Source organism: Sunxiuqinia indica, from assembly GCF_009847015.1.
Taxonomy (GTDB): Bacteria; Bacteroidota; Bacteroidia; order Bacteroidales; family Prolixibacteraceae; genus Sunxiuqinia; species Sunxiuqinia indica.
In genome coordinates this window covers 1-51,999 of the sequence record NZ_WVEM01000021.1, presented here as the reverse complement: position 1 = coordinate 51,999, position 51,999 = coordinate 1, and the positions used below count along the sequence as shown (strand labels likewise).

The following is a 51,999-nucleotide window of genomic DNA, read 5'->3' as shown; positions in this document are numbered from 1 at the left end:
TTAGGTGTTTATATGCCTTCATCTTTTTTATGGTTTGCTTACCTTGAAGATGAAGGTTTTTTTATCCAAAATTGGTACTTCTCATTTGCGAAAATTTGACACTTTAAAGTTGCTGATTACAAGTCATAAACTTTAGCACCCAGGTTGATACCATGCCCGCCCTTAATCGAACCCTGGGAATAATCATACACGAAGCCCAACGTATTTTCCGGAAGGTTCGAAGTATCTATCCATGATGCCCCGGTGGGATTCCTGTACACACTGGAGGAGCAGTAAGTTAGTGGCGGATGGGTATGAAACAGGCCAATTAAATATATTCCTCCCTGTGATGGATCCGTTGATGGGTGCGGAAAATTATTAAGCGTTAAAGTGGCATCCTCCCCGCATTCAGACGTATTCCCTGTTTGGAAAGGCGAATCAATCATTAACTTCTGGACATCCCGGTCAAGGTAAGCGTACAGACAGAACCCATACTCTTTATATTTGCCATGATTTTTTTCAGCAAATTCCTTTGTTTTCTGCCAAGCATCGTCCATATCCGATGACACCCACGATTTAATTACTTCCCGGGGAGGATACTCAACCGTAACTGTAACAATATCTGAATCATACGTTTCTACATCGTTAAACCTAACCTGCGCCTGTATATCCCATATTCCGGCTTTTAACGGATTTCCGCTATAGCTCAGCATCGATACGCCTCCGTCTAAGTAATGGCCTTCTCCGTCTTTTAGCGGATCATCTCCTGTTTTTGCAATGTAATAATATACATAAGCAACATCGTTTTCTGTGTACCAGGGGGTATAGAAAGACAGGCGCAACTGATAGTTCCCCTGCAAAAGGGTTATCAAACTGCTGCCTGATGTCAGGAAAACAACCTGGACATCCTCATCCGTCGATTTGGTATCTATGTTTACTTGCTTTACTTGCTGAGTTTTGCTGAGGTCTTCTTTTGTACAGGAAAAAAGCAAGACCCATAACAATCCGGTTAAAGGAATTAGTAATAAAAATTTAGTTTTTTTCATGATTTTAAGTTAAAGGTTATTGTGTAAAGTTTCGGTAATCTCTTTAATTCACCATCCTAAGGGTTTGCTCTTTCATGCTGAGTAACCCTGGGTTTTCGTCCGGAGGGGCATGTTCGGGTATGGTATTCTTGTATGTTTTCATGATCCGTTTTTAATCCGTTTTTTTTCAATAACAAATTAATGTATTCGAGGAAGAGGGAAGGGGGGCAAATCAGTAAAATACAGGGGGTTATCTGATTTTATCTTCACCATAATAATCAATGCAAAATGTAATCACGCTCTTGAGTGCCCGATTATTTGTTCTGACTATGCCTGTTTCATAGTCTTATATGTTTATTGAAAAAAGAGTTTTAAACTTATTGAACGAACAGGAATTTCACTTTGGTTTTAGTCAATGATTCTACTGTTTTTTTGCAAACTATACTGGTTTTAGAAATAGTAATTTTAATGCGGGATAAACAATAGCTCTTTGGGACTCTAGTTTAAATTTGCAATGATTCTCTGAACTTATCCTTAACCACGAGTAAACAGAGAAAAAATAAAGCCGGCTTGTTGCTTTGTGGAACTTGGTACTCTCGTATGTTTGTATTAATAACGATCAAGACTCATTTAATTACTGATTTTGTAGTTTAGTAATATAAATGGGAGAAGGCAAGTAGGTGTTTTGGGAGTTGTGTATTACTGTTCGCTAACAGGTTAAAAAAAAACGTTAAGTTGAACTAGAGCCTGTTTTGTTTGTATATGATTAAAATAATTATTATTATAATAATTAAGAAATTGACGGTTGTTTTATTGTCAATTTTCCAAAAAGCTAAAGGATAAATGTAAACCGCTTCTAAAGATTTGCCGGCCGCTGTTATCGAGTCTAATGACTACCAGTGTACGGGGGATTCTTAAAAATAGTCCGGTAAAGGTCTATATTAAAGTACTGGCAATGGTTACTCAATATTCCCATCTGGATTATATTCGGGTTAATCCTGTTAAAAATAATGTTCAACGAAAGTGATGAGAGTGTTTTGGACAGGTGGGGTTGCAGTCTATTTTGCCGAGAAGAGTATCATCAGCATGATTTACTTTCAATTAGACCGGATTTCTATTAAATAAGAAAGCCGGAAGCATTCGCAATGAACACTTTCGGCTTTTTGATTTATTATTTTAGCTTTTTCTTATTTTGCTGGTTTCAGAATGAAGCTGTACGAATACGCTTTATCTTCCAGACGGTATTGTTTGTGAGTCCAAGCACCCCAGCTGTTATCACCTCCCACGCCACATTGTTCCAGATCGATTCGCAAGTAAACATCCCTGCGAGGATGAACGTCGGCAGCATGTTGTTGCTTTTTGGTCAATCCTGTGTCAAAATCGGACGTATCAAAATGCAGGGCGCTGCCGCTCAGTGGTTGCAGTCCTTCTACCTTTAGTCCGTAACCTTCATTGTCTGTCAGGCTCATCCACCGAATACCGGTTTTGTACCCGTTTTCCTGCGGACGGATGTAAGGCACATACTGGTCGGTTACGTTGCTGTTGTATATGCCCAGTAATGCTCCTGAGTTCCGGTCGTTATAGTTTTCCCAGGGACCACGACCATAGTAACTGAATTGATCGTAATCGCCCGCCAGACGAAGGTTCATCCCAAAGCGCGGAAGATCCGGTAAACCATCCGATCCTGCTTTGCAAGTAACATCAACTTGCAGGCTTCCGTCACCGTTCATGGTGTAAACCAGTTGGTAGTCCGAGTTCACATCTTTCAGCCGGAGGTCAGCGGTAATTACAACGGTGTTTCCTTTTTCTTCGATTTCGATATTCTTTAATTCGCGATTGCTGCCTGCTGCGCGCCAAACGTTACAGCGCGAAGACATGCCGTTCCCGAAATCATTGTCGGTTGGAGCTCTCCAGAAATCTGGCACCAGCTCTGAGTTAATCAACCATTTACCTTGTGCAACCATCCGATTCACTAATCCGGAGTTCTTACCAATGCGTATTTCGACCTTCTCAGTACTCAGGATAATGGTATTACCCTGCTGACTTACTTGAGGTTTTGTATTTGAAACTTTTGGAGTCGTAAAATAATCATTCCCGTCAAAAGCGATTTGATCGTAAGCCACTTCTTGACCAGAAGGAACCAGGTCTTTTGCTTCTTTGGTATATGCATGAATGTTGAGCAAGTACTCAACACCTTGTTCCGCTTGAATCTTCGGCAAATCAATTTTCACCTTTTGGGTTTCGCCCGGTTGAGCAGTACAGGTAAATTCACCTTCGGTGGTTTTTTCGCCATTTTTCAGTAATACCCATTTAAAATTGAATTGGTTGAGACTAATGAACGAATATTCGTTGTACACATTCAGTTCGCCTTTATTCAAATCAGCTGGTGAGACATGAATACTTTGATATTGGTATTTTATCTCCATCAATCCAGGGTGAGGGGTGCGGTCGGGGAAAACCACTCCGTTTAGGCAGAAGTTCACGTCATTGGTATATTTATTGCCCCCCAGGTCGCCGCCATAAGCCCAAAAATTGTCGCCAGATCCGTTTGTTGCCAATACTCCCTGGTCAACCCAGTCCCAGATAAAGCCACCCTGCATGTGGGGTTTAGAGCGAATCAAGTCCCAGTATTCTTTAAAGTTTCCATTACTGTTCCCCATGGCATGCGAATACTCACACATAATGTAAGGGCGACCAGGATTTTCTTTTTCTGCATATTGGTGCATACTTCCCATTCCGGGGTACATCGGGCAAACGATATCGGTATTTTCATTCTCACCGGCCTGTTCAAACTGTACCAAGCGGGTGTTATCGCGTTCTTTGATCCATTTGTAAGCATCATGAAAAACAGAACCATTACCACACTCGTTGCCCAAACTCCAGATAATTACCGAAGCATGGTTTTTATCGCGCTCAACCAAACGGTGAATCCGGTCCATATGTGCGGCATGCCATTCAGGCAGGTATGCCGGGTGCTTCTTTTGGTCGAACCAGTTCTGCCACTCGGCGCCCATGCCGTGAGTTTCAATGTTGGCTTCATCAACCAAATACAAACCATACTGATCGCAAAGCGAAATCCATATCGGGCTATGCGGATAGTGAGACATACGTACAGCATTAACGTTGTGCGCTTTCATTACTTCAATGTCTTTTATCATGGTGGCTTTGTCCACATAATGGCCGGTTCTTTGGTTGTGTTCGTGCAGGTTTACCCCTTTTACCAATATCGCTTTCCCGTTCACCAACAGTTGGCTATTTTTCAGTTCAACGGTACGGAACCCGATTTTTTGAGAAGTTGTTTCGATCAGTTTGCCATTCGCGTCGTATAGCGAGAGCAACATTTGGTACAGGTTGGGCGTTTCGGCGCTCCACTGTTTGGCGTTTTTCAGGTAGGTTGAAGCCGAAACGTTTGTTGTTGCATTCTCACCGGCTTTCCAGCTTTTTCTGGTTTTGTACTCCTGCTTGCCGTCGGCTCCCAGAATCTGTACCTGTAGCGAACCAGAAGCAGGCTCGCTTTTATAGTTTTTTACCTGCAAATTGAGCGAGAAAGTTCCGTTCTTATAAGCTTTGTCCAAGCCTGCTTTGGCGAAGAAATCGTCAATGCGTACTTGGTCAGTGCTGGTTAGATAAACATCGCGGTCAATACCTGACAAACGCCAGAAATCTTGGTCTTCGAGGTAGGAGCCATCACTCCAGCGATATACTTCAACTGCTAAATTATTGGTTCCTTTTTGTACTTGATCGGTGATGTCAAACTCAACCGGACTTTTTGTGACCTGGCTGTAACCAACCTTTTTACCGTTCACCCAAACATACATGGCCGAAGTGCCAGCGTCGAAATGCAGCACTACGCGGCGTCCATCCCAGTTTGCCGGAAACTCGAAGCTGCGTTTGTACGAACCTACCGGGTTATGTTTGTGATCGATGTATGGCGGGTTTTTTGGGAACGGGTAGGTGACATTGGTGTAAATGGGCGTTCCGTAACCTTTCAACTCCCAGTTGGAAGGAACTTCGATGTTATCCCAACCACTCACGTCATAGTTTTCTTTGTAAAAATCGACCGGGCGCTGGTCAGGAGCATAAATCCAATTGAATTTCCAGGTTCCGTTCAAATCGAGCACATTAGCCGATTGGTTCTTGTCATTTTTCAAAGCCAAAGCCTCATCGGAGTATGGAATGAAATAGGCTCTCGGATCTTCTTTGTTAATACCGAAAACGGCCGGGTTTTCCCAGTCATTGGTTGTTTGCGCTCCTGTCCGGGCTGCAAACAGAAATAAAAATAGATAGACTAAACTTTTCTTCATGTTTTCTTATTCGTATGATTGTTTTGATTTACATTAATTTTTGCATTTCAGCCATTTTAATGGTATTGTTTTGCTTTTTATAAACTTTATACAGTGCATTGATGAGCATTTTGTCCGTTGGAAAATCGTTGAATGACTCTTCGAGCATTAGTCTCGATTCCTCATATTCGTCTTTGAGTTGTTTGAGTTGTTTTTTTGTTTCCACATAATCAGCCAACTTAGCATTGCTCATGGAGTTGTAACGTTTAACTTCTTTTTCGTACCCCTCTTCAACTTTTTCAAAGAAGGTGTAAGCCAGCATTTTTTTTGCCTTTTTATCGTCAGGATGTTGTTCGAGTATTCGATTGAAATTGTCGATTGCCTCATCAAATCTCTGAATTCGTTCCAATGAAAAACCTTTTAGATAGAGATAGTTTCTGTCATTCGGTTTTTCAGACAACAGTTCATTTAATTTCATTACTGATTTTGCGTATTGACCACTGTTAAAGTATAGATAAGCTAGTTTCGAATTAAATTCATCTTTCTCCTCAGGAAGTTTTTTGGCACCTTCAAGAAGTATTTGTTCGGCCTCTGAAAATTGTTTCGAAAGACGATATGCATCAGAAAGCAATCTACAAGATTTTCCACTGTTGAATCCGAGTTCATAGCTTTTTCGAAGAAAGGGAGTCGCATCGTTATATTTTTTGATATTCATGTAATTCACCCCAGCTCCATATAGGCTTTCTCCATCGTAGGTACCCTCGTTCTCGAAAGCCAGCGCTGCCTTTACAAATAATTCAGCAGCCTGTTCGTAGTTTTCCTGTATCTCAGCATTCATTGCATCAGTCTTCAGCTGGTCGGCGGATTGGGCCTTGCTTGTTAGAAGACAACCAGTCAATAATATTGTGATTATAAACCCCTTCATATTTATTAATTTTGTCCAAGTTGGAATTAAAACTTATTCTTGGGGCGAAAGCTTTTGGTAGCCCCTGAAATAATCCACTTCGTACGTTAGCGGAAACTGTGTGCCTGAACGATCTCCTCCGTTTTCCCCAATTGCGATATTAAGAAGTAAATAATGTCCTTGCTTGAAAGGATTAAGTCCATCTGGATTATTTGTTTTCGACAATTCAATGTCGTTTAATAATTGGTCATCTAGGTATAACTTAATGTTGTTTTCATCCCAGTCCATTCTCCAAATGTGAAACTTTTCAGCCCATTTCGAGTCATTTTTTTCCTCGATAAATTGTTTTAACGGTTTAAAGCTTGAGTCCCATTGAGCTTCCCAACGGTCTTGCGTACCCCAGGCTGCATTTGCAAGAATCCCTGGCATACCGTTTTTTATGCAAAATTCCATTAAGTCAATTTCTCCGTTCGATGCCCATTCATTATTAACGCCCAGAGTCAAGATTGCCGGCCAGGAACCTTTTTTGATAGGTAAGCGTGCTCTGATTTCAAATCGCCCATATTTCCACGATTGTTTACGTTTTGTAATGATACTTGCCAAGGTATATCCAGAAAACCCTTTTGATGTTGTCCTGTTATTAGTTCCAGCTTCATAATTTGGGTTTTTCACCTTTTCTCGACGTGCTTCAATTCTTAATACTTGCCCATCACAACTGGTATTATCACTTCGAGACCATTGAAGTTCCTTATTTCGGACAAAGCCAAGTTCATATGACCAATTGTCCGGATTTGGGTTGCCTAAGAAATTGAATTCCTTATACCATACCAGCTGATAACCAGCAACATTGTCATGATCTCCAAGGTCAGATAATTGCAGATTGACCTGTGGGTGGGAATGGTTAAATACAAATAATATGCATATAAAAATAGCTACTAAGTGTGTGATCATGTTGTTTTTACTAATTTATTTTGATTTGTGATTTTCGTATCAAAACCCCCTGTTTCTATTCGCAATCTTTATGTTTTTACGACATGAATTAATGTAATAAAAGACGAACCACCTTAACTGTACGCCTCTGAATGAATATAAAAAAATTACTGCTGTCCATTATTGCATTTATTCTAAGTCATTGATTACCATAACATTGCCTTCAATACAACTAGCAGAAAAAATATCAGCTTCTTCATAATCGTACTTTTTTGAATCAAAGTAGACCCCAAATTCCTGTGGTATTTTTTCTGAATAGGCATTCAAGTAGACGAAAGTTCCGCTAAATGTCGATGAACCTGACAATGAAAGGAATTTACATTCTTTTACGTTCTCTATTTTATAATAGCCATCGTCCTGTAAATGAAATCTCCAATTCTGTGATGAATCATTATTACCAGGAATAAGTCTCAGTGTTCCGAACAAAGAGCCGATGAAATTCCCTGATTTTTTGTCCTTCAATTTATAAACTGTTGAATCTTTCGTGGCGATAAATTCCAGACTTAGGTTTATATCATCGTCATCTTCGGTAATCTGAAAACCATTGGCAGGCTTAGAAACTAATCGGTCAGACGTTTTCTCAAGCAAGCTATACACGTGACCGACTCGGACCTTGAGTGCTCGTTTATACCGGTATATCGTATCAAAAACGCTTAGATCCCATTTATCATACCATTTCACAACCGGATATCCAGATCGCATGCTAATTGGTAACCAAACCAAGTGAGATTTGCCTACGTCATTTGGATCCCAACGGTCGCCCATGTAGATATATGCTTTTTCTTTATCAGAAAATTTAAATACAAAATTGCTTTGAGAGCGATAGGTAATTTCTTTCAAGGGATCAACAGCGAAGTTTGAGCCTTCGATCCAGTTTCCGAAAATATTGGTAGTGAAAGCACTGCGTCCAGGATTCGGAGCCCAACCTGTACACCCGGAAAACAGACCGTAATAAATGTCACCCACTTTAAATATTGAAGCAGCTTCAAAACGTCCGCCAATGAGAATTTTTGCTTCAATTGCACTTGGTTCAAGAAAATCATCACGAAGCAATGCCATGGTAGTATTGGTGTTCATTTCGGTTGAGCCAAAATAGTAAGCTTTTCCGTCGTCATCTACAAACAATGTTTGATCCCTTGAATCGTGATTGTTTGGACGATAAGCTTTATGAAAATTATATGGCCCTTCAATATTGTCCGAGATAGCAACACATACTTTTGCAGCATCATATCCGTTCCCGTTTTCCCAATGTGACCACATGACCCACTTATTATTTTTCTCATTAAAGATGACTTTGGGACGTTCAAGCGTACGACCGACTGCAATGTCATTTTCTTCCTTAGTAGGCTTTCCTGCAAGCGTGAGAGCCAATCCAACCCTCTCCCAACGATAGAAGTCTTTAGATTTGTAGCAACTAACTCCATTAGAAACCATACCAGTGCGATCTTCTCCGAACAAGTAATAATATCCGTTATGGAAGACGACACACCCTCCATGCGCATTGATCTGTACACTATCTCTATCAAGCCAAATTAATCCTGGAAAAATCTTGGTTTGTGCTGAAGAAATCAATGAGAGAAAAATGATTACGAACAAAGTAATTCCTTTCATATTGTATAATGACTAATAAAACCCGGATTCTCCCGAAGGAATACCCCATGCTTTTAAATTAATAATTATCTGAATCAATTGTTATTTTAGGAGTTAATGGAGCATATACTCCCGTTGTATCATATGTAAAATATTCAATTACAGCTTGCTTGTTTTCGAAGCCTATTTTTGCATCATACAACCTTTGCATCCCTGTAAGCTTTACATTGTCAACTTCAAGTGGGCTTATATTACCCCCCCCTTTATTTCGTTCCAAAAAAAAGAATATCCTTATTTGTTTACAACTTGGGGATGTCGTGTAATCCATTGAATAAGTTTCCCAGTTGTTACTTGCAACATCTACGGTAATTCCTAACGACCTATCCTGCACTTCCTGGATTTTGATTTTTCCGAGGTATTTTCCACTTTCTTTTTTGTACCCTCCCCTAATCAAAGCTGATAGCGTATATGTCTCGTTTGGTGCAACATCCACTATTTGTCCAATTTCGGCAGCACTCCAGCCATCACTCCATTCGTAGCGATTCATACGCAAGATGTGGTTGTTAAAATCCTGTTCGTTGTCAATCTCTTGTTTGATAATATATTGCTCTGAATTATACACATCCCCAATTAAAATATCCCATCCTTCGATTGATTTTGCTATTGGTACGTTGTTGTGCGTTGCAAATTCTCCTTCAAAATCGGGGTTTTTAAGCAGATTCTGTTTGAGAGTCCCTGTTCGCACTGCAAAATCTGGCTGCAGCCCATAATCAACTGCTGAGAGCGTGTCAATTGGAAGACCATCACGATAAAGGAAAATGCGATTATCCGAAGCTACAGAGAATCGATAAATATGAAAACGGTGATCATCGTTGTAAAATCTGCCTAAGCCACCTTCGACCGAAGTAATAGGGTTTTTGATTCCTTTTTTAAAATCTGAGTTGTATAATCCCATGCCAGAATTATTAATGTAAGCTTTAAACCCAATGCCACCTTCTGTCACTACATATGGACGAAATTCCTGATTTGGTCTATCTGTTTTTACTTTCATTTCAATAGTAAACCCATTTTCGAGGGGAACAAAACCATTCTTGCCGATGTGAAACAATTCCTTTAAATCGCCACCGACATAAACAGGAAATGCTGAAATATCTTTTTTAGGAAGTGGAGTCCCCAGTCCTTTAACATGAACATACGATCGAATTGATCCACTTCTAAAAATAATAACTCCAGACTTTTTACTTAAAGTCTGATCATAAGAAATTTCTATAGAGTTGTTCTTAGAATTGGCAGGGAATGATGTTTGACTGACGCTAAATCCAGGGGAAGCGGTAACCAAAACGGGGTGATCCTCCTGAATATTTTCCGAGTTTATAATCAACGTAGAAGTATTGTTTGTGCCCTCAACAACCAATGGATTTTCTTTACTATTCGGTTGGTATTTTTTTACTTTTTGATGACTATCATTCTTTGATTCTTCTTTTTTTGCTTTTAATCGACTGCTATTGGCGGGGCTAACCAATTGAATCGTACATCCGAATAAAATTAGAAGCGCGATCTTTGAATAGTTTAGGTTCATTGTATTTATTAAATTAGTCTTATTTTGTTTTGCAATACTGAGGTTGTCTGTTTCCTCTTTGAATGCTTCCACTTTCTTTACTGGTAATCCAGCTGAGAAAATATCAAATGCTTGATTCCCATACCTCCTTTCGGTTTCGACAGTAGATTACATTACATCTTAGTGTATAGTCTGTCTATTCTTCTTCTGCCATGAGTCTCCATTACTAAGATGAGTTTAGCTTCTTAATCTTATGAAGAGCTAAAAATATGGCAGAAGGCAGAGCTTAACAGGGGAGAAAACCGTAAAAAACAGGGAGTAAATTCGTAAAGTTATATTTTAAGAGCTTGTCCGAAGTTTTAGTATGCGGTTTCATAACAAAATTGATAAGAGTAGCTGTTGCCCAAAAGTATCGGATTAACGTGGTCTATTATCATTGTTGTCCGGTAAACCGGAATATTTCTAATATTTCGTTTTTAATTCAGTGACAATCAATGCCAGCTTTTTTCATTTTCAAAAGTAAGCCCCCTCCATTTCGGAGAATAGCGAATTTTCATATTTGTTTCCAATAATATCAAGCACCAACATTTTATAAGCTTTACCTATCAGGCGGGGAGCTGGCATAAAACACAACAATGTTATTCACAAATATAAAACACTGGCAAGGGATTAAACATCAGGCATATTGTAAGTAATATGGAACAAGCCGATGCCCGGTCTTTCTATTTCGGGTTTTCGTTTCGTTTGACGTTTGAGCCTGCAATATGGTCGTAAAACCACAAAGGCAAGCTCCTGATAGACATGCTTTTTTGACAAAGTCTTTTCGTGTCAGGTTCATGTTCGTGGTTCTAAAAGTTTAGTAAAAAAAATTAATTTCACATTAAACTAATTGATTCCCTTAAAAAAGTCTAATCATTTACGGTTTTTCACCGTCTGGTTTCAACAGTCTTAAATAGAAAATGCGCCCTGCCTTGTTGTCTTCTTTGCCTTTAAAGGTAACCGTGATAACCGATTTGTTTTTCAGTAATGAACGTGGAATTGGATATTCAACATTCACAAAATCGTCCTTGTTCCGTTTGTTGGAAACATTCTCGGTTGAAATTACCTGGCCATCAACCAAAATATCAAAGGAGCGTTTGTCGTTTTTATTTTCATTTCCCCTGTAACGAACCATCAACGAAAGCTTGTCCTGTCCTTTTGTAGCTAGCTGGTAACTGAAATAACCGCCATTACTGGCTTCACGGTAATATTCGTCTTTAAATACATTGGCCGATGTATTTGATTCTTTCATGGAATGGTCTGCCTCTGGCTGTTGTTCGCCTGTACCAACGTTGTCGATTGTGCGCTCGTCAAGTTCAAGGGCTTCCTGCTCCTTGGCTTTTAACGCTTTGACCACCGATGCGTATTCAGGTCTGGAAATTGACATCCAGTACATCATGTAACGAGCATCATGTATTCTTTCAAACGGCTCCAAAACCAACGATTGGTATTGGGGTTCATCGGGAAACATTCCGGGAGCTTGGAACATAAGCGGTTTACCTTTGATAGGCTCCAGATCTTGCAAAATGGAATCCCGGCTGCCTTCAATGATCGGCGCTTTATCCAATTCCTCTAGAGGACCACGCGCGATATGGCTCCAGCGACCATCATCTGCGATCAACCCATCGAGATCCTGGGTGCTGGTTTTTGCCCCCAATAGCATGGGGCCATACATTAATGCGATGTATTTCTCCACGTTGGGCAACTGCTCAAAATGTGCATGCATGGGTAAGGTGATTTCGATTTGGTCACCGGCCTTCCATGTCCGGTTGATGGCCAGGAAGCTTTCAGGTTGAGAGGCTTGTTTGTACAGTTCTCCATTAATCTTCACTGTGAATTCATCAGCTTTTACCCATTTCGGGTGACGGATGAACATCGTGAAGTCGCCATCTCCTTTTGCAATCATCAACTTGGTTGATTGATCATCCGGGAAATTTGTTTCCTGGTTCAGTTCAATTCCATTGGCTTTCCAATTCAAAACAGAAGGAATGAACAGATTCACAAAAAGCGAATCGCTGCCATTATGGGTGTAAATCATTTGCCCATACTTGCCGTGGTTTTCCATTCCTGTGCCCACACAGCACCACATTGCTTGGTTGGGGGCAGAGTAAACACGGTAATGACGTGGACGTGCCGGGGTAAAATAAACATAGCCACCGGTTTCCGGATTTTGGGTTGAAAGGATATGGTTGTACAGCGCACGCTCATAAAAATCAATGTATTCAGCTTTGGGTTGTATTCGGAAAAGATCTTCTGTCAATTTCAGCATGTTGTATGTGTTGCACGATTCCGGCCCTTCGCGGGAGGTCACGTAATCTTCACAAGCCTCGGCCGATGGGAAATGCTCACGGCGACTGTTGCCTCCCAAAGCCAGCGAGCGGTTGTGTACAACAGTTTCCCAAAAGAAATTTGAAGCTGTAAAATAATCACTATCGGAAGGACTGAACTGGGCCACCCGGGCAAAACCGATTACTTTCGGTATTTGCGTGTTGGCATGCAAGTTATCCAGATTGTCAACCTTTTTGGCCATGGAATCAAAAAGTACATGATGGGTAAATTTTTTAGCAGTTTCCAAGTACTTTTTATCACCGGTCATTTCATAGGCATCGGCATAAACTTCATTCATCCCTCCAAATTCCGTATTGAGCATATCTTGCATTTGGGTGGTGGACAAACCTGAGATTTCGTCAATCCCCCAATCACAGAGTTTTAGAAACATGGTTTTGGCCAGCTCGCTTTTCCCATAAAGCCAGGCATCGCGCAATCCGGCATACGTTTTATGCAGGTTGTACCAAGGAACCCAAGCCTTATGGAACAAGGTAAAATCGCCTGTCTTGACCTGCGCCCATATTGCCTTGCTGTCCGGGACTCCTCCCAAATAGCCGTTGCCGTTGGCATCCTGACATTTTTTGAGTTCGCTGAGCATATAATCCATTCGCTCCTTGCAATCGGTATTCCCTGTGGCGGCATAGTTCATGGCCAGTGCGCTGAGGTAATGGCCTCCAACATGCCCCGCCAGCCCACTCCAGTTTTTGAATCGGGCGCCTTTTACCGGAAGTCCGGCTTCTGTCAGAAAAGGTTCAAGCAATCGGTCGGTATCATATTCCAACAGGGTTTTGATGTTGAGTTCCTCCGCATTTTTAAATTGACTGGGAAGTAAAGTTACATCGCCAAGTGGAAACTCGTTTGGGTACAGTTTCTCCTGAGATTGGACACTTTTCACCGATAGCAATCCGAGAATAAGTAGCAATATAAATGCGGTTTTCATTGGGTTATTGTTTTAATGTGTCTTTTTAATTCCTTTTTTTCTGACTGAAAAAATGATTATTTCAGTTTTAGGGATATTTTCTTTGCTGAATAGTTGATTGTTTTCGATGGTTTTGCTGTGACACCGAGCCCGGTTCCTTGTTTTTCGCTAACCAATACAATTTGGAACTTTTGTTTTTTTAGCATTCCTGGGAATTCTCCTTTCCGGTCATCAATGGTCAACTTTTTGGCGGCATCATCCCAATGAAAATGGATCGTAGCATAGGCTCCTTTTTCATAATCATAGTTGTCGTGTTCGTCATTGTACAAAGTGAAATCACCATCATTCCCAGGATAAATACGAATCTCGATTGGATCGATTTTTTCATCCGCAAATTGTACCAACGGCCCCATCGGTAAAATTGAGCCAGCTTTTACGTATAGCGGGATGATATCAATTGGCACTTCTTTTTCAACTGTTTGACCTCCTTGAATTTGCTGACCAGTCCAGAAATCAGTCCAGTTGGTTCCTTCAGGGAGATACACTTTTTGCGTTTTTACCGTGCTGAAATCTTCAACCATCGAACTGTCTTTCTTTTGAACATACAATGGATCAGTGACCGGGCAAACCAAAATTGATTTGCCAAACAGGTATTCATTGTTGAGGTTGATGGCTTTTTTATCATTTGGAAAATCCATCATCAAGGCGCGCATCATGCTACCGCTGTTGGCTGTAACATCCCACGAGGTTGAATACGTGTAGGGCAAAAGCCGGTAGCGAAGATTGATGAATTTGTCAATCGCATCATAGGCCCAATCGCCTTTTTGCCCGAACTGATATATTTCACGAGGCGAATCTGTCCCGTGCGAACGCATCATTGGAATAAAGGTTCCAAACTCTAGCCAACGCACGTACAATTCGCGATAGGCTTTATTTTCGATACCACCATGAAAATTCCATAAGAAGAAACCGCCAAGGTCACAGTTCCAGTAAGGAATGCCGCTCAGTGAGAAGTTCAATCCAGCAGGAATCTGGTCTTTCAAGTGCTCCCAGGAAGCCACCACATCGCCCGACCACGAATTGGCTCCATAGCGTTGTTGACCAGCAAAAGCGGAGCGGGTTAAAATGAAAACCCGTTTTGATGAATCGCTTTCCCGTTGATGTGTGTACACGCCACCAACATGTTCCAGCGGGAATGCATTCCGAACTTTTCTGAATGGCCCCAAATAAGTTATGTTGTCAAAATCTTTGTCTTGAATATCCAAATGGTCAGGTTCGGATGAATCCAGCCACCAACCGTCCATTCCCAATGAGAAAATGCCCTGGTTCATGTATTTCCAATATATATCGCGGGCTTCAGGATTGTAGGGATCATATACCTTTACGCCAGAGGGTTTGGCATCTGGTTTTGGAGGCCAGGTATTTTCAGCAAATGGAGGCCATGTTTTGAAATCCATCAACATGCCTTTCTGGTTCAGTATTTCGTATTGTTTTGTTTTGGGTCCGAACGATGCCCAGCATGAGATAATGACGTGTGCATTTAAATTGTGAATGTCATCGATCATCTTCTTTGGATCAGGAAATTCAGGATTTAAAAACTCCATGGCGTTCCAATGGGCGTTGTCGCCCCAATACTGCCAATCCTGAATAATCCCATCCAGCGGGACGCCAATTTCCCTGTATTTTTTGACTACGCCAACCAGTTCGTTCTGGCTTTTATAGCGTTCCTTGCTTTGCCAGTAGCCATACGTCCAGTAAGGGAACATGGGAGCCTGTCCGGTCAAATGGCGCATTTGGGCAATAACGCCATCCGCATTTCCCCCGTACATAAAATAGTAATCGGCACAGTTGCCCACTTCCGATTCAAATGAAGTTTCCTGCGGATTATTGGTAAAGTAGGAAGGGGAATAGTTGTCCCAAAAAACACCGTATCCTTTTATCGATTGAAAGAATGGAATGACTGTTTCCAAATTAGCTTGCCGCAAAAATAATTTTTGGTTGTTCTGCTCCATTTTTCCTTTCTGGAACTGTCCCATACCAAAAATGGGTTCATTTTCACCAAGCCGAAAAGCCTGGCGAACAATGTAGGTTTGTTCGCCCGCGTCGTCTGTAGGTGTAAATTGAACACCGTAATCTTTTTCGTTCAGCAATGGTTTGTTATCCAGCGTATAAAACGCGACTTTCCCGGTTTCATCGTTCAAACTTACTTTTATTTTGCTGGAAGTGATTGAGATTAAATGACCTGAGGACGTGACGTCGAGTTCTGTATTTTCGGGTTTGGCAATAACCGAAAGGCTTTCTTTTTTTAAAGAGACGCCAGTTGGTGTTTTGATTATCCGAATAGTTTGAGGATTGTAAAACTGGATTTCAACATTTACAGAACCAACATTGGCTTTTATTCCTTGAGGTGTTTTTTGAAAATCCTGTGCTTTTGAATTGAGGCCAGTTAAACACAAAAACAAGCTCAGCAAAAGGGTTAGATTTTTAGTCATTGTTAATAGTTATTAGTCGTTGAGTGGCAGCCTTGATTTTCTGTTAAAACCAAAAATTTTGGCTACAATAAAATTAAAGTAAAAAAATACTTTTAAACAAAGATGGCTCTGCGATTAAAATCCATTTTTAAGAAATACAGCAGAGAGTGTAATTTATATGCTCTGTATCGAATTGATAAAAGAATTATTACGTGATTGTTAGTTTTGATGATCATTCATCAAGTTAGTTTGTTCTAAAAAAGATGAAAAGCGAAGTTCGTTTTTAGAAATGAACTTCGCTTTTTTATTGAGTAACTAAATTAGTAGCCTGGGTTTTGTTGCAAATTCGTGTTCTTCATCAATTCAATTGCATAGTGTGACATGATACAAGTTGATTAGTGGTTGAATTTAAATAAACCGCAAGCATGGGCTGGCAACTCCTGTCCAAATGTTTCTTCCACCTGCCCCAAATTTTCACCGGTCCACATGTTACTTACCAAACTGCTTCCTTTCACCCCCAAATCTTCCAAATTTACCGATACCCTAATTGGCGATTCGCTATCGGAAATATTGAAAATAGCAAGGTAAATATCCCCAGTATTGGGGTTCCGTGAAGTAATGGCTAATTTACCATCTTTTTGGAAAAGCTGATGGACGTCCGTTCCTTCACAATGCATTTTTAGTACATCCGCATTTGTAAGCAAAGAAAGCGTAAACTCATCATTACTTGGAAGGTCGCCGCCAAAGAAAAGTGGTGATTTAAAAATTGTAAATAAAGTCATTAGTGTATATTGTTCATCATGCGTCAATCGGGTCATGCGATCTTCACTTCTTTCACCACGAATCGATATGCGTCCCAGCGGTATCATATCACAATCGGGCCAGGTACCAGGAGCAATATATGGATACCATTTCTGACAAACATCCATTAAATGAGTAATATGCGGCCAGGTATCCCAAACATCATCAACCATACGCCACATATTTGCATGATTACGGACATGGTCAGCCTTTTCAACTGGTGTTTCGCCAGGTGAAGTACTTAACACAATGGGCCGACCACATTGATCAATAGCATTACGAATTAATTCGATTTCACCTTGGTGATACGGACGGGAAAGATCATCAACTTTTACAAAATCGACACCCCAATCGGCGTACATATCAAAGATGGAATTATAGTATTCCTGTGCACCAGGTTTATCAGCAACAATGGTATAGTTGTCCTTCAACCACACACATTGCTGTTTAGTTGAATAAATTTGATCGGCCGTAATCCCATCAGTTCCTTTTATTGGCAATCTATTTTCAACCGCCACCCCTGGGATGCCCCGCATGATGTGAATCCCGAATTTCAGGTCTTTACTGTGTATGTATTCGGCCAATTCTTTAAATCCCCTGCCATCTTTGGCAGAAGGAAAACGGTTGATTGCAGGTTGGTAACGGCCGTATTCATCAATCATGTAGTGCGGATCGGTTTGGTTGTAACCGCCGGCTTTATCGTTTTCCACAAACCAGCGAATATCAACTACAATGTATTCCCAACCGTATTCTTTTAGATTTTCAGCCAAATAATCAGCATTGGCTTTTACTTCATGCTCTTCAACTGTTGACCCATAACAGTCCCAACTGTTCCAACCCATTGGAGGTGTTTGTGCCCAGGTTTTAAATTCACCTTCTTTAAATGGTTCTGCTTTTATCTTGTTTTCATTTTTACAAGACATGAAGAAGACCATTAAAAAAAACAATAAAAATTGGCTTGAATATTTCATGTTAATTAATTTGATGTTAAGCTATTTCTTTTATTCAGAAAATAAGTAGTGAGGAACAGTCAAGTTTGTTCCTCACTAAATTCAATAATTATGATTTATTAATAACCCGGGTTTTGTTGCAAATTTGAGTTTTTATTGATTTCAACCTGAGGAATAGGATACAAAGTCCTGTAATCACCTTTAGGTTCGTGAGAGAGCCATGATTTTTTTGTGAATACCCCAAAACGGATTAAATCCTGACGGCGATGTGCTTCTTCGAAAAATTCATATCCCAGTTCATCTAAGAACCTGCCGTATTGTACGTCGGTTCCACCTTCTTCGGTCGTTCCATGAACATCCCTTCTCCCATAGTCATATGAACTGCCTTGCATTAATTCACTACCTGTTACAATTGCTTTCTCAGGACTACTTTTAAAGCTTCTATCCCTTAATTGGGTAACTAGTTGTGCTGCTTCATCCGCTTGTCCCTTTCTTAACAAACATTCTGCTTTCATCATTAAGATATCCGCATAGCGGAAGAATGGAAAGTCATTATTTAGGATTGCAGTAGATCCCATTGCATATTCAAATTTTCCAAGTCGTAACCCATGGCAAGCTTCTGTGGTATCAACAGCAGGAACTTCATTCACAAGATTAAGTACTTGTCCTTTTTGTGCTCCATTTTGGACAATCAGAACTTCACCATTCGAAGAATATTGAACGCCTTTGATCCAGTTTTCTTTATAGCGCGCATCATCTTCTTTGTCAAAGGTATTTATAAATTGAGGGATTGCACAAATACCTCCCCAAGGAGAATTTACTAAATTATATGTTGCTTGCATTTCCTGCGGCAATGTTTGCATATGATGATCAAATGCATTCCAATCATCCCAATATTGAACCAGGTATTTATCGTCATAAACAAAAGCCCAGATAATTTCTTTGGAGTTTTCATTATTCGTAACAAATACATTTTTTTGGTTAGTTTCTAATTGATATTCATCTGAATTTATTACAGCATTGCATTCAGCGATACATTTATCCCACATGGCTTGCCCTGTATACACCTCCGCATTCAAATACAGCTTTGCCAACAAGGCGTGAGCCACCCATTGATTCATCCTACCGTAGGTCGTTTGATCATTTTTATCGCTTAAATCATTTATATTGTCAGTTACCTCTTTGATGATAAAATCAAATACTTCTTTTCTGGTATTTTGTTCTGGCAGGTAATTTGCAGGGACATCAAAAGTGGTAATTATGGGAACATTTCCATACATGTCACACAATACCCAATAGTAGGAGGCCCTGAGTACTTTTAACTCCGCCAAAGCAGATGTTTTGAAATCTCCGATAGGTATCAGGTCATTTTCTATCTGATATATTACCCTATTGGTGGTTGTAATTCCATTAAATGCCCTTTGCCAACATTCGGATATAATGGCATCTTCAGCTGTCCATTGGTGATAATGAAACCTTCTGTAACCACCATCATCAACCCATCCCCATGGACGTTTAGGAATTAACAATTCATCCGTGCAGATTTCCTGTGCCCAGAAATAACTTTGCCATTTATTAAATAAATTTCGCCAGGGTACGTATGCTGATGCAATTAATGACCCAATATCATCTGGCGATGCATTGAATTGCTCTGCTACAATGATATCGTAGCTTTTATCTTCAAGTTCGGTACAGCTAATCACTCCAAGGAATGATAGTATGATTAATAATTTTGTTGCTTTCATAATTGTAGCCAATTTTAGAAGTTTACATTAAGTCCCAAAGTAATGGTACGCGTGGTTGGATATTTATCCCGGTTATCTATGCCAGGATCTAGTCCTGTCCAGTTCACTTCAGGATCAATTCCTTTATAACCTGTAATTGTAAAGGTATTTAGGCTAGATAAATAAACTCTGGCTGAATGAATAAATTTTGAATTAATAGACTTCAAATTATATCCCAAGGTGATATTATCAATCTTCCAGAAATCACCATCCTCTACATAGTAACTGTTAAATTCAAGTGGCATATTTTTGTTTAATACCGCCTTGCCATAAATTTTATTATAAGCAGACTTTAAACGGTTATACCTTTCTTCTCCGGTATTTTCATAATACATTCTTTGAAAATTAATGATTTGAAAGTCAAAGGCTCCTCTCATCGTAATTCCCAAATCAAAATTCTTGTATTTAATAGTGTTATTCAAAGATGCATAGAACTTGGGAATACCATTGCCAATAACCTTTTTATCATCAAAACCTCTGTTAAAATTGTCATAATCAACAATCTCCCCCTCCTTGTTTTCATACATCCATTTCCCATCTTCAGTTATATCGACTACTTTGTATCCATAAAAATTACCGATTTCTTTACCAATTTCTACAATATGGGTAAATGTCTGAATTGGTATATCTGTGCTTCCTGCAGTGAAATAATTAGTATCTAGCTTATATAGGTCATTTGATAGACTAACCAGTTTGTTTGAATTTGTTGAAAATAGTACCTGTACAGTCCAATTTAAATCAGGCTTTTTCACAGGAACATATGACATGTCCAATTCAACTCCTTTATTTTCCATTACACCTACGTTAACCCTGGTAGATGTATAAATGTTTGGAGGACTAGGAACTTGATAATCATATAACAATCCGTCGATTCTTCGATTATATAAATCGATACTTCCATACAATCTATTACCAAAGAATCCATAATCCAAGCCTATATTATACTCCTTTTTTTCTTCCCATCTCAAGTTTGGGTTTGGGTTTTGAGAAGGCACAAGTGAGCGGATCCAATTACCATTAATCAAATAATAATCAGCATAGTTGAGTGTTGCTACTCCCAAAAATGAGTCCATGGGAGGATTACCTGTTACACCATAACCTGCCCTTAATTTAAGAATGTCCATAAATGAAGCACTTTTCATAAAAGATTCTTCGTTGATTCTCCAGCCAATTGAAACAGCAGGAAATGTACCCCAAGGCTTTTTTGTGCCGTAAAGTTGACTTGCCGCTTCGTGCCTAACACTGACCATTAACAAATATTTGTCTTTGTAACTGTAGGTTCCACGACTAAAGAAGCTTATGAGGTTGGTAGTACCTCTGCTACTTGACATTTGTGCCCGACCTTCGGCTAATGCTTTCCCAGCTCCAATATTTGCATATCCAAATACATCAGTTGCAAAGTCATAATTATTCATTGAAGAATTTAACCACTCATTTTCCTGATATCCATAACCTCCTAATATGGAAAAATTATGGTTTTTGATGTTTTTTTTGTATTCTGCGATAAGTTCTAAAAACCGATAGATATTTTCATCATTTCCGATAGATGCATAACCGTTTCTTCCATCCCGAATCGTGGTAATATGTTTTTTCGTCTCGGAATAACCTCTTGATTGATTGTATTTGTCATAGGCAACGTTTGCACTTAAATTCAATCCATTAATTGGGTTATAATTGACTTGTGTCGTATATCTTGTATATTGTGACTTATTCCGTCCATCACTTTCATATAATCGTGCCAATGGATTATCATAGTCAAAAATACCTTCCTGAAACCAGTTTCCATTATCATCTTTAATTGGAGATGTTGGGTTTTGAGTCATCATCTGCCTGTAAATCCATCCATCAAAACTGTACCCATCTCCGGTAGTGGTATAAGTATTTTGTCTTCCAATGATTCCAAAATTTAGCTTAAGTTTGCCATCAAACATGTTATGTACGATATCCACTCTGCCATTAAATAGATCATTGTCTGATTTTTTAATAATCCCGTTGGAAGACTTGTAATTAAAATTAAACAAATAGTTAGTTTTAACATTTCCTCCTTTAAATGTTAAATTATGCACCTGCGAAAATGGTTTTTGTGTCGCTTCTTTAAACCAATCTGTTGAGTAACCATTATCCCACGATGCACCACGGGTACCGTCTGCTATTTGTTGTATGTAATCCTCTGCAGTAAGCATGTCTAATTTTCGAGCAATTCTTTGTGTACTTAACTGAGTACTATATTCTATAGAACTAATTTCTCCGGCCTTGAACCTTTTTGTTTGTATTAGTATGACCCCGTTGTTACCACGCACCCCATAGATTGCTGCTGCGGAACCGTCTTTTAGCACATCGATCGATTCAATGTCTTCGGGTGCTACAGTATTCAAATCACCTGGAATACCATCGATAAGTATTAACGGTGTGGTATTGGCTCCAAGAATTGTCGTATTTCCCCTTAATAATACAGCCACTCCACTTGTTGGATCACCACTAGACGAAGCAATTGTAAGGCCGGCAACTTTACCTTGCAATAACTGTCCGGCATTTTTTACGGTTGCTTTTACAAAATCGTCTTGTTTTACAGATGCTACCGAGCTGGTTACATCCGCTTTTTTCATGGTTCCATAACCAATAGCGACCACTTCATCCAGCCCAATGGTTTCGGCATCCAATTTGACATTTATAACGGAACGGTCTGCCGGGAGTTCAATCGTACGCATTCCTACGAACGAAAATACCAAAATGGCATTTGGAGGAAGATTGTTTAATTGATAATAGCCATCGATATCTGTGATGGTTCCATAGGTTGTTCCTTTCACTACGACGGTCACACCGGGAAGTGGTTCGCTCGAATCGTCGGTTACCCTCCCTTTGACATTGGTCGATCCAGCCTGTGCATTGATTTGGTTGCGGTTCGACAAAATGATCTGTCGGTCTAGAATTTCATATTGTATATCTGTACCTGCAAATAATTGATCCAATACATTATTAATGTTTTGACCTGGTACATCTATGGAAACTTTCTGCTCCACATCGATCAATTTGCTGTTGTAAAGAAAGAAGAAGTCAGTTTGTTCTTCAATTGAGTTTAACACTTGCTTGATGGTTGCATTTTCCATTTTGAGTGTCAATCTGGTGTTTTGTGAATAGGAGTTTAGCGCAAATCCCTGAAACACCGATAAGAGAATAGCTAGTAATGTTAGTCTCATAGTTAAAAATAACTTTGATTTCCTGGTTATAGTGAACCCGGAAACAATTAAAAATTGTTTTTTTTTCATAAGTTTGTCATGTTTTATATTAACAAATCAGTTCATTAGGCCATAATGGCCAGAATTGTAAGAGGGGAGATGGGGAAACATTTCTCCTCTTTGTTTTAGGCTTGAATTACTTCATCGTTTATTTTTTAGTTAATATTATTCGTTGTCTTTCGTAACTGCCATCATCCAGTTTTTCACTTGGAATCATTGTATATTCTATTGGCGAAGTCTTTTTAAGTAAATTCAGAATCTGGGTGATTGTTTCATGCCTAAATGTTCCGGTGTACACATAGGTTTTGATTTCCGGGGTGGCAATCTTGATTTTCACGTTAAACCAACGATCCAGTTTGCGAACGACCTCATCCATGGTATCGTCCCTGAAGACTATACGTCCTTCAATCCAGGAAGTGTACTTGTCCGTATCTACTGGGTGTAATGAAAGTTTGTTATTTGGCTTTTCGTAAATGGCTCGTTGCCCGGGTTTCATTTCCGTAATGACCGGATTTTTATCGATATCATTTTTATACAATTTCACTTTTCCCTCGGTCAGGACAACCTCAGTCCGGTTTTCTTCCTGATAGTTAGCGATATTGAATTTCGTTCCCACTACCTCAACTCCGATCTTACCCAGGTTCACTTTAAAAGGATGCTTTTTATCTTTGGCAACCTCGAAAAAGGCTTCTCCTAAAAGCTTAACGTGTCGCTCTCCTTCAATGAAAGCAGAGGGGTATGTCAATTTGGCCCCGGAATTTAGCCAGACTCCGGTTCCATCCGGAAGCTGTATTTGTGACTTGACACCTGGTGGAGTGCTAAACGTTTGCCAGACGATGGTATTTTTTTCTGGAACGTTCTTTTGGTAGAAGTAAATGCCTCCAAATATCAGGATTGGAAGCAATAAAATTGCTGCAACACGTTGCCAATAATAAATGAAGTTTTTATTTGGTTTTTCCAGTTTGATTCTTGTATTGACTTTTTGCATGGCCGCGGAAGGATCATATTGCCTCATTTCCTTCAAAAGGTTTATGGACCGATAAACCTTTTCTGTTTCTTTAAAGATTGCCCGGTTTTCTTCTGAGGCGTTTCCCCATTCTTCTACTGCTGATCGCTCTTCTTGAGAAAGTAAACCAGAAAAATAGCCAGACAGTAATCCGATATCGTATTCTTTGTTTGTCATTATTGATCTTCCAAGGATTTTAAAGGGTATTTCCCGGCCTTTCATTAATAGGACAACTCAGATCGTACAAACACATAGATGAAGATGAAAAAAATAAAAATGCAAAAAGCAATCTGGCAGGTAGAGGAATAGATATATTTTTTCATTGTTGTCCGGTAAACCGGGATATTAATAATTTTTCTTTTTCAATTCTCTGATACACAGCATCACTATATTTCATTTTCAAAAGTAAGCCCCCCATTTCGGGGAATAGCGAATTTCGATATTTGTGCCTATCGTTTTTGATTAGCTTGAGCCAGCTTTTTTCCGGGGCTTCCAGAAAGGCGTACATATTAATGTAATTCATCAATTGTTGCCTGATAACAGAAACCATATTCGAGAATGCCCATCTTCTTTTGAGTTTGCTTTTTACTAAGGTGATCAGCAAATTGGCAAGCATGGCTGCCCATATTTGTATTTCAATGGCGTTCTCATTGTCTCCCAGAAAATATTTTAATGGGAAGTTCTGTTTCAATTGCTTGAAAAGCATCTCGATTTGCCAGCGTTTCTTATAAATGAGCGCAATTGTCTCTGCCGCTAGTTCAAAGTTATTGGTTATGAACTCAAATAACCGTTCGTTTTCGTTGTCCCAATAAACGATCCTACGTGCCCGGTGTTCTTGTTTCTTATTTTCTCCATAATAAAGTATTACTTCTTCGTCTTTCAGGACACCTGAATCAGCTTGGTCTGGGATATCAAATTCTTCACCCGCTGAATATAGGGCATTGTCTTTTAGCCGGGTTACATACCAAATTGCTTTTTTTGAAAATGCTTCATACTGCTGATAATCCACATACCCTTTATCAAAGGTAATGATTGAACCAGAAGGCAGGGCTTCAACCTCTTGTAAAAACATGTGGTCGTGCCTTGCTGCTTCGCTGTACCTGACCAAGCAGGGAACATTTTCACTGGCTTTGATGATCGTATGGGCTTTAATCCCGCCTTTCTTCTTGCCATTTTTAGGATTACGGCCAACTCCTTTTAGAATGTCCTTAAACAAGGATATGGTAGATGAATCCATGATATAAAGCCGCTTCAGGTCTTTATCCCTTAACCGGCTGTCCGCTAAAAAACGTGAATGCTTTCGGTAAACCGACATATAAATATCCTCGAATACCTTGCTGTCCCTGCGCTTGTTCGCTTCAGCGAAAGTGCTGCGCCTCACCAAATAACTCAATCCTAAATGCGACAGTTTATGTGCATTGGCCAGTAACCCCAGGATTACTTCCCTAATGGAATGATACCCCTCGAAAACCACGAAAAGAATAACAACCAGATGGTTGTAGGTGGTAAACTTCTTTACATATCGTTCACTTCCGTGCTGTTTCGCTATTTTTCTTATCTCACTTTTGTCAATGAACGTTAACAGCTGATTAAATATAGGCTGTCCGCTAAAAATTGTATTTTTACCCATGTCTATCTTTTTGTGTCGTAACTTAAAAATAGACATACCGGGTAGCTCATCAAAATGTACTGCCCGGTAATTTTTTACCGGACACTATTGATATTTTTTATTTGAAAAGATAGAGGAGTAATGCAATTGGAAGATAATCCTTCAGTTCCATTCGTAATATTTTTAATGCGTTGCTGATTTGGACTTCCACTGTTCTTTTTGAGATGCCCAAAGACTGCGCTATGCTGTCATTATTTTTACCTTCGAGCCGGCTTAAAATGAAAATCTCCCGACAACGGGGTGGTAATTTTTGTACGCCGCGATCAATTAATTCGGCCAATTCTGGTTCTGTAAATTCCCAGTTGGCAGACTCTTCTTGTCTGTTTACTTCATCCTGAACATATTTGCCATATTCTTCTTTAACTTTTACATGCTTGAGATGATTGATGGCTTTATTTTTTACAGAAACAAAAAAATAGGATTTTAGGGACGATGAAATTTTCAGGTCGGAACTGTGGACCCACAGATTGAAAAAGAAATCCTGAACAAGGTCTTCAGCCGTGTCCCCGTTATCCACCCACCTCCGGGCATAAGCACAAAGTCCTGAATAATAGAAGTTGAAAACAAAATCAAATACGATTTTATTTTTGCGCTTTAGTTCTGCTATGAGGTATTTTTCATCCAATCTGCTAAACCGTTTATGGTTTGCCAAAGATATAAACATTGTTTTGAACTGGACAAATATTAATAAAAGGCTGGCACTTATTGAAAGTTAAATGTAAAAAGAGAACGATCACATATTAATAACTTAGGGTGGATCAAATATTTGTTTTGTAACCACAACCAGCTAATAAATCCAGGTTGAGTCAATTGAAAGATTCAATATTTTGAGCTTATTAAACTGCTTTAGCTTATCGCCCATTTTTCTGTCAGAATTCGACAAGATTTTTTTAGCTTATTAATTCAATTATCCATTTAGTTAATAAGGGTTAGTTGAAAGATACCGGCTTAATTCCTTCAAGGGTGGGTTTGACTTCAATGATGTTTCCATCTGCATCAAAATTCAACTTATCAATACACACCTCCCGATGGAAGCCACCTGAACGTCCCATTTCAACTCCCTTAGGATAGGTGAACCGATGGTAAACCAAATACCAAATGTCAGTACCGGGAACTTGAATCGCGGAATTGTGGCCGGTTGCAAAAATATTGGTCACCGAATCACGCTGAATAACAATGTTATTTTTTGGTATTGACAGTTTTCCTAACGGCGAATCTGAAGTCGCATAACGCACTTTGTAGTTCGGGCTGCGGGTATCGTCTTCCGACCACATAAAATAATAAATGTCGTTTCTGAATATCACATAGCTTCCCTCACGGAATGTTTGGTCCACATTCATCAACTTCAACGTTTTCATGTTGATTGAAATCATATCGTTATTTAGCTCGGCAGCTGCCATGTAACCGTTACCCCAATACAGGTAGCTTTTGCCGGTTTTTGGATCGGTAAAAACATCGGGATCGATTTCCTGGCCGCGTATCACACCCAAGGCTTTAAAATCAATCAAAGGCTTTCCGCTATCGGTGAATGGCCCGGTTGGGTTGTCTGCCACTGCAATACCAATTTTCTGTGCTGCAGTGAAATAGTAGAAATATTTATATTCGCCATTGATTTTTTTTTCCACAATGCAAGGAGCCCATGCATTGCGGTCGGTCCATATCACATCTTTGTGCAAATCGAGAATGGTACCTTCATCAGTCCAGTCAACTAAATTATCCGAAGAGAACACTTTGAAGTAATAACCCGACCAGCTGTCAAATCCATCAGTAGTTGGATAGATATAGTATTTCCCGGTTTTCTCAGCATACAGAATTTCAGGGTCGGCATAATAGCCTTCCAAAACCGGGTTGTGATCTTCCGATGCACTCACCTCATAAACCACAGCGCCCTGTCCTTCAATGGTGAAGGTATAAGCAAGCGATCCGTTTGAAAAGTTTTGCGGACCTTCCGGCTTCACTGAAATCCCAGGATAGCAGGTAAAATGAGGATCAAGGTTCGTCAAATCAACACCACGTTTTATCGGCAAATGAATGGTCATGGCTTTTTCGTTAATCACCACATTCAGTTTTTTCAGATCGGGAGAAGTGGCATCAATCAGCAAATCATCAAAACGTCCGAATTGTCCGATCAGTCGCTTCAATTCCTTCCGGGTTATCGGCAAAACTGTTCCATGGCGCGGATGAAAATTCATGGATATTTGTTGGTCGATTACTTTGAAGTGCCTCAGGTCCGAACTTTTCGTAAACTGGTAGCCCCCTTTGGTGTACAGGTCGTACATCAGTATCCACTCGTTGGAATTGTTCAGCTTGAAAATACCAGAACCTTCCACCGGGTCTTTCGATTGATCAATGCGTTCCTGCCCCACCATTTTATAACCTTCGGTCAGCTGGTCGGAAAGGGCCAGTTTAATGCCGGGGTCACCACTTTCCGATTTGAAAAACAAATGGTATTTTCCATCATTATAAATGATGTCGCCATCGATGCAGGCATGATTTGTGGGGCTGAAAAACAGTTGTCTTGGGGCTAACTCCAGCGCCGTAAAATCGGGGTTGGCATAAGCGTAGTATATTTTATCCACCTCTTCGCCCTGCTTCATCGAAAAATAGACCATGTATTTTCCGGTCGTTTTATCATAAATGGTTTGTGGCGCCCACACCCGGTTAACGTCGCCAAACTGTTCAGGATACAATTCAGAGATATTGACAATGCTGGTCTGCCAATGGATCAAATCGGTCGACTTCATCAGTACCATGGCGTAATTGTGCCAGCCCTGTTCGGGCACGTACAAATCGGTCGCCACCATGAAAAAGGTTTTCCCGTCTGCACCCCTGAGCAAATGCGGATCCCGGACACCACCGGACGAACTGATTTTTTTTGAATCGAGAATTGGCTGGTTATTATTGAGTGCCCGGAAATGATAACCGTCCTTACTGACCGCGAAACGGATGGCTTCCTGGCCTGGCCCGTTGCCGGTGAAGTAGGTAAATACATAGCCAGCAGATTCATTGTCGGCTGATTTGTTTGTTGTGCATCCCGGGATTAAAATAATTCCCGGCATAAATACAATTAGTAAAAGGATGGTTTGTATGATGGATTTCGGTTTCATTTTAGCAATCGTTCTATTTTGAAGGTTCATATTAGTTGGATTTGATCCGGATGATTGTTAATGAATGACGGGGGACTTCGTACGTAAATTTTTTAGTTGTTTTCAATGTCGATTTGACAGGAACAACCTGTTTCGGGTCACCAAAGGTATTTTCGGCCAGCGGTTTGCCTTTCAAAACGGTACACTCTGCTTCGCTTGAAACTTTGCCAAAAACAGAAAGGTCAATGTCGGCATTTCGTGGCGTGTCTGCACGGCTGACCAACTTCAGGATGATGTCGCCGGTTTTTCCATCTTTCACACAAGAGGATGCAAACGTGACTTGTCCTTCGTTATTTCCCAAAACAGAGATGATATTCGAATAATATTCGCTGCCCTCGTTGTTCGAAAACATCTTTTGTACGTAATAGTTGGCGGTCAGCAAAATATCGGTATTGGTAAAATAGATGAGATCGGGATTCCACGAAATATGGTTTTTATTGGCCAGCATGGGAGCGTACGATGCCATTGTCACAATATCGCCATTGCGCTCCAATGAGGTCATAAAAGCGGCTTCGGCCAGTGCTGACCTCAATGTGTTTTTTCGTTGCACATCGTGGGCGGCAAACTCGCCAACATACACTTTTGACGAATCACGGTTGTAGCTGTCATAGCGATTCAGGTTTCCCCAAAACCAGTCGGGCGACCGGTACATGTGTTCGTCAACTATCGGAATTTGCAATTGATCGGCAAATGCCCACCCCAGGCGGTAATCTTCATCGGCCGGATTTGGCCCAACCGTTCCGACCACCGTGATTTCGGGGTGTTTTGCTTTAATAGCATCGTAGATCATCTGGAAGCGCTTGCGAAACACATCGGTTTGCTTGTCTTCATTCCCCACACCAACATATTCCAGCTTGAACGGTTGAGGGTGTCCGGCAGCGGCACGTTTGGCTCCCCAGGTGGAAGTAACCGGCCCATTGGCATACTCAATTAAATCGAGTACTTCCTGAATGTATTCATCCATTTCATTGAGTGGAATACCTTGCTGTCCCGTACTCCCGATACGCCAGGTACCACCGGAATTCTGACAGCTTACGGCTGCCGCTACCACTGGCAGCGGTTTGGCCCCCATATCTTCACAAAACTGGAAATACTCAAAATAGCCCAGCCCCATCGTCTGATGATAGTTCCAGATGTTGCGCTGCGACAATCGCTGCTCAACCGGACCAATGGTGTTTTCCCAACGGTACATATTTCCAAGCCCATCGCCGTGAACCAGGCATCCACCGGGAAATCGCATAAATTTGGGCTTCAAATCGGCAATGACCTGGGCCAGGTCGGCGCGCAACCCGTTTTCCCGGTTCTTAAACGTGTTTTCAGGGAATAGCGAAACCATGTCAATGGCCAGCTTCCCCTTTTCCTTTGCCAGTAAAGCAAGATTACAACTATCGACGTTGGCATTGGCTGCAAGGGTCAGCTCATATTTCTTCCAGTCGTTTGCATCAGCCGTAAATTCAGCTTGAGCAAAGATTTTATCGTTTTTGTCTTTCAGGGAAACCCGCATTGGAATAGCTTTACCAGATAGATTTTTGATAAAAACAGAAAAAATATAGTTTTCCCCTTTCTTAATTGTAATACCATCAAAACCCGAATTGATCAGCCCTACGCCTTCCTGCCCCGCATTTTCGACATCAATAACCATATAATGAGGGTTCTTCTTGTTGATGGGGGTTGCAGATTCAACCGAGATAGTACCATAACCATAGCCTTTCGTAGAAAACTGCCAGGCAGTGAAAGGGGTCCACCGACTCTTATCTTTCCAATGATCAATGTCGCTGGGACTGTATTCAAATGAGCGGTTCTGGATCAGTTCCGCGTATAACCCGCCATCGGCAGCATAACTGATGTCTTCAAAAAAAATCCCGAAAAGGTGCGGACTAATTTTTTTGCCATCATTTGCAGGTTGGTTGATTCTGGAAGTTTCCTCCGCCGAATTGGCAATATTCTTAGAAAGTCCTGAAGGGATTGTTTTTGCTAGTAAGCTTTCACCTGAAAAAAATAACAATAGGGCGACAGCTAATGTAAAGAATAGTTTTTTATTCATTTTTCTATAGATAATAATTGAGTAGTTCTACAAAAATATTGATTTTTCACTTGGGCTAGCCCAAAATTTTATAGTTTTATAATCTGTTTGTTCCATTTGAGCCGGGAGTTCTTCCAATTGGCCTGACAAAGCTCACCAAGTATCCGAAACAGCAGTATGATGAGATTCGTTTTAAATTATTGAAACCGAAAAATTATATTTCTTTAATTTTCTTTTGAAATAAAATATGAAAAAGTGAAGTTCATCTTTTCGCCTTGAACTTCACTTTTTACAGGGGCATTAAAACATTAATAACCTGGGTTTTGTGTCAGGTTTTCATTGTTTTGCCTGTCCCCTTGTGGGATTGGCCATAACCAACCCTTTTGAGCATTGAATGTTCTGGTTGAAGCTTTCACCTGCTCAAACACCCACGTAGATGGATTTGATGGGTCTGATAACTTTGAGCGATTATATCCATAAACATCATGAATAAGGGATTCATCCTTCCACCTGTACATATCAGCATATCTCAATCCCTCTATTGGGAATTCCACTCTACGCTCATGCCGGATAATTTCACGTAGTTGACTTTGGCTAAGGCCAGTCCCTTCCACTTCTTCAACAGAAGGCATATTTGCTCTGGCACGAACCATATCAATCAAATCGTAAACTTCCTGGGTGATTTTATTGGCTTCCACAAGAGCCTCAGCCCGCATTAGTAATATGTCTGCATAACGCATTAATATTGTATTAATAGCACAGTTGTTTCTGTCTGTGTTATTCAGATCAGCATATTTGCGAGGTCTGGCTCCAGTCAGAACATCATCGTTTGCCGGAATGAAAGTCCTGGCTCCCATTTGAGATCCTGGCAAGATGATAGATGCAGCCATGCGCGGATCCCGGTTCGTAAACGGATTTTGATCATTATATCCCGAATTTGAGTCGTCAATTGGCAAGCCATTTGTCATGTAATAAGAATTAATCAAACTGGAAGTTACACTCGGAGTAGGCCACTCAGCAAAAGATAGGGCAGAGCTTGGCCACGGTTGAGCACTGAGGTCTTTCATATATTGAATATCGAAAATAACCTCACTGTTATTCTCATTATCTTCCAGAAAGATACCTTCATAATTATTAAATAACTGATAAACACTCAAATCCATTACTGATTTGGCAGCGGCTGCTGCTTCCGTCCATTTCTCGTTATATAAATAAACCCTGGCTTTGTAAGCTAACGCAGCTCCTTTAGTGGCACGACCGATATCACTGCCAGAATATTCTGCAGGAAGATTTTGCGCGGCAAAATCTAAATCCTCCAGGATAGCATTAAGCACGTCACTTTTCAGGGTTCTGGATACTTTAGCCTCATCAAGTGTTTGCACCGACAAAATGAGTGGAACATCACCATAAAAATGTGCTAAATCAGCATACATAAATGCCCTAAGGAAACGAGCTTCAGCCTTCATTTGTGTTTTTACGTTATCGTTAACAGGAGCGGCCTCCAGGTTTTCAATAAATCGATTTGCACGAACTATTGTACTGTATGCTCTTGCCCATTTTTCCATGGCTGTCGAACTGCTTGAGTTTTGGTTCCAAGCTCCAAATTCAAGCGATCCTTGCCAAGAATGTTCACAAAATGCGTCATCTGACATAAAATCGAATTGATACCAGTGGATTTGGGTGGAGTTTTCACTTAAGCCGTTATAAACTCCCATCAATCCCATCTTGAGTTCACCTTCATTTTGATAAAATGTATCAGGAGATAATCTGTCCAAAGGGGATTTATCAAGAATATCCTTTGTACACCCACTTATAAATCCTAATAACATTAGTAGCGTGATTGTTTTATATATGTTTTTCATCTTTTTCAGAATTTAGAAATTAACGTTTAATCCTAAAGTAAATATTCTTGTTTGTGGGTATGCTTCGGTACCCGATTCATTCATAACGCGTTCAGGGTCAAGGCCTTTGAATTTTGTCAGAGTAAGTGCATTTTGAATATTTCCATATAATCTAAGCGAGTTAATTCCGATAAATGAGCAGGTTCTTTTATTAAATGAATAACCTAATTCTATGTTCTTCAACCTCAAATAAGAGGCATTATCCATGTAAAATTCAGAATAAATTCCTGTTCGTGTACCATCTAATGTAATTTTGGGCATTTCGACTGAGGGATTTTCAGGAGTCCAGCGATCCAACCACCAATCACCCACATTGGTCGCGGTTGCAATATTCCAGTTTAAATAACTTTCAATGCCAGATACTCCCTGCCAATACATCCCAAAATCAAATTGTTTCCAGTCCAGATTAACCTGCAACGAATAAGCAATGTCTGGAAATTGTTTTCCAATTACGCCACGGTCCTTATCCATTGTCACGACACCATCACCACTAATATCGCGGTATTTAATATCTCCTGGCGTTGCGGTAAAATTGGCTACTGACACTACTCCATCTTTTAATACATAATTTCTATTGGCATGAGCAATTGATGGATCACTATTATTTTGCCAGGTAAAATCATCAATCTGATAAATACCATCTACTTGATATCCGTAATAAGAATTAATGGCATAACCCTCTACCAAAGCAGTAGGCCCGTTAATAATTGGACTCCTTCCATGAAGGTCAAGAACCTCATTTTTGATGTGGGAGAGATTAAATGTAGTTCTCATTTTCAAGCCATTGGAGAATTGTTTGCGGTAGGTTCCTGAAAGTTCAACCCCTGTATTTTTAACCTCGCCAACGTTTTGAAATGGAGAAGTCAAATTACCCATCGTAATCGGTATTGGTATTTGAACCAGGATATCACTGGTTTTTTTCGTGAAATAATCAACTGTGATATCAAAATTGCGATTAAAAGTAAAATCAAGACCAATATTTGTTTGCTCAGTTGTTTCCCAGGTTGTTTCTTTATTGGCAAGGCTATTTGATGCAACACCAGAAAAAAGACTACCTCCCAAGGTATAATTCATTCCTGTCTCCAAAATATCACTTGAAGCATAGTAGGTATCAATGTTCTGGTTACCCAACTGTCCCCATGATCCTCTAATCTTGAGGAAATCCATCCACTCAATACTCTTTAGGAAATCTTCGTCAGAGAGGATCCACCCTGCTGAGAACGATGGAAATGTCCCCCATTTATAACCTTCGCCAAAACGGGATGAGCCATCTTGCCTTATATTCGCTTCAAACAGGTATTTATTGGCAAAAATATAGTTGAGCCTGCCAAAAAATGACTGTAATCCAAGATCATATGCTCCAGAATTATTTTGTTGTGTGGAAGCATCTCCCAAATTAAGATAGCGCTGGTTGTTATTAACATAGCGGGAACGGGAACCACTATTCCATTTCCAGTTGAATTCTTCTTCGGAATAACCAGCAAGCAATTTAAAATCGTGCTTGTTAATTGTTTTCTCATACTTTAATAAAGAAGTCAACATCGTTTGTGTATTCAGATCATTTCTCTCTGTAAGATCTGAAGCCAGATATCTTGTACTCCCATCCAAATTTGCTAACAGGACATTCGCATGAAATGAATTTGTATTGGCAGTTACAACGTTGAACCCATAAGTTATTTGCGCACTTAAATCATCAATGATTTTATATTCGGCTTCGAGCTGGCTATTGAAATTATATCTCAATGCTTTACTGACACTTCCTTCTTTTAGTTCTCCGTAATAATTATGTTCTCCAATAACAGCTACCCATTGATCTTCAGAATTCTTTAATGGCCAGATCGGGGCAATCGTCCCAAATCTTTTAGTATAAAATTCATCAGTCGGCTCATTTCTTTCTCCTTTGTTTCCGGACAATCTAGCTGACAAGCGCAGTTTATCTTTGTCTAAAAAGAAAGCATCAAAATTTGACCTAAAATCAAATTTCTTATAATCAGTTCCAATCAGGATTCCATCTTGATCTAAATAACCAACCATGAAAGCATAATGCAAGTTTTCAGAGCCTCCGGTCATACTTATCCGATGACTTTGAATGGTCGCTTTGTCATAATAGGCATCAAAATAATCCACATTTGGAAACATTGGATCTTTACCTGAAGCATACTTCTGGATTTCTTCGTCAGTATATTTTGCAATAGTTCCAGAATTTACTGAAGCCTCATTATATAAGCGGGTCCATTGTTCCGATGTAAGCATGTTTGGTAACTCAGTGGCTTGTTGAACCCCAAAATATCCGTTGTATGTAACCTTTACCTTTCCGGAACTACCTCTTTTAGTGGTAATTAAAATAACACCGTTAGCAGCCCGGTTGCCATAAATTGCAGCCGATGAAGCATCCTTCAAAACAGAAATTGACTTGATATCATTTGCACTCACATCGTTCATATCGCCAGGGAATCCATCAATTAAAACCAATGGAGCACTATTATTTAAGGTTCCGATTCCCCTAATGTTGATTACAGCATCATCTGCACCTGGTTTACCTGATTTTTGCAAAGCATATACGCCGGCAATTTTACCTTGCAAAGCTGAGCTGGAATTTGTTAATGGCCGATTTTCTAAATCATCCATTTGAACATTACCAACTGCACCGGTTAAATTAACCTTTTTCTGAGTTCCATAACCAACAGCTACAACTTCATCTATTCCAATAGCTTCTTCTGCTAAAGTAATGTTGATCACACTTTGGTTACCTACCTCAATCTCTTGAGTTCTCATTCCAACAAAAGAGAATACCAATGTAGCATTTGCAGGAACTTTATCTATTGTATAATTCCCATCAAAATCTGTAATGGTTCCTGTGGTTGTCCCTTTCACTACTACCGTGACTCCCGGAAGGGGCTTCCCAGAGTCGTCGGTCACATTTCCGCTTACTGATTTTGGTTGCTGGCTGGTAAAGTTTATTTTATTGGTAGTAATTGCTATTTGCCGGTTATTGATCTTGTATATGACATCAGAACCAGCAAAAATTTTATCCAGTATTTCAGGGATCGATTTATTCTCAGACTCAATGCTGATTTTTTTTTCAACATCAACAACTGTTGCATCATAGATAAAATAATAATCAGACTGATCTTCAATCTGTTTCAGCACACTTTTTATAGATACATTTTCAAGGTTTAGGCTCATTCGTGTACTTTGCGAGTACGTATTTACAGCAAACACTTGTACAATACTAAATACCGTCATAAACAAAGTTGCTCTCATGGTTCGAAATAGTTTCGTCTTCCACAATGGTTTAATCATGGAAATCAATGAATAACATTTTTTTTTCATAAGTTTGTTACGATTTGAGTTGAACAATTCAAATTACTTTGTGCCAGAGTTTTGGAAGACAGATGGCACATTGAAAGTTTTAGAAGGAGGTGTTAGCGCATCTCCTTTTTGCTTGAAGGATAATTATTGCTACATAGGCATAAATGTTTAGGTTCAATGATTTTTAATTAATATCAGTTCAGCATTACTTTTAGTTTTTCACCACCTTTGTTTGGGATCATTCTGTAGGTTATCGGACACGAAAATTCAATGTAATCCAATATTTCCTTTAGGTTTTCATTCTTAAAATTTGCATTGAAAATTGATTTATAAACATCAGGATTGGCAACAACAATCTCAATATTGAATTTCCGTTCTAACCTCTTGATGACATTTGCCATTGGGTCATTGATGAAGATCAATTCCCCGTCTTTCCAGGTCGTATAGTTATTGGGCTTAATTTCATTGATTTTCACTTTTTTCAATTCAGTATCATATTCTGCCATTTCTCCTGGCTTCAATTTGTAGTTAAAAGATTTGTTTTTGGCATTTAATAATTCCACGCTTCCGGATTCCAGCACAACATTAACTTGATGATCCTCAGGATAGGCACTTACATCAAAACGTGTTCCCAACACTTTAACCTTTAAATCGCCACTGGATACGATAAGGGGAATTTTTTTGTTTTCTGTAACTTCTAAAAAAGCTTGTCCTTTTAAGGTAAGATCGCGGTTGTCAACTGCAAAATCATTGTTGTAAGTCAAAGTAGTCCCCGAGTTTAACCAGATTACGGAACGGTCAGGAAGTACGACTTTGGAAATTTGGCCATAATCTGCAACAACTGAAGTATATTGCAAGTTATGCCCCAGTTCAATCGAGCGGCTTCGACCCAAATGAAACATCGTGGCTGCTATTCCTACAATCAAAACTAAAACAGCTGCATATTTATAATAAGAGTACATTTTATGCTGTGGCTGTGCTGACCTGATCCGGGTTTGTAAATCGTGAAAAGATTTTTCGACTTTATAATCCGGAGCCTGTTTTGATGATGACAAAAACGCCCAAGCTGTTTTTGTTTTTTTATACAGATCTTTGTCAGCCGGTTCATTCTTGATCTCAGACAGGACTTCTTTTCTAATATCGGGATCGATATTGCCTGTTATCAAATTTAGTATGTCATTGACGTTTTTCATGTCATGCTTTATAAGATTAATGCACGAAGTATGATTTACCCCCCCTGCGGTGAGGTAATTTATTTTATTTTTATTAGAAGTGAGGAAAATAATGAGATACTCCTAAGGAATAAACAAATAAGCTACAAATGGCAGGTAGTCTTTTAATGCAGCCCTGAATATCTTCAGTCCTTTTGTCATGTGTTTCTCAACTACTTTTACTGAAATGTTGAGTTCTTCTGCAATTTCTTTGTTCTTCAGTTCCTCGAACCGACTGAGAATAAAAACGCGTTTGCATTGGGGTGGAAGTTCATCCAACGTTTCCTGTATTATCCTTTCGATCTCATCAAAAGTATAGGATGAAGAATCTAGTGAACTCAATACATCTAGATTCAAATCCAACTCGATTTCATTGACGGGGCAAGTGGAAAAAAGCTTTTGCCTGTAACGTTGATCCCTCAATTTATACAAACAATTATTTTTTGCTACTGTAAATAAATAGGCTCCCAACCGGGTGTTATCTGTTAACTTATGACGTTTGTTCCACAAAGTAAAGAAGGTATCCTGAACGATATTTTCAGTAAGATCATCTATTGGAATAAATTCAAAAATGAAATAGTACAACCGGGAGTAGTATTTATTGTAAATAACTTTAAAAACTATTTCATCATTCTTCCTTAGCCCCTCAAAAAGTTGTATTTCATTTTCGGTCATGAGTTCCAAAATGGTAGACTGACAAATCTATAAAAAATAAAATGAATTAATATTCCAAAAACAACACTTCGGTTAAAACTTATTTATCTATCTGATAATAAGTAAAATAACCATTAATTCATTGGTTTAAAACCGCAGGGATTTGTATCTTTAAAGTGTTACTTACCAGTTAATTATGGCCACCCCTGCGATTTATGATTTATATTCACTACTGAACGAGGAAATAAAAAAAAGAAAGGGGTTACTCCCCGGAGGTTTGACCCCATATTGTAGATTTGTTTTGCGAAACATTCACAACATGAGCAAAAATACAGAATTAAAGTTTGTCGGACAGCCGATTTTTAAACAAGTGATCAGTTTAATCGACGGCATAAGTTTGAACAGTATAGTAAAGAAGCATAACGCCGATTATTATTATTATAAAGCCTTTAAGGCAAAGACGCATTTGGTCACAGTTCTTTTCGGTATACTTAGTCGGTGTGATTCGATGACCGAAATATGCGAGGGTCTGCGGGCGATGAGCGGGAAACTGAACTTACTGGGACTTGAAACAGCCCCTGCCAAAAGTACCGCATGCGATGGGATGCGTAACCGCGACAACAAGTTCTTTGAAGATGTTTATTTTACTTTGGTACACCATTATCAAAGTTTTTTATCGGGCAGCCGGACTTTGGGCCTCACCTTTAAAGAAAAGAGATATAATAGAAAATCTCAACATTGCTATCGAAAAGTATACTGTTCACGTTTTCAGTTCCACCGCACTCGTGGTACTTTTCTGGAAATCCTCTTTTATAATAGGCTCGTACATGGACATATATACCTCGAAAACTTCCACTACGATTCAACAAAACACTGCCTCACGAATGTAGACTCTCAATCATAGCTGCGTGTTAAATTTCTTCCAAGCACGTTCGGAAAAAACCGGAGAAATCGAACTCGAACGGAAACTGCTGGTACTGATCTATACCCTTTATAAAAACAATACGGAGTATATCGTGGGGGATTCCGGGAATAACACCGTGGCTCAGTAACAGGCAAGACCCTCCTGTTAACCGGTCGTATAAAAAAGTAGCCCGGCAAAGCTGGCTACGATAGATGGTCTCTACCCTGTCACAAGACTGGGTATAACCTCTTATATGCAGAGATAACCGGTATCAGGCGATTTCGCAGGCCAAAGCTAAACAAATTCCTGTCGGTATTTTTCAGCAGTTAAAGCAGTAAAGCACCATTACCAATAAGATGACAAAGGCAGCAATCATTCCATAGGTAATCCACCTGAGTTGTTTTTGAAGGGGCTTATTGCCTTGTTCTACGGCCCTGGTTATTTTATCCAGTGCACCGGGCTCGATACCAACCCCACGCCTATCAAGCTCTTTCAGTTCACGGGCAATGGACATGGATAGTTTTGTCAAATATTGATATTGTCCTGCCGAGAGTTGAAGATCTTTAATGCCCTGAGCTATCGCCTGATCCCGTTGGTCCATATGCCCGATCATCACGCCAATGTCATTGTAGGTGTCCAGTATCTTTTGTGTACTTTCCATAATCTGCTCATGCGAACTGGTGAACTTTGACAGTTCCGTTACGATGATTTCCGCAAGCATCGCATCTTTGACCGACTGCGTTCGTGGATTAGATTTTCCGTCCATATCCTCTTCTTTTTTTCTTATCCTGTTTACGCCTTCTTTTTTCTTCGCCCTCCTTTGTTTCATGGTCACGTATTCCCAAACCCGGGCCAATCAAAGCACCTAAGCCCGACAGGAGCACCCTGCGGACAGATGAGCCTTGCGATTGCTTCTGATCGTTTTGTCGCTGCAGGTCTTGTCGGGCGGTTTGGCTGTTTTCCTTAAATGTATCCAGGAGTGTACGATACCCGAACTCCCGGCCAATCTGGGAAGCCTTAAAGGTCTGACCGTAACCGCTGAACCGCAAGCCATAGGTATTGCCCTTTTTATTGACCGCCTCCTGCACCTCGACCTCCTGCTTTTTCATCATCCCGGTAAATTCCTTAAGTGATCGGGGGTGACTGACTAATACTTCACCGGCTGTCGTGTTTATCATGGTCCTGGCCAGTATCCGCTCAAAACTGCTCACCTCCGGCCTATACTTACTTTGCCGTTTGACTTGGTTGGCGATGGTCAATCCCAGTTCACGGCTGATCTCTTCTGCAATCTTCCCGGCGCGTTTACTGATAAAACTTGTATCATACACACTGCGGTCGATCCCGATCCGGTTCACGATCATGTGCATGTGCAAATGGTTCGTATCCTTGTGGGTACAGGCGATCCACTGGTGGTTCTCAAAACCGAAACGTTTACTGAACTCCGAGCAGATCCGGGTAAGGTCATCATGACCGAGCCGTTTTTCGTCTGCCGGGGCTATTCCTATCTCGATGCGGATAAACTTATTTTTGCACCGGACATTACATTCCTGCAGCTGCAGAAACTCCTTGCAAATAGCTCCTGTCGTTTGGTTTTGTACCAGGTTGGTCATGACCAGGTAACCTTTCTTGGATTCCCTAAGGGCGTATTCGATGGCCCGGCTTCCATGGGCAATAGCTTTGGCTTTGGCGATCATCGTTGACTGCTTTTTTGTGAAACTTTTATTCCATGATTCATTTTATTTTACCGTTCAGGTGATCCTTTGCTGGAGCTGGGTTAGCTTTTTGACCAACTGTCTGATTTCTTCAACCAACCCCGGGTCTTTTTTACGGATCAGGCTGGATAGCCGGTTAAAATGGGTACAGTACGTCTTTAGCAGGTGGAAATAACCAATCTCTTCCTGTGTTAATTTCGGTATGGCTTTCACTTCTCCATGGATGGCCTGCCTGCGGCAATACTCGGAGAGGTTAAGTCCACTTTTTTTGGCCAGCTGCCCGATGATTTTCTTCTCACCGGTTGTACACCTGAGTATGATATGCTCTGTTTTGTTCATTGTTCCTGTTTTCCATTTTCTGATCGTACTTGTAGGGCAACCAGGTAGCGAAAGCGGATCAAAAGCAGTTTGTATATACAAACTGACATCTTGCATTGCCTACGCTAGTACCAGGTAGAAACCAACCTCTTCAAGCTGTCTTTTTCGCAAAAAAAATACTTCTAAAATTTGCTTTTTATAATAGTATCTTGCATTCCCCTCTTTGAGCTAAGATTTTACCCCTGACTTTCCTGCTTTTTATCTCTTCTTTTTCGATCAAAAAGAAAGGGAAATCAAAAATCGGATTTCCCCTTCTACATTTAGACTTGAGATTTACGAATCAGGAGCTCACTTTTTGTTTGGCTCCTTTCCCTTTTCCCTGTTTCTGATCTTCGGATTTTTCCTGCTTTTCCTGTTTCTCCTGTTTGAAGTCTGAGAAGCTGATATTCCTTCCGGCGGCATTCACCTGCAGGGTGGCCGAGAACTTCTTGTCGTTTTTTCCCATCATGCCATCCACCTTCACCTTTTGACCAGCACCAAGTTTTTCCTTCTGATCTTTGGTCAACTCGACTCCCTTGATCTTATCGGGAATATTAATATGCTTGGTACGAAGTGGGATCAGCTCGTTGGTCTTGGAATCAATGCTGAGGTAATAGCTGTCCTTCTGTCCGTTCCGGTTGGTCAGCTCGACTGTCTTGCCCAGGTTTTTATCATTCAACAGTGCTCCTTTTTCTTCTTTGGTAAACTTGTGTCCCAAATACTCATCCGGGATATACAGACGTTGAATGGGATGTACCTTCACATTGACCGTCCCATCTTCACCCTGTTGCAGACGGAGCTTTGCCGGGATCTTGTAGTCCTGATCATTGATTCTGGCATTAATGGTGTACAGTTTGTCCGAACGAAAACCATTTAAAAAATCGTTCAATTCACGGCTTTCCATGTAGTTAATAAAGTTCCGGTCGACTCCCACTTTTTCCAGTTTATCAAATGGGATGTCATTCATGTTCATACGTGTGTTTTGTTGTTCCATAACTTTTAATTTTTAATTGATATTTATATTACTAATTGTTGGGTTCTCTCGAATTCCTCAGGTCGTGGTCTGGCTTTTTATTTGGCTTAACATCTCCTGGATATCATTGTAAATCCGGTTTCGGTTTCTGTCCAGTAGTTCATCAGGGTTATCAAAAGCATAAAATTCAGGAATAGGCAGATCGTGTTTCTCTTCTTTGCTAACCTTTTCCGTATTCACATACATCAGACAGTTAAAATTCTTTTGAGCGATCTGTTCGCCAAAGTTGTCGGCAACCTGCCCAACCATATACCCTTGTGGCAGGGTGGCAATTTTTCCTTCCGGCACCAGATAATCCAGTTGAGTGGAAATTGTCGTGCTTTGGGTGTTCCGGTTGATGTTGACCGATTGACGTTCCTGCAGGATTTTCCCCATGCGGTTTTGCATGAACTTCGCGGTCTCCCCGGCAGCCTGTCCGGAAAAGATGTTCCCGATATTGGTCAGAATCGCATTGGCCTGTTCCTTCCCATAGTCCCGGATGAGCTGGTCGATGGTCTGCATACCAATCAAGGTGGAAATTCTATTCGCCCGTGCCGTAGCGATCAAGGTATCCAAACCCCGAAAATAGATCGTTGGCAACTCATCAAAAATTAGCGATGAAGGGTGTTGTCCTTTCCGGTTGATGACCTTCAGCATCCGGGTAATAAAAAGGGAAAGAACGGCTCCATACATTTCAATGCGTAAGGGGTTATTGGCCAGGCAGACCACCTTAGGGGCTTCCGGCTTGTTCATATCCAGCGAAAAATCATTCCCTGAACAGATCCAGTAGATCTCCCGGCTGATGATCTTGGAAATCGCAATTTTCAAACTGCCCAGCTGTCCTTCCAACTGCTCATGAGCCCCTCGTTGATGGGCATTGATAAAAGGGTTGATAATATTCACAACATCTTTTTCTCTTGTCAGCACGTCAAAAAGGTCGTCATAGTCCAGCTGCAACAGCTCAATGGCATGGGGAAGCGTGCAGTACTGCCCATCCTTATGTTTTTTTAAAAACCAGATAACAGCTGCAAAAAAGGTGACCGCACTTTCGGAAAAGAACTCGCCCTGCTTTTTGATCCATTCCCGGTTCAGGTTGTAAAGCACCGTCCTGGAAGATTCAAAAGCATCGATCGGGCTTTCCATTAATTCCGGAGCGAGTGGATTACAACGATAGGATTTTTGAATGTCATCAAAATTAATCACATAGAATTTCGTGTTTTCAGGGAGCTTTCCTTGCTTCTTTGCCTTCAGAAAATAGTTATAGGCAACCAGTGACAAATCCGGGTATTTAAAGTCATAGACACAGAGGGAAAATCCTTTTAGCAAGTGCTGTTTGATAAATGGAAGCACCACCGAATAAGATTTTCCGGAGCCCGGTGTTCCGATGACCATTGTTCCCCGAAAGGGATTGACCACATTAATCCAGCCATCCTCTTCCCTGCCCTTCTGGATAAACCTTGTTGGCAGGTTAACCGAGTACTTGTTTTCCCGTAATGTCCGTTCCTGAGGAAAACTTTCATTCTCCAGATTAAACCGGTCTTTCATTAAATTGACCGTGATGAGCTTGGAGATATTGTCAAAACCAATATTCAGAATGACAAATCCAATAAATGTTGAAAGCAGATAGATGATAGTATATCGCTCTGGCAGAAGCAGACTTCCCCAATACAGAATCATCCCACAGATAAGCTGCACCACAATTCGGGAAACGGTCAGCTCCCGGTCTTTATAGGCTTTTGTGCCAACACAGGTAATCATCAGGAAAACCATACAGGTCAGCTTTGACAAGTAGCTGTCCGTCAGAAACTGAAGTTGCATCAGCTTTGTGTAAACAGGCATAAACTCAGGGATGACAATCCCCTGACCTGCAAAAAAAGCGAACCGGCTTAAATACAGGGATGCCAAAAGCATCAGGTAACTAAAAAACCGAAAGCCTTCATGTAGCCGGACCAGTTCCCGGGGTTCATTGATCATTATTGAAAGATTTAAGCATTAGAATGTTCGATATTCAGGATCACCGATCGGTGATGATTTGTTTGAAGCTATAATTTCAGGGCTCTTAAGATGTCCTTGTTTTTAACCTCCAAACTCAGATTTCGACCGGTATTACCCAGTGCTTTTTCAAGTAGTTCGATTCGTAGGATCCGTTGACCAGGGATTGTCAGCTTCGGAAAGACAAAGACTTCCCGGATCGTAGTTCCTCCGGGGATCACTTTCAGATCATATCGCTGATAGACTGGAACAATCTCGTATTCCTGAACATTGGTGGCCTTATGCTGCTTCCTGTCATCAATCCACCAATGGAAACCGTCCACACGGTAGGCTACATTGGTTTTATTGGAAATCTCCAGTTCTAAAAGCAGGGCATCACCACTCAGGTAAATATTTTTCAACTTCAATCGGATTCCGTCCTTGTCAAGCTTTCTACGCCTGACATGACTGTGTCGTTTGGCAAGAACCTGATCACAAAGTTCCTTCAGGACATAGTCCGGCATCATCCCTCCGGTATATTTCCCAGCCTTTTGGGATTGAAAGGATTCCAGCTTATAGGTGATCTCATCGGTATCCCGATAATTTATCAGCAACGAGTAAACACGGCCGGCACAAACGATGGTCAGGGAAGACTCTTTTTCAAAAGGCTGTGTCGCCTTAATCCTTACCATGTTGGGAAGTTCAGGAACTTTCTCTGCCAAAATTAGTGTGGGATCCCCCACCTGCAGGTAAGAAATCCTGTCCGGGCAAACCAGGTGGGTGGCTTTATGTTCGGTAACAGACAGCCTGTTTTGTGAAATGACCGGTAGTTGAGAAATCGATAGCAGAATAATGATTAATAAAGTTTTCATGGGTGTTATTTTTGATTGACTAAATAGACCAGGGTATTTTTCTTGATGGTTACCTTTTTCAGGCGGATCGTCTTAAAAAGCGATTGGGCTGTTTTATCAGCTGCCCGAACGCCGGCATAAGTCAGCGGATCAGCAGTGACTCCAAACAAAGAGGAGGTATTGGTCGAACTGCCCACCTCTTTAGCTACTTTGCGGGCGGCATTGTCCGGAACATATAGTCCCGCGAGACCGTCCAGATCATGGATCACCAAATCAACCGGCAAAAAGCTTTCATCGATTGGCAGCTGGCGTACACGGATCTGGAGGCGTTCATGTTTGATCTGACAGACTCCGTACAGGAAGGTGTTCTTTGAAACGTGATTTCCATTTACCCGGCAGTCTTCCAGTAATCGAAGTTTAACCCGGTTGCCATTCAGTACTGTTGTAGTTTCATAAACTTCCACTTTAATCAGGGGCGTTGACTTTGATCCGTTACCAAAACCATTTACCGGTTCTTTTTCAAGCTCAAAGCTTGCTGTTTGTCTTTCTTCCAGTTCCTTCAGTTTTTGGTTTGTCTGTTTCAGGTGAAAGCTCAGGGAATCATTTGCTCGGTTTAAACTGATATTTTCATTAAACACCTTGTCCAGTTCCTCAATGCCGGTTTTCTGCAACCGAACTGCTTGTTCGGGCTTTGGTTTGATGACAGGTTCTGCTGGCGAGACGGTTTGACTTCCTCCGTGACGCTGGTTATTTTCTACCAATTCCTTTCGAACCTGCTTTTCCTTGTTTTTGATATGCGCCAAAAGATTATTGGAAACATTGATATTAATTTCGGCTGATATTGAATCTTCAAAAACGGTTACAGAGTCTTCAGAAGCTAGACTACTCACATCCTCATTTTTTGGCAGATAATTTCCCCGGATATGGTAGTCTTGCGTGGAAACAACCAGGTCTTTCGTGTTTTGATAAGCCTCCATCTTATCCCTGATCTCAATCGAACGGTCGGCTTCTGGAAGCTTATAATTGGCACCGGTCTGTCCCCTGCCGGACGTTGGTTCTCCCATATCTCTTCCTGAATTGGCATGTTCGCCCCCTCCCAGGATATAAAAGATCAATATCACAAAAGGAAGCAGCGCCAATGGTAAGATTAGCAAGGCCTTATTTTTCTTCAAAAACGCGTTCATCGATTTTTCGTTTTAAAAGGTTTTCAAAAGAATCGGCCGGCATTTCAAAGGGATGGGTGGCCGGGTATTTTGATTCGGCCTGCTCCATCGTTAAAGCCGGGCTGCTTAACACTTCATGATCCAGCCTGACAGAGGGAAAGAATACAAAGGACAGGGCAAAAGACAATAACGAGATCCCAAATAAGAGTAGCCACTTTCTCCTGCGTTTTGCAGGGCTGAGTCTTTCATCCTGCTGATCCAGCCTGGCCACCCACCTGGTATATCTGCTGATGTCCTTAAATTTGGGAGGCGCGGTTTTCTGTTGCTTCTTGTTTTGCATGGGCTTTCTTTTTTACGTTTAAAATGATTTCCGCCGGATCGTTTCCAGATCCGTATTATCCACGATTCGCCAGCTTTCGATCAAAAAACCATGCGGATTATGATCGGTCCTTGAGATGTTGCGCAGCTGGCCTGTCGTTTGCAGCTTGCGGATCGTGATATTCGATGTTCGGACAATCTTCTGTTTCCCGAAATAGCTAAACCGATACGGGTAAGCTGAAAAGTTGAGTTTTACCGAATCAGTCTCCACAGTCATGCTGATATCCGAGGCAATCACCTGGTTATAAACATTGTTTTCCTTAAAAGACTGGTATTGTACCATCGCAGAACGATCAGCCAGATACAGGGCTTCCCTGATATTATTTTCAATGTACTCCTTGTCCGGTTCCAGGGTAAAAAACAGTTCATGGAATCGTTTCACGTGATCCCTCGCTTCAGCATCCCGGTTTTCGGAAATGTCTTCCCGAAGTGCTACCAACAGGGATTTTCCATTATCCAACACATAAATTTTCTGTCGGGACTGATCGGTCATTTTAAGCGAAAGGGTGAAGATATAGCCACTCAATCCGACCAGACCGATACTGACGGACAGAAGCACATACACGGTAAACCGGAATTTTCGCTGGATATCAAATAACTTTCTCATTGATCATTGGAATTTTATTGTTATTAACGCATTGCTCCTTTGGTCGCTGCCATGACAGCTGCAGTCCGAATCAACCTTCCTCCTCCGGAATTAGTCCCCGAAGCATGGACAATCCAGGAAGCGATTTTAGGAACCATCGCCATCCCGATAATCCCGCAAACCGGAACGATCAGGTTGGAAACAAAAAACAGGGACGGCTGGTAAATGGGCATCGACTGGATTTGTGCAATCTCGGCATCCAATACAAAGATCAGTACTTCCTGAACCAGTGAAAGAACAAGTAAGGCAATGGGCAAATACAGGTTGACATTGATAAACCTGGCGATCCATTGGAGGTAGTTTTCCTGAAAACCATCGAAGATCGAAAGCGCAAAAACAAGAGGTCCAAAGACCACCAGCAACACACAGAATACAGTGCGAAGAAATGCAACCAAATAAACCAGCACTTCAAACAGGGATTCCAGGACTTGTCTCAAAGCATCCATGATGTATAAATTGATCTGGTGCTGCAGTGCCCTGCCGGAAATGATGTTGTAGGTCGTCAATAACAGGTTGATCCCTTTATCCCAGAGAGCAGCTTCCTTTTCCTGGTTCTCATCAAACAGGGGCAGGTCAACTGCCAGAATGGCCTCCTGCTTTTCCTCCAGTTTTTCTGCAACCAGGTGTTTCTTATCCGCATAGATTGATTCCGAAAGGTGGGTCAACCCTTTGGTTGGCACCATCAGCAGGTGAATAAAAGGGCTCCAGAAGCTTAGTACCAGCACCAGGGCAAAAGGGCGGAGCAACGGTAGCAGAAAAACCGGGCTATCAGCGATCAGCTGCTCATAGATCCGTTTTGCGATATAAAAGAAAGCTGCAATTCCACCTATGGCCCTGGCCATATCAATCAGCATTCCGGCATTGTCAATCCCGGCCTGAATCATGGTGTCGGTGAAGGCGAAAAATCCATCGGTTGTAATCACTTGTAATAGCATTTTTGTTTGATTATTTAATGAATGATAATTGTGATTGGCAGGTTCTATCGGATCAGAAAGGCATAGCTTCCCTCCTGTCCTTTTCCCATGACTAGCAGGTGAAGGAATTTCCGATAGGTGTAGTCAGTCTCTCCTGCTAAATGGCCAAGTTCAGTTTTGATGGCGGCAAAGGATTTCAGTTTCTCTCCGTGGTCGACTTCCAACAGGTTGACCATCAAAAAGCGCATCAGTAGTTCATCGGCTTCTGCTTGCAGGATCTTCTTTACGCCACCCGAGTTTTCAAGCTGATCAAAACTCCCCAGTTTTCTGTAAAGAGAAATAAACTGATCAGAAAGCCGATAAATATCCGGCAGCTCATCCTTTCGGGCATCAAAGAGTTTTTGATTGATTTGTTTTTGGAGTTCTTTGTTGTTCTTAATCTGGCTGGTCTCCGCATGCCGTCCTTTCATCTGGCTTCTCTCCAGCAGTTTGGCAGCAATTCGAAGCAGGCCGGTTTTCGTTTTCCCCCCATATTCTCCGGCATCTGAAACCGGCAGGGCTCCCAGTTCAATATAATAGTGGGTGGGCCAGCTGCGGACAAAAACATGAGGCGTTGGAAACAACCAGCCTTTGAAAGCGACAAAGCTTAAGGGATAGCTGTTATTCATCTGCGGGTAATAACCGTGCCAGGGCTTTACATCCACCAGTTGGGCATTGGCTTCCTTCAAAGCTATGGTAGTTGATATACTGGCACTTAAACTAATTCCAAGGAGTAGTAATGATAGTTTCATGATCTTCTGATTTGTGGTTATTGTTGTTGTTTTCTCTTGCTTATTTCCGGTTCATCGCTACTACTGATCCTTTACTGGTAGAGGCTGTAGTAGTGAGCGAAGTTTTCCAGCGTGCCGTTTTCCTGGCTTTTTAGGTAGGAGGCATAGAGTAGTTTGTTGTAGAGGTAGCAGATCGTGCCGTAATGACGGCGGACATCTTCGTAGATTTCATTGATGGTGTCATACCGCTGTTTATCATCCATCAGAAACAGCTTGTCCTTCAGAATCGTATTGAGCACCGTGCTGGTCAGTTGCCGGCTGTCATCCAATATCAGGTCAAAGGACTGGACAATCACAGCAGCCTGCTGGTTGGTAAAATTTTGATCCTGCACCAGCCTGGGCACTTTCTCAGTATAAACGACCATGATCTTGCCCAGCAGTTCCCGGGTTTGCTGTACCCGCTTGTAATCCTTGATCAGGGCACTGACCTTCTCCAGGCTTTCCAGCATCTGCTGGTCGATACCCAGCAGTTCTCCCGTGAGCCCCTTAATGTCTCCATTCAGGGCTTTGATCAAGACGTTGTACCAGTTGATTTTGGATAGGATACCTTTCTCTTCGGTCCACAAAGCTTCGCGTTGGATACCGGCACCCACATCGGTTACCGGTGCCTGGCTGACCGCTTGTTTCTGAAAGATCCCCAGAAGGGTTAGTGTGGCTATTAATAGCAGAATGGCTTGTTTGTTTCTCGTTTTCATCTCATTAAAATTGTTTATTTCGTTTTGTATTCGATGGAACTCTCGATGAATTTTAATTCTTCTTGTTTGCGAATTTGAAGAATGAAAATTCATGTTCGTTACAATTGTTTTTCGTTGTTTCAATGATTGGTTACATGGATTTGAGGATTTCCAGAAAGCGCTCTCCCTCCCCGGTTTTTCCAAGAATCATTTCTTTCTCTTTCTGTTCAGAGGTGTAGCAGTAATATTCCGCCCGGCTGACCTCCAGAGCAAACACCCGCGAATAACTCCCAAGGCTTATAAATACTTCTTTGAGCTTGCGGTCTGAGGGCAGGTTCTTATTAATCGAAAGAACCTGTTCTTTTTGAAACTCCGACAGCCCCAAAGTCTGACTGATCTTTTCAAACTTATTTTTAAACTTGCCCATATCCAGCAGGATTCTGGTATCGGTATTGTTGATGATGGCATCCCGGATCACAGGCGATGAGATCACATCATCCACTTCCTGGGTGACCACCATGGCTTCTCCAAAAAACTTGCGGATGGTTTTGAAAAAGTACTTGATATATCCGGCCATCTGAGGAGTCGCGATGGCCTTCCAGGCCTCTTCAATACAGAGGAGTTTTCGTACGCCTTTTAACTTTCGCATCTTTTGGAGGAAAATATCCATGATGATCAGCGTGGCCACCGGAAAGATTATCGGATGGTCTTTGATCGCATCCAATTCGAAAACCAGGAATGGACAGCGGAAAAACTCATCGGTTTGCATGGGTTTGTTCAAGAGGTAATCGTATTCCCCTCCCCGGTAGTATTTACTCAGGATAAAGAAAAACTCCGGGCTGTTAAACGTCAGGGATTGCTTTTTGACCAGCGTTGGAATAAACTCCTTGCAAAACTCATAGTAGCCGTTAAAGGAACGTTCCGGTCCGGTTGTTTTGAAAAACCCGGTCAGCGAGTGAGAGATCACATCCTTCTCCATTTCCGATAAATGCTCCTTGTAGATGGTGAAGATCACTGACAGAATGGTCTGTCGTTGTTCTACATCCGGTTCACCGGTCAGCACGAATGGATTAAAGGAGATCGGTCTGTCCGGGGTGAACTCCACCATCATCGCACCGCCCTGATCCTTTAACTTTTCGTCCAGGTAACGGGTCAGCAGTTCATAGCTTCTTCCGACATCCAGCAATACGATATGACAGTTCCCACTCTCGGCATATTGTCGGAGCAAATGATTGGTGAAAAATGATTTTCCGGAACCGGATCCGCCGATCACCAGCTTGTTCCGGTTATGGATCTGGTGTCTTTCCATCGGTTCATCAGAAATGTCAAGCTGCACCGGACAACCTTCCAGCCTGTTTGACAGCTGGATGGTAAAATCCGATTTTGAATTCCGGATTGATCCCTCAAAATTGGTCAGGCAACAGGCTTGCGGCACCTGGGTGATGAATAGTTCCGTCTCCGGCAACTGGGTCGAAAAAGGCACACAGGCAAAAAACAGAAGCGGCAGGTCAAACGAATGCTGGTAGGGAAAACAGTTGATCAGTGAAAGTGCCGATCCGGTTTCACTTTTGTATTGCTTTAGCTGCCCAATGGAGTTGTCAAAAAGCATCACATTAAAATGGGCCTTGACAATTTTCTCACCAGAAGTCTGTACCGTATCCAAAAACTGGTCGATCAAGCTGGCATTGACCTTGTTTTCCGTGGAAAAGCTGGATAGACTGTAAATCCGTTTGTAGCTTCCTTCCAAAAATGACTTGGTCGCTTGTTGATCGGGAACATAGATAAACTGGTTGGTGATGTGCGAAAATGGCAGGTCATAAGTTACCGGATAGATTAGTGATACCGGGAGTCCTGTTGTGGGGTGTTCTCCCGCCGGGCTTAATTCAGATGGTAAGTGCGAGTAGTCGCTTAAACTCAGGATTTCCACAAACTGATCCATCACCCGCAGTCGGTCACGAAAATCAATTCCTCCCAATACCGGCTGCCCTTTCTGAAAGTTCAGGGTCAGGAAGCGTTCAATCAGTCCGGGAGTTTTTTCATCTCCGATAACTTCTGCCGGCCGAACCAGCTCGCAGCTGATCCCACTTTGAGTAAACAACGCAAGCAGGTTGGCTCGCACCTCTTTTAACTGTTCAGCAAGTCGGGCTTCTTGCGTTCTCGCCTTATGGGAAAAGATCAGAGCTGCCCCCAGGTAGTTCTTTAACAGGCCGGTGTTCAGCAAGCTGACATACAGGTAACATTCATGCTTCAGAAAAGACCGCCCTTCAAAATGGCTCTGGTAACATTCGTTCAGGCTTGCAGCCTTTGGCTTACCGCTTCGTCCCCCTTTCTGAAAATGCTCCACAAAAAAGAAGTCCTGTTTGTGCAGCAGTGTTCCAGCAGGTAATAGGTTCACGACTCGCTGGAAGGTATCGTGCAGCATGTAAAGCTGATCCCTGCCAAAGGATAACAGTTCCGGCAGGTGGAGTTTCAACCCAAAGCCCATATCCAGGTTATTGGACACGAGTAGGTCTTCCTTAAAGCCCAGCACTGGTAAAGCGTGTTCAATTGTCTTTAAGTCGGTTGCTTTCATTGCTCCTGGGTTTGATGGATTCGTTTTTTGATCAGGATAAATTGCGGGAGTTTTTTGGCCGTCTGCTTTTTCTCCCATCCTATTGGGCCAAGCTTCTTCTGGATCTGGGTCAGTTGGTACAGGAAAGCAAAAAATGCAGGGATGCAGATCATAACTGCTGCAAATGTCCCGACAAGAATATACAGCACAACAAAGAGTAGAAAAGCCGCAATAATTCCGTACAAGGCTTTAAAGAC

General features: G+C 41.2%; 35 protein-coding genes. 1 reads left to right on the top strand and 34 read right to left on the bottom strand.

The features are described 5' to 3' along the window. Window positions 1-116: 116 nt before the first annotated feature. The 20 genes from GR929_RS20890 to GR929_RS20795 form a co-directional block, all read right to left on the bottom strand. Window positions 117-1,025 carry a hypothetical protein gene (locus GR929_RS20890; protein ID WP_159523617.1) on the bottom strand — a complete coding sequence of 303 codons (909 nt, stop codon included), beginning with the start codon at window positions 1,023-1,025 and terminating at the stop codon, window positions 117-119. A gap of 1,166 nt (window positions 1,026-2,191) precedes the next feature. After that, window positions 2,192-5,308 (bottom strand): glycoside hydrolase family 2 TIM barrel-domain containing protein, encoded by a 3,117-nt coding sequence (locus tag GR929_RS20885; protein ID WP_159523615.1) that lies wholly within the window; start codon window positions 5,306-5,308, stop codon window positions 2,192-2,194. Between the two features lie 28 nt (window positions 5,309-5,336). Further along, window positions 5,337-6,212 (bottom strand): tetratricopeptide repeat protein, encoded by an 876-nt coding sequence (locus GR929_RS20880; RefSeq protein WP_159523613.1) that lies wholly within the window; start codon window positions 6,210-6,212, stop codon window positions 5,337-5,339. A gap of 33 nt (window positions 6,213-6,245) precedes the next feature. Then, window positions 6,246-7,142, bottom strand: a complete 897-nt coding sequence (locus GR929_RS20875) for a glycoside hydrolase family 16 protein (RefSeq protein WP_159523611.1) — start codon at window positions 7,140-7,142, stop codon at window positions 6,246-6,248. Window positions 7,143-7,310: 168 nt separating this feature from the next. After that, complete coding sequence (locus GR929_RS20870) at window positions 7,311-8,792, bottom strand: family 43 glycosylhydrolase (RefSeq protein ID WP_159523609.1); 1,482 nt, start codon at window positions 8,790-8,792, stop codon at window positions 7,311-7,313. 58 nt (window positions 8,793-8,850) lie between these two features. Beyond that, entirely contained in the window at window positions 8,851-10,350 is a 1,500-nt protein-coding gene (locus GR929_RS20865; protein WP_159523607.1) for a carbohydrate binding domain-containing protein, read from the bottom strand. 895 nt (window positions 10,351-11,245) lie between these two features. Then, window positions 11,246-13,636: a glycoside hydrolase family 127 protein gene (locus GR929_RS20860; protein WP_159523605.1), complete on the bottom strand. Its 2,391-nt coding sequence runs from the start codon at window positions 13,634-13,636 to the stop codon at window positions 11,246-11,248. Window positions 13,637-13,692: 56 nt separating this feature from the next. After that, complete coding sequence (locus GR929_RS20855; RefSeq protein WP_159523603.1) at window positions 13,693-16,107, bottom strand: glycoside hydrolase family 31 protein; 2,415 nt, start codon at window positions 16,105-16,107, stop codon at window positions 13,693-13,695. A gap of 374 nt (window positions 16,108-16,481) precedes the next feature. Then, window positions 16,482-17,810: a glycoside hydrolase family 27 protein gene (locus GR929_RS20850; RefSeq protein ID WP_201301082.1), complete on the bottom strand. Its 1,329-nt coding sequence runs from the start codon at window positions 17,808-17,810 to the stop codon at window positions 16,482-16,484. Between the two features lie 146 nt (window positions 17,811-17,956). Beyond that, the gene (locus tag GR929_RS20845) at window positions 17,957-19,582 is read right to left on the bottom strand and encodes a RagB/SusD family nutrient uptake outer membrane protein (RefSeq protein ID WP_159523601.1); all 1,626 of its coding nucleotides are present in this window, start codon (window positions 19,580-19,582) and stop codon (window positions 17,957-17,959) included. A 14-nt stretch (window positions 19,583-19,596) separates the two neighbouring features. Beyond that, complete coding sequence (locus tag GR929_RS20840) at window positions 19,597-22,818, bottom strand: SusC/RagA family TonB-linked outer membrane protein (protein ID WP_159523599.1); 3,222 nt, start codon at window positions 22,816-22,818, stop codon at window positions 19,597-19,599. 187 nt (window positions 22,819-23,005) lie between these two features. Next, entirely contained in the window at window positions 23,006-24,040 is a 1,035-nt protein-coding gene (locus tag GR929_RS20835) for a FecR domain-containing protein (protein ID WP_159523597.1), read from the bottom strand. A gap of 142 nt (window positions 24,041-24,182) precedes the next feature. After that, window positions 24,183-25,493, bottom strand: coding sequence for an IS4 family transposase (locus GR929_RS20830; RefSeq protein WP_235934540.1), 1,311 nt, complete (start codon window positions 25,491-25,493; stop codon window positions 24,183-24,185). A gap of 97 nt (window positions 25,494-25,590) precedes the next feature. Next, on the bottom strand, window positions 25,591-26,196 hold the full coding sequence (locus GR929_RS20825; RefSeq protein ID WP_159523595.1) for an RNA polymerase sigma-70 factor: 606 nt from the start codon (window positions 26,194-26,196) through the stop codon (window positions 25,591-25,593). Window positions 26,197-26,461: 265 nt separating this feature from the next. Continuing rightward, window positions 26,462-28,639, bottom strand: a complete 2,178-nt coding sequence (locus tag GR929_RS20820; protein WP_235934538.1) for a family 43 glycosylhydrolase — start codon at window positions 28,637-28,639, stop codon at window positions 26,462-26,464. Window positions 28,640-28,670: 31 nt separating this feature from the next. Continuing rightward, window positions 28,671-30,722, bottom strand: coding sequence for an alpha-L-arabinofuranosidase C-terminal domain-containing protein (locus GR929_RS20815; protein ID WP_159523593.1), 2,052 nt, complete (start codon window positions 30,720-30,722; stop codon window positions 28,671-28,673). Window positions 30,723-31,009: 287 nt separating this feature from the next. Next, window positions 31,010-32,563: a RagB/SusD family nutrient uptake outer membrane protein gene (locus tag GR929_RS20810; RefSeq protein WP_159523591.1), complete on the bottom strand. Its 1,554-nt coding sequence runs from the start codon at window positions 32,561-32,563 to the stop codon at window positions 31,010-31,012. A 12-nt stretch (window positions 32,564-32,575) separates the two neighbouring features. After that, window positions 32,576-35,935, bottom strand: a complete 3,360-nt coding sequence (locus tag GR929_RS20805; protein ID WP_159523589.1) for a TonB-dependent receptor — start codon at window positions 35,933-35,935, stop codon at window positions 32,576-32,578. 173 nt (window positions 35,936-36,108) lie between these two features. Next, complete coding sequence (locus GR929_RS20800; protein ID WP_159523587.1) at window positions 36,109-37,107, bottom strand: FecR family protein; 999 nt, start codon at window positions 37,105-37,107, stop codon at window positions 36,109-36,111. Window positions 37,108-37,209: 102 nt separating this feature from the next. Then, window positions 37,210-37,800 (bottom strand): RNA polymerase sigma-70 factor, encoded by a 591-nt coding sequence (locus GR929_RS20795; protein WP_159523585.1) that lies wholly within the window; start codon window positions 37,798-37,800, stop codon window positions 37,210-37,212. Between the two features lie 298 nt (window positions 37,801-38,098). Here GR929_RS20795 and GR929_RS20790 point away from each other — a divergent pair, with 298 nt between their 5' ends. Continuing rightward, window positions 38,099-38,683: a DUF4372 domain-containing protein gene (locus tag GR929_RS20790; protein ID WP_159523583.1), complete on the top strand. Its 585-nt coding sequence runs from the start codon at window positions 38,099-38,101 to the stop codon at window positions 38,681-38,683. A gap of 319 nt (window positions 38,684-39,002) precedes the next feature. Here GR929_RS20790 and GR929_RS20785 read toward each other — a convergent pair whose 3' ends face one another. From GR929_RS20785 to GR929_RS20720, 14 genes are all read right to left on the bottom strand, one after another. Continuing rightward, window positions 39,003-39,449: a hypothetical protein gene (locus GR929_RS20785; RefSeq protein ID WP_159523581.1), complete on the bottom strand. Its 447-nt coding sequence runs from the start codon at window positions 39,447-39,449 to the stop codon at window positions 39,003-39,005. Next, entirely contained in the window at window positions 39,433-40,377 is a 945-nt protein-coding gene (locus tag GR929_RS20780) for a relaxase/mobilization nuclease domain-containing protein (RefSeq protein WP_159523579.1), read from the bottom strand. The genes GR929_RS20785 and GR929_RS20780 overlap by 17 nt, the downstream gene beginning before the upstream one ends. Window positions 40,378-40,431: 54 nt before the next feature. Beyond that, a complete protein-coding gene (locus GR929_RS20775; RefSeq protein WP_159523577.1) occupies window positions 40,432-40,734 on the bottom strand; it encodes a plasmid mobilization protein in 303 nt (100 codons plus the stop codon). A gap of 319 nt (window positions 40,735-41,053) precedes the next feature. Further along, entirely contained in the window at window positions 41,054-41,746 is a 693-nt protein-coding gene (locus tag GR929_RS20770) for a DUF3945 domain-containing protein (RefSeq protein ID WP_159523575.1), read from the bottom strand. Between the two features lie 57 nt (window positions 41,747-41,803). After that, entirely contained in the window at window positions 41,804-43,738 is a 1,935-nt protein-coding gene (locus GR929_RS20765; protein ID WP_159523573.1) for a type IV secretory system conjugative DNA transfer family protein, read from the bottom strand. A gap of 68 nt (window positions 43,739-43,806) precedes the next feature. Further along, complete coding sequence (gene traN / locus GR929_RS20760; RefSeq protein ID WP_159523571.1) at window positions 43,807-44,607, bottom strand: conjugative transposon protein TraN; 801 nt, start codon at window positions 44,605-44,607, stop codon at window positions 43,807-43,809. A 5-nt stretch (window positions 44,608-44,612) separates the two neighbouring features. Beyond that, a complete protein-coding gene (gene traM, locus GR929_RS20755; RefSeq protein WP_159523569.1) occupies window positions 44,613-45,770 on the bottom strand; it encodes a conjugative transposon protein TraM in 1,158 nt (385 codons plus the stop codon). After that, window positions 45,745-46,089, bottom strand: a complete 345-nt coding sequence (locus GR929_RS20750) for a hypothetical protein (RefSeq protein WP_159523567.1) — start codon at window positions 46,087-46,089, stop codon at window positions 45,745-45,747. Before GR929_RS20750 ends, traM begins: the two co-directional genes overlap by 26 nt. An 18-nt stretch (window positions 46,090-46,107) precedes the next feature. Next, window positions 46,108-46,734: a conjugative transposon protein TraK gene (traK, locus tag GR929_RS20745; protein ID WP_159523565.1), complete on the bottom strand. Its 627-nt coding sequence runs from the start codon at window positions 46,732-46,734 to the stop codon at window positions 46,108-46,110. 23 nt (window positions 46,735-46,757) lie between these two features. Further along, window positions 46,758-47,708, bottom strand: coding sequence for a hypothetical protein (locus tag GR929_RS20740; protein ID WP_159523563.1), 951 nt, complete (start codon window positions 47,706-47,708; stop codon window positions 46,758-46,760). Window positions 47,709-47,752: 44 nt separating this feature from the next. Then, window positions 47,753-48,478 (bottom strand): hypothetical protein, encoded by a 726-nt coding sequence (locus GR929_RS20735; RefSeq protein WP_159523561.1) that lies wholly within the window; start codon window positions 48,476-48,478, stop codon window positions 47,753-47,755. 71 nt (window positions 48,479-48,549) lie between these two features. Next, window positions 48,550-49,212, bottom strand: coding sequence for a hypothetical protein (locus tag GR929_RS20730; RefSeq protein ID WP_159523559.1), 663 nt, complete (start codon window positions 49,210-49,212; stop codon window positions 48,550-48,552). Window positions 49,213-49,342: 130 nt separating this feature from the next. After that, window positions 49,343-51,763 (bottom strand): TraG family conjugative transposon ATPase, encoded by a 2,421-nt coding sequence (locus tag GR929_RS20725; RefSeq protein WP_159523557.1) that lies wholly within the window; start codon window positions 51,761-51,763, stop codon window positions 49,343-49,345. Next, the coding region (locus GR929_RS20720) for a DUF4133 domain-containing protein (RefSeq protein WP_159523555.1) at window positions 51,760-51,999 on the bottom strand (240 nt) is incomplete at its 5' end. The genes GR929_RS20725 and GR929_RS20720, both read right to left, overlap by 4 nt.

Coding starts and splice junctions, on each gene's coding strand:
- GR929_RS20770 (WP_159523575.1), bottom strand. CDS start 41,746: ATGGAACAACAAAACACACGTATGAACATGAATGACATCCCATTTGAT.
- GR929_RS20780 (WP_159523579.1), bottom strand. CDS start 40,377: ATGATCGCCAAAGCCAAAGCTATTGCCCATGGAAGCCGGGCCATCGAA.
- GR929_RS20890 (WP_159523617.1), bottom strand. CDS start 1,025: ATGAAAAAAACTAAATTTTTATTACTAATTCCTTTAACCGGATTGTTA.
- GR929_RS20865 (WP_159523607.1), bottom strand. CDS start 10,350: ATGAACCTAAACTATTCAAAGATCGCGCTTCTAATTTTATTCGGATGT.
- GR929_RS20830 (WP_235934540.1), bottom strand. CDS start 25,493: ATGGGTAAAAATACAATTTTTAGCGGACAGCCTATATTTAATCAGCTG.
- GR929_RS20850 (WP_201301082.1), bottom strand. CDS start 17,810: ATGTCTTGTAAAAATGAAAACAAGATAAAAGCAGAACCATTTAAAGAA.
- GR929_RS20875 (WP_159523611.1), bottom strand. CDS start 7,142: ATGATCACACACTTAGTAGCTATTTTTATATGCATATTATTTGTATTT.
- traN (WP_159523571.1), bottom strand. CDS start 44,607: ATGAAAACTTTATTAATCATTATTCTGCTATCGATTTCTCAACTACCG.
- GR929_RS20790 (WP_159523583.1), top strand. CDS start 38,099: ATGAGCAAAAATACAGAATTAAAGTTTGTCGGACAGCCGATTTTTAAA.
- traM (WP_159523569.1), bottom strand. CDS start 45,770: ATGAACGCGTTTTTGAAGAAAAATAAGGCCTTGCTAATCTTACCATTG.
- GR929_RS20805 (WP_159523589.1), bottom strand. CDS start 35,935: ATGAAAAAAAAATGTTATTCATTGATTTCCATGATTAAACCATTGTGG.
- GR929_RS20810 (WP_159523591.1), bottom strand. CDS start 32,563: ATGAAAAACATATATAAAACAATCACGCTACTAATGTTATTAGGATTT.
- GR929_RS20825 (WP_159523595.1), bottom strand. CDS start 26,196: ATGTTTATATCTTTGGCAAACCATAAACGGTTTAGCAGATTGGATGAA.
- GR929_RS20750 (WP_159523567.1), bottom strand. CDS start 46,089: ATGCAAAACAAGAAGCAACAGAAAACCGCGCCTCCCAAATTTAAGGAC.
- GR929_RS20835 (WP_159523597.1), bottom strand. CDS start 24,040: ATGACAAACAAAGAATACGATATCGGATTACTGTCTGGCTATTTTTCT.
- GR929_RS20845 (WP_159523601.1), bottom strand. CDS start 19,582: ATGAAAGCAACAAAATTATTAATCATACTATCATTCCTTGGAGTGATT.
- GR929_RS20800 (WP_159523587.1), bottom strand. CDS start 37,107: ATGAAAAACGTCAATGACATACTAAATTTGATAACAGGCAATATCGAT.
- GR929_RS20775 (WP_159523577.1), bottom strand. CDS start 40,734: ATGAACAAAACAGAGCATATCATACTCAGGTGTACAACCGGTGAGAAG.
- traK (WP_159523565.1), bottom strand. CDS start 46,734: ATGAGAAAGTTATTTGATATCCAGCGAAAATTCCGGTTTACCGTGTAT.
- GR929_RS20730 (WP_159523559.1), bottom strand. CDS start 49,212: ATGAAAACGAGAAACAAACAAGCCATTCTGCTATTAATAGCCACACTA.
- GR929_RS20855 (WP_159523603.1), bottom strand. CDS start 16,107: ATGACTAAAAATCTAACCCTTTTGCTGAGCTTGTTTTTGTGTTTAACT.
- GR929_RS20725 (WP_159523557.1), bottom strand. CDS start 51,763: ATGAAAGCAACCGACTTAAAGACAATTGAACACGCTTTACCAGTGCTG.
- GR929_RS20840 (WP_159523599.1), bottom strand. CDS start 22,818: ATGAGACTAACATTACTAGCTATTCTCTTATCGGTGTTTCAGGGATTT.
- GR929_RS20795 (WP_159523585.1), bottom strand. CDS start 37,800: ATGACCGAAAATGAAATACAACTTTTTGAGGGGCTAAGGAAGAATGAT.
- GR929_RS20815 (WP_159523593.1), bottom strand. CDS start 30,722: ATGAATAAAAAACTATTCTTTACATTAGCTGTCGCCCTATTGTTATTT.
- GR929_RS20885 (WP_159523615.1), bottom strand. CDS start 5,308: ATGAAGAAAAGTTTAGTCTATCTATTTTTATTTCTGTTTGCAGCCCGG.
- GR929_RS20870 (WP_159523609.1), bottom strand. CDS start 8,792: ATGAAAGGAATTACTTTGTTCGTAATCATTTTTCTCTCATTGATTTCT.
- GR929_RS20785 (WP_159523581.1), bottom strand. CDS start 39,449: ATGGACGGAAAATCTAATCCACGAACGCAGTCGGTCAAAGATGCGATG.
- GR929_RS20820 (WP_235934538.1), bottom strand. CDS start 28,639: ATGAAACCGAAATCCATCATACAAACCATCCTTTTACTAATTGTATTT.
- GR929_RS20735 (WP_159523561.1), bottom strand. CDS start 48,478: ATGAAACTATCATTACTACTCCTTGGAATTAGTTTAAGTGCCAGTATA.
- GR929_RS20880 (WP_159523613.1), bottom strand. CDS start 6,212: ATGAAGGGGTTTATAATCACAATATTATTGACTGGTTGTCTTCTAACA.
- GR929_RS20860 (WP_159523605.1), bottom strand. CDS start 13,636: ATGAAAACCGCATTTATATTGCTACTTATTCTCGGATTGCTATCGGTG.
- GR929_RS20740 (WP_159523563.1), bottom strand. CDS start 47,708: ATGCTATTACAAGTGATTACAACCGATGGATTTTTCGCCTTCACCGAC.
- GR929_RS20765 (WP_159523573.1), bottom strand. CDS start 43,738: ATGATCAATGAACCCCGGGAACTGGTCCGGCTACATGAAGGCTTTCGG.